Source organism: Pseudomonas citrullilanati (genome assembly GCF_030580855.1).
Taxonomy (GTDB): Bacteria; Pseudomonadota; Gammaproteobacteria; order Pseudomonadales; family Pseudomonadaceae; genus Aquipseudomonas; species Aquipseudomonas citrulli.
The window spans coordinates 1-57,671 of sequence record NZ_JAUQOP010000008.1 but is presented as its reverse complement, the minus strand read 5'-3'; the positions used below and the strand labels follow the sequence as shown (position 1 = coordinate 57,671).

Genomic DNA, 57,671 nt, shown 5'->3' with positions numbered 1-57,671 from the left:
CCGAACTGGTCGCGCGCATCCAGGCCCTGATCCGACGCCGCGCCGACGACACCGCCGATCCGACGCACCTGCGCATCGACGACCTGGAAGTCGACCTGCAAGCACGCAAGGTGACTCGCGGCGGGGTGCGCCTGGACCTCACAGCCAAGGAGTTCTGCTTGTTGAGCCTGCTGGCACGGCACCAGGGGGAAATTCTTTCCAAGTTGATGATTGCCGAACAGGTCTGGGACATGAATTTCGACAGCGACGCCAACGTGGTCGAAGTTGCGATCAAGCGCGTGCGCGCCAAGGTTGACGCGCCGTATCCGCGCAAGCTGCTGCACACCGTCCGCGGCATGGGCTACGTGTTGGAGAGTCGTGAAGTCAACGACAGGCAGGCCGGTGCGCTGTGATGAAAAGATCGATAGCCAAGCGGCTCGCCCTGATGTTTGCCCTCGCGGTCACGCTCATCACCGCTGTCAGCGCGACGCTGTTGCGCTGTTCCTTGAAGCAATCGCTCGCAGACCAGATGCAGAACGAGCTGATCCTGCGCCATTCCGTGCTCGATCCGGTGCTTGCAAAATATGATTCGCCGCAATTCTGGGTCGGCTTGCGCCAGAAGCTCGACGGCCTGACACCGGCGGACGAGCGGGTGCGTTATTGGGTCCTGGTTGACGACCCCGCGTACAGCTATGGCGGGGCGATGCCGGACGGCCAGGATTGGTCCAAGCGCCCAGATGGTTTTTCCACCATCGAAGTACCTGACCGGGACCGGCCCATGATGCTGATGGTCGAGACCATCGCGGCCATGGGCAGCCGGCCGGAGTTGCGCTTTATCGTCGGGCTCGATTCGACGCCGTTCATGAAGACCCTGGACAATTTCACCAAGACCTTGGTCCTGACATCGGCGCTGGGCGTCGTGCTGGTCGCGCTGCTGGGCTACTGGATCGCGCGTTTTGGTCTGGGGCCGGTCAGGCGCCTGAGCCGTCAGGCCAACAGCCTGCCACCGGGGGATTCCAAGCAGCGATTGGACACCGAAGCGCTGCCCGGCGAGCTGCAAGAACTGGCCGTGTCGTTCAATGGCGCCCTGGCTCGCCAGGAAGCGGCCTGGGTTCAGCTCGAAGGGTTCAACGCCAATGTTGCCCATGAGCTGCGAACGCCGCTGACCAACCTGATCGGCCAGACCCAGGTCGCGTTGGCTCATGGGCGAGACGTGAACGAGCTTCAGGATCTCTTGCAGTCCAACCTCGAAGAGCTGGAGCGGATGGGGACCATCGTCAACGACATGCTGTTCCTGGCGGGAGCCGAAAGCGGGCAGCGAGCAACCGAGCTGAGTGATGTCTCGCTGAACGAAGAGGCGTCGAAGACGGTGGAATACCTGGAGCCCGTCCTGCACGAGAAGCAGCTGAGCGTAGTGATCCAGGGCGACATGCGGGTGTGCATCGACCGACGTCTTTTCCACCGTTCCCTGGCCAATCTGATACAGAACGCGGCGCGTTACGCAGTGCCGGCTAGCACGATAACCATCAGCCTGGTCAGCCACGGCATGCAAGCCGAAGTGAGCGTGTCCAATGCCGGCGAGCCGATTGACAACGTACACCTGGAGCGCTTGTTCCAGCGCTTCTATCGAGCCGACGCCGCCCGGGCGCAAAGTGATGCGCACCATGGCCTGGGGCTGTCTATCGTACGGGCGGTGGCCTCCATGCACGGTGGCCAGGTGTTCGCCCACAGTAAGGACGGCCTCAATACCTTCGGTTTTTCCCTGACCAGCCAGGCGGCGCGCTAGCCGCCACACCGTCGGCTTGCGTTGTTGCATAGAGCGCAAGCCGGCGCTTCCCCAGCACCGGCGTTTGACATGTTCCTGTCAGTCGGCAGTCACCTTGACGTCAGTGTCCTGCTCCTAGAGTGCCTATCACCATCTCGGTAAAGGCAGTCGTGGAGTCTCATCATGAATATCCAGAGTTTATCGATCGCCAGTCTGCTGGCCGTCATCACTTTGAGCGGTTCATCCCTGTTTGCCAAAGAACAAGTGCAACCCCCGGCCTACGAGTACGGCATGCCGCTGGACGTCGCCCGGGCCATTCGTATCGAGGCGCCGCAATCGTCCGTGTGCGAAGTGGTACCGGCAAAGATGACCTACGTGGATAAGCACGGCGAAATCCGCCAGGTCAGCTTTCTGCAATTGGCTGACGCATGTGCCAACCAGTAATCGCCGGCCGTGCCGGTTCACCTGCAAATAGAGAGCACTCAACCATGTGGAATACAACAACAAGCTTTTGTGCATTGGACGTCGAGAACCGCACCGGTGCGCTGCTGAGACTGACTCGGGCGCTGGTCGCCGGCGTCGCGTTGCTCAGCGCCGTGGGCATCGAGGCTTCGGCCCGGGTGGCCCCGAAACCCGACTGGTCGACCGACGACATTCCGCCCCAGAACGGCAGGATCGTCCTGATTACCGGCGGCACGAGTGGCATGGGTTATGAGGATGCGCTAGCACTGGCGCGTGCCGGCGCCGAAGTGATTATCGCGGCGCGCAATCCAGAACGCGGAGCCGAGGCCATCACCCGTATCCAACAGGCGGTGCCGGACGCCAAGGTGCAATTCGAGGCCGTGGACCTGGCCAATCTTTCATCCGTGCGCGGCTTGGCCCAGCGCCTCAACCAGAAACTGCCGCGCCTCGACGTGTTGATCAACAATGCCGCCATCATGGCGCCGCCAGAACGCGGCCTCTCGGCAGACGGTTATGAACTCCAGTTGGCGACCAATTACCTGGGGCATTTCGCATTGACCGGCTTGCTGGTGCCGCTCTTGCGCCAAAGCGAGGACGCCCGTGTGGTGAGTCTTTCAAGCATTGCGGCGGGGCGCGGTACGGTCAATTTTGCTGACCTCCAGTTCGAACACAAGTACGACCCTTATGCAGCCTACGCGCAATCGAAACTGGCCATCCTGCATTGGGCCTTTGCGTTGCAACGGCGCAGTGACGCCGAAAAGTGGGGGATTCGCAGCGTTGCCGCGCATCCAGGTGTAGCGGTCACCGAGCTGATTGCCCGCGGTCCGGGCCTCGACAGCGAGTTTGGCCAGCGCTGGGCAAAGGACCGCGACGTGTACCACTCGGCAGCGCAAGGGGCGTTGCCCACGTTATACGCCGCCACCGCGCCACAGGCCGTCGGCGGTGCCTATTACGGCCCGACCGGAGACGAGGAAAAACGCGGGCCGCTGGGCTTCGCCAAGACGCCCGCCGCGGCGACCGGAGCGGCGGATGCCGAGCGGCTCTGGTCCGTCTCTGAACAGCTGACCGGCGTCACTTACCCCTGATGCAACTGTGGGCATCCGGTTCGCCCGGTGCCCATCCTCTGGCCTGTTACCGTTCTCCTGGAGTTCCCATGCGCATGCCTTCTTATCTGCACCGGCTGAGCCTTGCCGTTAACGCCCGCGACACAGAGCTGCTTCCGGCGCTGTGCGGGTTCTTGCTGTTCCTGTGCCTTTTTACCGGTTACTTCATGCTGCGTCCGATCCGCGAGTCGATGGGCATCGCGGCGGGCGTGGAGAACCTGCAATGGCTGTTCACCGCGACCTTCGTCGCCATGCTGGTGGCCGTTCCTTTATTCGCCTGGCTCAGTGCCAAGGTACCGCGCTTGCGCCTCATCGACTGGGTGTACGGCTTCTTCGGGTTCAACCTGTTGATGTTCGTCGAGATGTTCCAGTTCCAGCCGGACAGCATCGGGCTGGCCAGGGTCTTCTACGTCTGGATCTCGGTCTATAACCTGTTCGTTGTATCCGTGGCCTGGAGCTTGATGGCCGACGTATTCGACAGCGAGCAGGCCAAGCGTCTATTTGCCTTTATCGCGGCGGGTGCCAGCATCGGCGGCCTGCTGGGGCCAGCCCTGAGTGCGCTGCTCATCGAGCCCGTCGGTGCGTCAGGCATCATGCTACTGGCGGCCTTGTTGCTCGGTGTGACGCTGGTCTTGAAGCGGGCATTGATGAAATGGCGCGAAACGGGCGGGGCTGGCCGCCCTGGCGCCGCGCCAACGCAAAGTCCCCGCCAGCCCTTGCAGGGCAACCCGTTCAGTGGCTTGACGGCGGTGTTCCAGTCGCCTTACCTGCTGGGGATAGCCGGGTTCGTGGTGCTGTTGGCGACGGTCAGCACCTTTCTCTATTTCGAGCAGGCGCGCCTGGTGGCCGAGCTCTACCCGGACCGCGCTTCCCAAGTTCGCATCTTTGGCACCATCGACATCATTGTCCAGGCGGGCGCGCTGCTGTCCCAGCTGTTCATCACCGGTCGTATCGCGCCGAAGCTGGGAATCCGCGCGTTGTTGGCCATCGTGCCGTTGCTCATGTGCATCGGCTTCGTCGGTCTGGCATTGGCGCCCGGATTCGCCTTGCTTGCGACATTGATGATCATTCGGCGCATCGGCGAGTACGCGTTCGTCAGGCCGGGTAGGGAAATGCTCTTTGCGCCATTGGACGCCGAGAGTAAATACAAGGCCAAGAACGTCATCGACACCGTGGTGTATCGCGCTGGCGACGCCATGAGTGGCTGGGCCAAGAGCCTTCTCGACATGCTGGGGCAGGGCGCCGGCGTGGCCGCGATGGTAGGCGCGTGTTGCGCGTTGCTGTGGGGGTATCTGGGCTGGCAACTGGGCCGGCAGGCGGACACCGCCGCTTCGCGGGAGCTACGACTGGCCATTATCTCGGCCAGGGCCTGAAGATTTCTATTGTCCATCGCGTCCTTACGGTTAATTGGAGGGTGATACGGATGACGCTAAAAAGCAGGGTACTGACAGTAGGTGCGGTTGTTGCCTTTTCGGTTTTCTCTACAGCCATCGCGAGCACGGAAAATCCGTTTGTCGGCACCTGGCGCGTGATCAGCGCCACGGTCGAGCACCAGGGCAGTCGCTCGGATGCCTATGGGCCCAATCCTCATGGCTGGCTCGTTTTCACACCAGAGTTGACGTTTATTGAAGTGCTCACTGACCCACGTGTGCCGGCGTTTCGCTCCAACGTGCGTGGCGAAGGCACCGATGAGGAAAACCGCGCGGCCATGGCCGGTAGCATCGGTTTCTTCGGACGATATACCGTCAACCAGAAGGGAGAGTTCACGGGAAATACCGTTGAAGGGTCTACTTTTCCAAACTGGGTGGGCGCTGTGCGTACCCAGGATGACTTGCAACTGAAAGTCGATGGCGATCGGATGGTGGAAAATTTCCGGCGCCCCGATGGGACGCAGGTTCACATCATCTTTGAGCGTGTCAGGGCCATCCAGTGAGGGTTAAGTACGTTCGACTGCTGCAAGAGGTGCGCTTGCGTGGTGTTATCACGCCTTCAGAAAGGCCGGCACTTCACGATGGCCCAGATGCTCGCGGATCAACCGGCGCAGGGCCAACTGCGGTTCCCGACACGGTAAGGCGGCGCTATTGCGTGGAGCTTCATGTTTTTCACCTGGTGGTACGATAAATGACTGGGCGTTCAGCGATCTTGTTGAGCGCGACTACCGGGAGGAAAGGCATATAAGAGACCCCGCGGCCGACCGCGCCAGTTCATCCTCGAAGACGCCATCCAGGTCGGGCAACATCTGTTCCACGAGCACGGTTATGAGAACGTCAGCGTCGCCTCGCTAACCGAAGCGATCGGGATCACTGCGCCGAGCTTCTATGCGGCCTTCGGCAGCAAGGGTGCTTTTTTCAACGATGCGTTGAGGCATTACTCCGCGACCGTTGTGCCCCTCGACACCTTTTTGATCCCAGACAAGTCACCACAGACGGTACTGAAGGACATGCTTAGGGCTGCGGCGCATGCATACGCCGCTCATCCGAACCGCCGAGGTTGTTTTATTCTGGAGCACGCGAAGGCCGGAGCCACTGAGTCGGGAATAGCCGCTAAGAAAATCGCAGACGAGAATCGTGCAAAAGTGATGGCGTTTCTAGAAGCATCCGGCATCTCCGCTGCTAGCCACGTCGTAGACTATGTCTCCGTGACCATGCTCGGCCTGTCGGCTGCGGCGAAGGAGGGCTGGGAGGCGGAGAGGCTGATTGCAGTTGTGGAGACCGCCGCGGTAGGCCTAGGCCAAATAATAGGCAGCCCTGAAGAATCTTCCTGAAACTCCTGGCACGTGGCTTTAACGCCTCAAATCATGACGGCGGCCTCGCTGGCGTCGTCAGGCTGGTGCCTGGTTTCTCTCTGCACCCGCACGCCTTGCCGATCACATTGAACGCCGCGAAGCGCCAGCCCTCCAATGAATGTCAGAAGGAGGAACCCGCATGCAACCTAAAACTGAAGGTCTGGAAGAGCACGGCCCAAGCGGCGTGCCTTACTTGAACGATCCAGAAAAGCCTACTTCACCGCCTTTGAACGATGCAGACGACACTGATGGAGCCGAGGCTGAGGAAGAAATCCAGGACGACGCAGAATCCGTTTAGATATGAGGAATAAGGCAATGGACAACTACCACCTGAGCCCAACCGCAGATGGATGGGAACTCAAGAAAGCCGGCGCGGAGCGTGCGTCCAAGCGAGCGGCCACCAAGCAGGCGTTGGTCAGCTCACTGTCCGACTTCTTTAACGGTAAAACAGCGTCGGTGAAAATCCACAAGACCGACGGCACCGTCGAAGAAGAACGCACTTATCCGCGTTCTGCAGACCCCAAGCGCTCAAAGGGGTGAATTCTGTCACTGCTGCAGACCTTGGAATTGAGGTGGGCGACCTGAACAGCCATGGGCTGTATAAGTGGCTTCTGGCGAGCTTTTTGATCGGTAAGAGAATTCGCTCGTCGGTTGCGGTCGAGGCGTACAGGAACTTGGTTGATCGGCATGGCCTCGATACACCAGCCAAACTTGCGCAATGCTCGCACCGTGACTTGGTCAGACTGCTTGGCCAGGCCGGTTATGCCCGATATGACGAGTCCACCGCGAGGCGGCTGCATGCACTTGGGGTCGGTTTGGATGGTGAGCTAAACGCTCGATCGAAAGCGCTGCAGAGCGGGACGATGGAATTCGCTGAGTTTGATCGATGGCTTCTCAGCTTCAACGGCATAGGGCCAAAGACGCTGGAAATCTTCAAGCGTGAGGTTGTTCCAGGCGAGAGGTGAGGCAGGAGAGTTGGGCAGTCATTCTCATAAACATCTTGTTTAACAAGTGGGCGATGTCATATGTTCATAAGTCGATCAAGGGCCCGAGAATGCTGACTCAATGGTCTCTAAATCAGTGCGACTGTTCATCGATTAGTGTTCATAGACCTAGCTCTCCCCCGGTCATTAGTCTCGTCGCCCCGACCTTTATCCGTCCATCCAGTGATGGTGGAGGTATGTTCGACGGCGGCACGGGGTGCGCTTGCGTGGTGTTTCGTGACCGAATATGTCATATAGCCGCTATTGGATTTTGTTGCAGCGTCACCGCTGCATATTATTAGCGGTCATTCGCCTGCTCGGCGGGACACGGAAGGCCATTGCATGAGATCTGGATAGATGCTGGGAGCTATCAAAAATTGTCTAGGCCTGGCGTGGGAAGCGCTTGTGGTTGGAGGGAGAGCTGCGTGGAGGGTGCTGTCCACACGGCATCAGAGAAGTAACGTTGATCCTTTCTTTGAGCCGTTGACCCCCATCATTGTCACGGACGGCCGATCGGCTCGGTATGAGCGCGAGTTGCTACATGCCCTGGAAAACTCCGATGTTCTGAACATCGCGCTCACAGGTAGCTATGGCGCGGGTAAGAGCAGCGTGCTGAAGACATTCTTCAGCAACCATCCACAGTTCAACCACACCTATGTGTCCCTCGCGACCTTCAGCAAACCCACCTTGGGTTTGACTCCTCAGCCTAGTGGCCAACCTCCCGACCCTGACTCCGCACCTGAGGGCCCGGCTGTTACCGGGGGCAAGCACTCACTTGGGGATGTCGATCTGGTCAATCGCATTGAAGAGACCATCGTCCAGCAACTGCTCTACGCGGTGCCCGCAGCGAAAGTGCCCAAGACTCGACTGAAACGGATAGCCCAGGCCTCAAACTTCAGTATTAGCATGCGCACCCTGGGGTTCACTTTGCTTGCCGTCTGCGCCTTGAGGCTCTATGTACCCAAGCTTGCGATGATAAAAACCGTGTCGCTTGAATGGCTGATCAAGGGCTTAATGGTTCTTCCCGAGTCTGCAGCGCTGGCTGGAGTGGCGATTGGTGCAATCTATCTGTTGTATGCCGGGTTGAGGTTCATGTCCCTGTTTACCATCGATGGGCTGACCCTCAAGGGAGGCAAGCTTGAAGCGACTCACCATGGCTCGGTGCTTCATAAGAACGTCGATGAAATCATCTACTGCTTCGAGCGCAGTGATATCAACGTGGTGGTCATTGAAGACCTGGATCGCTTCGACATCCAGGACATTTTCTTCAGGCTGCGAGAGATCAACTTCATCATCCAGCGATCACCCCAGGTCAAGCGTCCTGTCCATTTCGTCTACGCCATCCGTGATGAGCTGTTCACGGTCACGGACAAGACAAAATTCTTCGACCTCATTATCCCCATCATCCCTGTGATCAACTCCGAGAACTCCAGGGAAAAGCTGGTCGAGCTCATGAAGGCCCGCCAGGTGGCCGGCAAACCGCTCGATGAAGGGTTGAATCTCAAACTCATCGAGACGGTGTGCTACTACATCGACGAAATGAGGCTGATCAAGAACATCGTCAACGAGTATGACGTCTACGCGAACGTACTGGCTAAGGACGGTCTGGAGCTGGATCCCAACAAGCTGTTTGCGATGGTTGCGATCCGAAATCTGCACCCCAATGCCTATGCGGACTTGGTCAAGCGGCGGGGCACGATCTATGGCGTCATTGATGGCTACGCAAAGTGGGTAAAAGCCGAAACCGACTTACTCGAAAGGGCAGCTCAAGCGCTAGAGGATCAGCGTGCGGCACGTGAAAACGAGGTGGCCGATAGCGTGGAGCATCTACGTGTGTCCGTCTGGTTTGAGATTTTGAAACTCGGGGACAAACCCACTGCAAACCACGTGCGGCTAGATGGCGGGTCTACGTTCACGCTACTGGACTTTGTATCGGATCCTGTATTCGCCCAGGTAGTAGCATGTCGAAGCGTGCAACCAATTGTGATTTCACACTGGCAAGATAACGGTCAAGCTGTCCTATCTAAAAAGGCTTTGCAAGAGGCACGTTACGATGAGCGCCTGCAACGCTTTCAGACGTCGCTCGATGAGTTGGATGAGCAACTTGAAACGAATCGAAGCAAAGTGCTACGCCTCAAAACGGCAGGTTTTCGGCAGATCGTTTCCCTAGGGTACGGCGCAGAGCTTGCCAAACGCCTAAAAGGGCTAGAACTCATAACTTTCCTCGTTCATCGCGGTTTCTTCGACACGGATTATGTCGATTACCTCGGATATTTCTACGAGGGATCACTCACCCAATCGGATAAGAACCTCATCATGGGGCTTGTCAGGGGGGAGGAGTACGACGTGACCACTCCAATACATAATCCGGAGCTTGTGATCAGGAAGTTGGATCTGGATTCGGTAGATGGCGGGCGCGGCATTATGGTCGATCTTATTCATGAGCTTTTGCAGTCGCGTAAGGATGAGGTGGTTGCCAGAAGGGACAAACTTCGCTTGATCCTCCGAAGCGGTAATGATTACAAGGAGCGTTTCGCCGAGGCGGTAGCACCGATTGTTCCTGGGACGTACGGTTCTGCGCTTATGAGAGCAATGTATGGCGCAGATCGCGATCTCATTTCGTTACTGCTCAGCCATGATCGATTCAAAACATCCACCCTGCGGCAGCAATTCCTCATTGCTCTTCTGGATGCGCTGACGCCTAAGGAGATGCAGACCCTCGACGATAAGTCAGGCCGGTTGAGGAAGGCTGTCAATGAGCTGCGTGATGCTTCGGTTCTTTCGGCGAAGCTTGCGAGTAGTCAAAACGGATGGAGGTGGGTCAGGGAGTTGCCAGCGCAATTCTCCAACCTTGATGCGAGTGCCTCGTCTGGAGATTTGCGGCAAATGGTGGAGTGGGGTTGTCTGGCCCTTAATCTCAAAATGCTGCAATTGCTCTGCCAGATACTGGATCCGGGAAATCAGAGCGTTAGGGTAACGTACCATCGGCTTAGCAAGCTGGAAATCACTGGCCTGGACAGCCTGATCGAGGAAAACCCGGACGGTTTCGTGGCGCAGCTCGTGAGCCAGGAAGGACCGCTCGAAGAGACACCGGAATCGCTCGTGGCCTTGTTCGGACTTTGCCAGAGTGAAGCCTACACACTGCAGGTATTGCTCGAGCAGACGACCTGCAGTTTGACTGACCTTGACGCGGTACCTACCTCGTTATGGGCGCAAATCATGACGGCGGGACGTGTTCGGCCTGTGGGGAATGCTGCTTGGGCGTACTTCAATCGCGCCCTGGTAGCAGATAAAGAATCCGAAGATTTCGTCGATTTGGGCGAGTCGGCGCTGGATAATTTCGCGGAGTTTCTCAAGCACAACGCTCAAGACTTGGCTGAAGAGTTGTGGCAGGACGCCAGTCGCAACGTTGGCTTGCAGACTTTCCTCGTTCGCACGTCGCAAGTTGAGAATGCAACCCTGCGAACGCTTTTCTCGAAGGTGGTGTTGAGCCCTAGCGTTGTCATGGACACCGCGGCGCCTCGCAATCGGTGGGCGATGTTCGCCAATGGTGACCTGGTCGAGTACAGGGAGGAAATTCGGGCGTTCATTGCCGATCACGCTTTCTCTTACCTAGGGGCTTATCTCATCCGCCGGTGGGGCGTCGCCCGTGAACAGATGGACATGTCGGCGTTGCCGGTGTCGGTGGCCCTTGAACTGACCAACGCACAGGTGTGCTCGACTGCTGAGAGCATCAAGATATGGTCGGGCATTCCTTACGACGCCTATGACACGTGCGACGGTGCCGTTGAAGCATTGGCTAGAGCGTGTGATCGCGCGACCCGAGATGGATTGCGATTCCCGGAGGCCTACCTCCCGACGCTGCTGAAGTTGCTCCCGGACGGGGCGCTCTCTAGAGAGCAAAGGATCAACATGCTGATCCATGCTCTCTCGATGGGCTGCAGTTGGCCAGAAACAGCTGGAGTATTGCCGCTCGTGGGCGAGGAGTATCAGGCGTTACTCAACAAACGGCGCGTGAACCTGCCGACTCATGATGTAGATCGCCGACTGATCGATACCCTCGCTGCAAGAGGTTTTGTGGGGGCTATTAAACCCGAGGCCAAGTGCATCGTGGTCTGGAGCAAGCGTAACTGAATCTTCAACGGGCTTATCCGCCTGCGCATCTCGGCCTATCTATGAAACTTAGGATTGTCTATGGCAACTGCAGCGAGCGATTCATAAGTCGCCCTATCAGGCATGCTTGGTTGCACTGATGCCATTTCGATGGCGCGCATCTTCATAAAATGGTGGGTGAGGTGTAGGATCGGGCTCTATGCGGCAGTTACCTGCATTTCTCCTCGACGTGCAGGGCTTTTGACGCCTGCGCGCATTACTTCTGGCAGCCGGAAGCCAAGCAGCACGACCTTTTTCGATTACCTCGTTGAAATGAACTCCAAGCAAGGAATGCAGCAACATGCCAACCGGCAGCGCGATTATTATTGGAGTCAATCCGAGAGAAGCAAATCTCAAGCGAAAAGTGCGAGAGCATTTGCACCAGCTAGGTTTCACGAGAACTCAGGAAGGGGCCTTGTGTCCGCCTGGAAATGGTAAGGAAGCTATCCGTGCCTTGCATAGTGCCCAACGCGAAGAACGGCTCAGCGCCAGCGAACGCTTTATTGCGCGCAGCACTGCCAAACTGATGTCATATTTTGCAAGTGGCTGCGAGGTTGTACCGGAAAAAATTTCCCCGGCGCTTGAACGTGTGTCGTCCGGAACGTGGCAAAGTGACCTCTTTCGGCTGGCGTCACTGTCCTGGTCCGTCCCTGTTTCCAACGGCTTTGGCAGGCGCTTGCGTTACCTTGTCTGGGACCAGGCGAATGGCAAACTGATGGGGTTGATTGCCATCGGTGATCCGGTTTTCAACCTTGGCGTCAGAGATAAATTCATTGGTTGGGGCACCGCGGACAGGGCTGCCCGGCTGGTCAACTTGATGGATGCCTATGTCCTGGGAGCGATCCCACCTTACAACGCCTTATTGGGCGGTAAGCTGGTAGCTTGCCTGCTTCGCAGCCGGGATATTTATGATGATTTTGCCACCGCCTACGGCGGTTCTACGGGCATAATCTCGCAAACCGAAAAAAATGCGCGTTTGCTAGCCGTCGTGACGACCTCATCGATGGGACGCTCCGCGGTCTATAACCGATTGACGCTGGATGGTACGCAGTACCTCAAGTCCATTGGCTTTACCGGTGGCTGGGGACATTTCCATATACCCGACTGGTTGTTTATTGAACTTCGCGACTATCTCCGTGAGCTCGACCATCAGTATGCCGACCAACACGCCTTCGGCCAGGGGCCAAATTGGCGATTGCGCACCACGCGTGCGGCCCTGAAGGCACTGGGCTTCAAGGACGACCTGATGCGCCACGGCATCCAGCGCGAAGTCTTCATCTGTCAATTGGCCGGCAACGCCGCAAAGCTCCTCCATGGCGGCAGTGGAAAACCGGACACCCAATCGCTGTTGTCGGTTGGTGAAATCGGTGAATTAGCGCTCAATCGTTGGATGATTCCGCGTTCAAGGAACAGACCCGAGTTTCGCGGTTGGAACCCGGTGGATCTCATTCACTTGTACGGCAGTCAGGCGTGCCATTTTCCAGCAACGAGCCGCGGAGCCACTGAGTCGCGCAGCATTGTCGGTTTACGCGGTTAACTGCGAAGGAGATGAGCGATGGATTGCGCTATAGATCCGGTCATGAATAAACCGGTTACCGCCGATACGGCGTTACGCACTGGCTATTACATTTGTTCCTACTGCCGCAAGCGGGTCGGGCTACGTTCGGGGCCATCGCGAAAAAACTACTTCGCCCATTGGCGCGGCGTGTCCTCCAGTTCCTGCGCCTATTTCATGTCGGGGCCAGTAAGCCATGTCAATCATGACAAGGTTCAACCATCGCTGACGCGGCAGATGGAGTTAAGGCTGCTGATAAAAAAAGGCCAGAACGCCGGGGCATGGTGGATTGAATTGGTCCTGCCCCCCTGTCGAGCGTGTCATGCCTTCGTCAAGCTTGATGTCGGTGGCAGGGTACAAAAGCTCGATATGCGCGGGATGGACTCAGGCTTCAGGGTCATGGCCGAACCCACGGCGAATGACTACAGGATCATGTCTTTCGAAGGCAAGCCGGACCCCTCGTTCGTCGCGGGAGTTGCGCAGACGTGCCCGGGTTTACCAGCGTCGGGTGCGGCCGCTTTCACTGCCATTGGTCGAGGCACCGAAAGCGGATTTCCGCGCGCCCAAGCACTAAATCGCTGCGAAACCTACGCCCTGTTATGGTCGGCACCGGTGACACGGGAATTCCCTGAGGAACTGTTGGTGGACAGGCTCAAGCCGCGGCAGGGCTGGAATTTGGCGTTGGTCACCGTGCCGGAAGCCCCCTCAGACGCCTGCATCAGTTGGCTGGAAGCCTTCACCCAACTGAGCTTGATGCCGGCGGCGCCCGCGATCACCACCATTTGGCCGTTTCTAAGCCGCAACGCGAGCATCAATACGGTTGAATACATCGAGTCCGACGCGGTCATCCTGGCCGCTCATAGGATGCCGGGTGGCCCGCAGGATAGCGGACCAACCTTGCAAGCCGTCAATCAGCGTGATCGCATTTCTGCAACAGCCCCCGATCGATCACCCGCGCTATTCACCGTGATACGCGCTGGAAGCGATGAATTCAGGGTCGGCAAGAGCGGCCATCCGGATGTCGACAAGTTTTTTTCCAAGAGCACGTCGCTGGGGCGAAGCTTTAAACACGCTACTGTGGACCTAGTCTTCATTGACGAGCGTGGCGAACGTATCGTTGCCTCATTACACCGCAGGCAAAGCCAATCCTATGTGGTGGCCACGCGGGCGGGGGAACTGCACTTTGACTCCCTCACAATGCCGAGAGGGGCCAAAGGCAGGCTGAAGGTTGTCTCACCCAGTGGGCATAAGGAATACCACCGACTGACGTCTAGCGAAGTGTCGGCTGACCACGCACCACATGAATGCCAGATGCCGCCGGCAATGAATAGTCTGCTCAAACAATACCTCACCGACCCGCTATACCAGTTGTATTTGGATTTTGGCGGGTTGGGCCGCTTGGCCATCGGTGCTACACAGCCGCTGGCCAACCCCGCACCTGCTTTGATGTCGCTTGGGCGGTCCTTGCGCTTGCGTCTGCAGAGCTTTCTATCCCAACTGCACGTCGGTGGGGTAACGGCATTCTCTGGCAGTGATCAGGCACTGGTCAGCGCGTTTGGCGCATCAGTGCCTAGGCTAGAGTTGCTCCCTCACTACCGTCAACTGGCGGCTGCTGTGCGCGCCTGTGGATTTGATATTCGTTATTCAGGGAATGGGGTCTCGCGATGAGCTACCTGTACAGCAAAGAGGCACGAGGGCGGATTTCGGCATTCGGGGTCACGATAATTACCGAATTCGTCGAAGAGGTACCCCATGCCTTTCGCAAGTCGTTCTTCGATCGTCAAGCCTCGATCCCTGGGTTTAGGCGCGGATCCCCGCCAGAATTTAAGGAGAAACAACGACGGTTGATCGGGCATCTGGTGCATCCCCAGCCAGGCCAGAAAGGGGAGGCCGACTGGCAAGCTTTCGCTAGCCTGTGGGTGGCGTGGGCAAAGAGCCGCTTGGACAGCGCATTTCCCGCAGCAGACAAGTCACCCCAATCGGCGGACACAGGCGCTGGTTTCTTCAAACGATTAGCCGAGTTGTACCCGGACGCCCCTCGGGAAACGGTCGAGCGGCTGGCCGCGTACAGCGGTTTCGCCGAAAACCCGGCGATGTTGGCAGCCCTGAACAGCTTTCATCCCGCGTCCACCCTGGCCAGAGATCGGATGATCGATGGCTTGCCGGGGCGTTTGGATAAAATCGAGGGTTATTTTGAGCTGGCCGAAGCGGCGGCTGAGGAGACCGCTGAGCGCATCGACCAGTTGGAAGCGACTGCCACTGCAACGACCGAAGCGGTTAAGCAACTGACGGGCAGCTTCGTTGGTGTTGGCAATGACGTCGAAGCATTGCGTACTGCACTGCACAGTGTCACTGACCGCTTGCAACAACTGAGCGAACTGGTTCATTCAATGACCGGGGCGCAGCAAGAGATATCGCAAGCGTTAGCGCACTCAGTGCTCCACGGCGAGCACATGTCGACTGCGCTGGACTCCCTCGCTGTTCAGGTCGCCGACCTGATGGCTGAACGCCCGCAGGTTCTGGCGATCGAGGAAGCACTGACCACCCTCGGTGAGCGCATTCCCGACTGGGAGGCCACGGTAGCCACCATAGCGGCGTTGCGCGAACGCCTCGACGACCATGATTTGCGGGTTGCCAAACCACGTGACGAGACCAGTGGCCAGGCACGCGTCCGCTTGATCGAGAACGAAGCAAGCGGTCCGTTCGTTGAGGTCGGCTCTGTGGACGTTGCCTGGAAGGTCATCGCCAACAACCTTCAGGCATGCGGTGTAGTGAAGAACGATGCCAATAGTTACGCACGGCATATCCTGGCAGCAGTCATCTCCGGCCAGTTGATTCAGTTCAAAGGATCAACTGCGGACTTAATTGCTGATGCCGTGGCAGCGGCCGTAGGGGGGATGATTTTCCATGAGTGGCGGGTTCCCGTCGGCCTCCTGTCAGAGGATGCCGCGACCGACTGCCTCGAAGTCGTGATCGAGTCGTCTGGATGTCTGTTGCTCAAGGGGGCCAACCGCTCTGCGTTTGAGGTGTATGGCAGTGTCATCCGCGATCTTGTGGCGCGTCGTCAGTTCACCCTGACGGTCGATACGCGCCTGGTTCTTATTGCTTCTTGGACTCACGGCCCAGCAGTATTTCCAGACGGCGGTACGTTGTCTGAACTCGGGCCCGTGTTTGATACGGATGAATTCGCTATGCGGGGGGTATCCGCCCAGGTACCGCTGATGCAGTTTGGCCAACGGGTTGTGGATGACTGGAAAGCCCTACACGGCTCTGCTGAGACCACACTGTTGGCTCTACCGAGCACGTTGAGGGAGCGCCTTGCACAGGTGGATTTTGTCCCAGGGAATCTTTGGCTGCGAGTCGCTGACCGGGCATACGCCCAATTGCGACTCCTATCATCAGGCCCTTCGGAGCGAGCGCTTCATGCGGTGCTGAAGCAGTGGGCATTGCCATGGGCGCAATCCCTCGGGGGACCGGTCGAGGCACTAACGCGCAGCGCCACCGAGCTCATGAGTGAAATCGACGTGCAAGCGGTCCATGCGGAGCGTGTTGAGTGAAGTGGCTAGGGTGCGATCGCGATGCCGCTCGGAAAACTCTGGCAACCGGCTTGGGCTGTAGGAGTGACGGTGAAGGATTGAGGATCGCGGCCGTAGCGGAGTGTCTTCGGGCCGCATCCTATCTGTGTTCTGCCCCTAGTACGGATCGGGAAGCTTGGGTGCCGGCGACCACGCTCAGTTTGACGAGTCTGGTTCGCCGGCGTTTGCGCCCCTTGTGGCCGACTCTCGACGATGAGCAATCCGCTGAACCGGGCGTCAAAGCGATTCTGGAGAACCTGGGAGAGCTAGGGGATCTGGTGCGACTCGACGGCGGACGTTGGCTAACCCCCCCGCCACAGGCGATCAGAACCGGAGGCCCGCTGGCCGTGATCACTGGCGGTGGGCCTGCACAAACTTTTCCCTGGTCAATCACGATGCGTGGGGCAGGGAGGCTCAGGCTGATCGACATCGATGCCTGCGCTGGACGCATAGACCTCTGGGAACCACAGGAATGGATTGGCGCGCCGCTCGAAGGATTGCAGGAGTGGTCGATCCAGTTGTTGACAAGTGCCAAGGCGCAACTGACACCTGCGACTAGTGAGCTAGCGGACGTTTCAATAAGGGCTAGTGGCAAATGGATCGCACTGCCTGTTTGCGCGACCGCAGAAGGTCTCTTCCTTGCCAGATGCCGCACAGGTCCACGGTTTGAATACTTTGTGGTACAGGTGTCGCGAGGGCATCTTCGGCAAATGACGGGACTGCGACGGGAAGAGGCGAGGCGCTTGCAGTTTCACCTCGACGCACAAGCCGGCTATCCCATGAAAGTTCAAGCGCATGTGTCGCAATCACAGGTTCGACTGCGCCTGAATCGTCATTTGCCGCGGGAAGAGGCACGAGCGCTGCTGCTGGGCTGGCAAATATCGTCGCCTGGCGGTGCAGGGACGACCGAATATGTGATACCGCGTGAGATGTTTCCGCTGCTGCGTCAAGCACTTGCCGGGTTGCGCGTGGACCTGACAGAACGCCCGATTGCAGAGGGAAGACAATAATGGGGGGATTTCAATGAATGAAGCATCGGGTGTTCACGAGACAGCGAAAAGTTTGGCCGATAGCCTTCGACAATACATCGAAGCCCAATACCATATTCGTGATGAAGGGCTCGTCAGAGAGCGTCATGCTCTGCTGCTGCGCTCTGAAACTATTGTCCAGACACCTTATGTGGAAGCGACGGCAGTCTACAAAATAGGCGATCCGTTCGATCAACTCGTCATTCCGAGGATTGCTTCCGATACGCTCACCCAGTTGTCGCTCATGGGGCTCGGGCTTTACCCTCGTCCATACGAGCACCAATCGCAAGCGCTCACGGCTTTTTTAGGTGCCGAGGCCGCGGACCTGGTTGTTGCAACGGGTACCGGCTCTGGCAAAACCGAAAGTTTTCTTATGCCAATCATTGGTCAATTGGCGATTGAGGGCCAGGAGCGCCCCCAGTCAGCACAGTTGCCCGGCTGTCGGGCGCTGTTGCTCTACCCCATGAACGCCTTGGTCAATGACCAGTTGGCGCGGATCCGACGCCTCATAGGAAATACTGAGGCATCGTCGATCTTGACTCAAAACCGCTCCCAGCCGATCCGTTTCGGTAGCTATACCGGGCGCACCCCGTACCCGGGAGAGCGCTCCAAAGAGCGCGACGAGCGCTTCATAGAGCCACTGTTTGAAGAGTTTTATAATAAAGTGGCCGTGAAGCCTGCCGTGAAAGACGAGTTGGTCAAGATCGGGCGATGGCCGAGCAAGGACTTGGAGGGGTTCTACGGCGCCGCATCCATTGAAACCAAGACCTATGCATCAGGGAAGAAGAAGGGCGGCAACTTCACCAGAAAGCATTGGGCAGGCCGGCTTGAGACCCAGTCCACTGATCGCGAAATGATGACTCGCCATGAAATGCAAGCGCGTTGTCCCGAGCTATTGATCACCAACTATTCCATGCTCGAATACATGCTCATGCGACCTATCGAGCGCAATATCTTTGATCAGACGAAGGCCTGGCTCAAAGCGGACCCGCGCAACGAGTTTATCCTCGTTCTGGACGAAGCGCATATGTACAGGGGAGCCGGTGGAGCCGAGGTGGCTTTGTTGATCCGACGTCTTTGCGCGCGGCTCGACATTCCACGAGAGCGCATGCGATGCATCATGACCAGTGCGAGTCTCGGACCCGCAGCCACCGCTTCGGTTGATGGCGAGCGTTTTGCGCGAGACTTGACGGGCTTGGCCGACGCATCGCCACGACGCGTCAGGGTTATCCAGGGGACACCGGAGCAACGTTGCGTATCACAGGCAGCGCCAGCAGCACATCTTGAGGCGCTGGCAGATTTTAATCTGGACGATTTTCAGCGTTCGGCCGAGGACTTAAATGCGGCAACTGAAGCTGCGGCGCAACTCGCCCATCGGCTCGGCTGGAGCCAACCACCGTGCGGGGATCATGCTGCGTTTCGAAACTGGCTGTTCGAACATCTCTCCGGATTCGAACCGCTAGAAAACTTGATCACCGAGGTATCAGGGCGTGCGGTTCGACTAGACGATCTGAGTGATCGGCTGTTTGGCAGATACCCTGCGGTCGATGCGGAAAAAGCCACGGACACGCTTTTAGCACTGGGTAGCTACGCACAGCGGAGCACGGATGGGCGGGTGTTGCTCCCAACGCGCCTGCACCTCTTCCATCGCGGATTGCCTGGCCTGTTCGCCTGCGTGAACCCTGTCTGCTCCAAGCGCTTAGGCCATCATCACGGTCCCACTATCTTAGGCCGTCTGTATACGAAACCTTTAACCCAGTGTGGCTGCGAAGCCAATGGCCGCGTGTATGAACTGCTCACACATCGTGACTGCGGAGCCGCTTTTTTACGTGGTTTTGTAAACGAGGACCAAGACTTCGTTTGGCATCAGCCCAGTGGGCCGTTATCCGACGGTTCGGTATCCACGCTGATGCCGATAGAGTTGTGTGTAGAGAACGCGATCCATCCTCGCAGTCGACATATCGAGAAATGGCTACATATGGCCAGTGGCAGGCTCTCTGATGAACAGCCGAGCGATGAAGCCGGGTTCCGGAAGGTCCGTGTACCGGACAAGGCGGCGGATGCAGGCAATCTCACCTTTGATCACTGTCCGGTCTGTACGCGTAAGATCAAAAACGCCAAAGATGCTCCATCGAAAATCATGGATCACCTCACCAAGGGGGAGGCGCCGTTCACTGCGCTCGTCCGGACGCAAATGGCGAAACAATCCGCCAGTCGAGCCAAAGATAAACGGCATCCGAACGCAGGGCGCAAGGTGTTGATTTTCTCAGATGGTCGGCAAAAGGCCGCTCGGCTAGCACGTGATATTCCACGTGATATCGAACTCGACGTGTTTCGACAGGCTGTCGCACTGGCTTGTCACAAACTAATGGATCTGGAAAAACCCGCCAAGCCCACAGCCTTACTATATTTAGCCTTCCTTTCCGTATTGACGGAGCACGACCTGCCGATGTTCGATGGCGGTGATTCGAGAAGAGTCGAGAGCGCACGTAAATTATTTGATGACAATTATGATTCCGACCTAGTGGAAGCCATTGAAGCGAATTTTACGCCACAGGAAATCCCGGCGCGCTACCAGATTGCCCTACTAAAACTCCTTTGTGGCAACTATTACTCACTAACGGGGACAATGGTCGGCTTCGTTGAGCCAACCCCTCTGAAATTGCGAAAACTCAGCCAACACTTGTCGAAGACCGGGCTCGCCATCAGCGAAGCGAACGTCCGTGAATTGGCGGTAGGGTGGATTGACTCGATGCTGCAGGAGTATGCGTTCGACAAATCCATTGAGTCGGTCTATCGCTGGAAGGCAGCCGGTTATGCGAATTCGGCCTGGGGCAGCAACGGTCAGTTTGGAAAATCATTGAAGGAGCGCCTAACCAATCATTTCGGTTGGTCAAGTGAGGCAGTACAGCGCGTTGAAGCGATCTTCCGAGACCAATTGGCGGAAGAGTTCGAGGGCGCCTGGTTCCTGGTGCCTGACTCCTTAGCCGTTGTCGTCGACTTAGCCCACTGTTGGGCGCAATGCACTGACTGCACTGTGCTGATGCCTTTCGCCTTGGAAGGCAAAGTTTGTCTGGCATGCGGCAGCGACGCAGCATCGTCTCTCGATCCAAAGAACAGCGAATATGTCACGGCTCGTAAAAACTTCTGGCGGCTTCCAGTAGCTAGGGCGCTAACGCCCGGAGCAGAGCTGTCCAACATGAGCGTCGAGGAACATACCGCACAATTGTCGAACCGTGACCGTAGCAGGGTGCACGCGACCACAGAGCTCTATGAGATGCGGTTCCAAGACGTGCTAATTGAGGATCGAGACCGCCCGATCGACGTACTCAGTTGCACAACGACCATGGAGGTAGGCGTCGACATCGGCTCGCTGGTGGCAGTAGCGCTGCGAAATGTCCCTCCACAGCGTGAAAACTACCAACAGCGCGCTGGTCGGGCAGGGCGGCGCGGTTCGTCGGTCTCTACCGTTGTCACCTACTCACAGAATGGTCCGCATGACAGCCACTACTTCTTAAACCCTGAAAGTATCGTGGCAGGTCCACCTCGGACACCGGAGGTCAAGATCGATAATGCGAAAATCGCCCGTCGGCATCTCCACGCTTACCTAATCCAGACTTTTTTCCATGAAATCATGGCGCAATGCACCGGTGCGTTGACTGAAAAAAATTCATCGTTGCTCAAAGCACTAGGGCCTACTGAGGATTTCTTCTGCAGCACCGAGCAAACCGGTCCCACTCTGAATAGCTTCGAAGCTTGGGTGGCTCGTCGGGTCCTGGCCAGTGACGGCGATCTGAGCGAGTCCATTGTCGCATGGCTACCGCCGGGATTGGATACCCGCGGACTTTCATTGATGGAATGGCTGGCTGATACCAGTAAGGGCTTGCTTGAGGAACTCAAGAAGCTGAGCATAACCGTCGAGGTGACTACGAGGCATGAAGGTCTCGCTGAACAAGGTATCCAGAATGGCGAGGATCCTCCACCGAGTACGGAACAGGCAGAACTTCTGGAGTTTTTGTTCTTTCACGGGTTGCTCCCGAGCTACGCGTTCCCGACCAGTCTTTGCAGTTTTCTCGTGGAAAAGTTGAGCAAAAACACCCGAGAACGTTGGGAAGTGCGGACGGTGCAACGCCCGCAACAGTCGATCATCAAAGCCCTGAGCGAGTACGCACCGGGGCGCCTCATCGTTATTGACAAGAAAACCTATCGCTCTGGCGGTGTCTTTGCAGATCTACCAGCGGGTGTCGTAAATCGTGCAGGCCCTCTCTTCGAAAACAAAAAACCGCACACACACTGTAAAGCCTGCTCGTTTGTACGTGATCCCAATCGTTCAGGCAAAGAACAGATGAACTGTCCCGTCTGCGGCCAACAATTGGTGACAGAACAGATGATTGTGCCGGAGGTGTTCGGCCCGGAGAGCGCCGCGGATTTGCCGGAAAATGACCGCGAGCAGGAAATCACCTACGCGACGATGGCGCAGTTGCCGCAACCTGTTGATCCGGAGATTTTCCGCTTTTCCGCCTGTGGTCCGTATGCAAGCTATACTTATGCCATCGACCGCACGCTCGTCACCGTCAACCGAGGTAAGGAAGGCACCGGGGAAGGGGGCTTTTCAGTGTGCATGGAATGCGGCCATGCCTCAGTCTTTGATCAGGAGGCGAACGCGGGGCCACATGACCGCCCCTACAAGCAACTAGGTCCAAAAGGAACACCTCCGAAGTGCTCTGGGCAGTTCGCACGCGTGTTGCTGGGCCATCACTTCGACACGGACCTTCTACTGTTGCGCCTCAAAATCGCGGAGCCTATCGTGACCGACACGGTAAACGGGGTGGTGTTGCATATTCTCGAAGATGCCTTGCATTCACTTGCAGAGGCGCTGCGGCTTGCGGCCAGTCGGCATCGGCAACTGGATCTGGACCCTGCCGAGTTCGGTTCTGGCTTTAGGATTGAGCCTGCGCTGCAGGATGACGCCCGTATCCTGGACCTATTTTTGTACGACACGTTGTCAGGGGGCGCAGGGTACGCAGAGATTGCAGCGCGGCACATGGAAGAGATTTTAGACTCCACTATTAATCTGTTGGAAAACTGCACATGTGAGGCCTCCTGCACAGAATGCCTCAACCACTTCCATAACCAACACCTTCGGCACCGTCTTGATCGGCATTTGGGTGCGATGCTCTTGCGTTACGCGGTACGAGGAGAGATTCCAGCCTGTTCATCGGCCACCGACCAGTTGCTAAAACTGGCTCAGCTTCGTGCCAGCCTTGAATTAGCGGGATATGCCTGTAGGGTTGGCCCGATTTCGTCTGCGCCTTTGCTGGTTGAACAACGTGGTAAAACGGTTGCGGTGGGTTGCTACCCAGGGCTTATTGATAACATTAAGCAGCAGCAACCCAGCGTCAGCACAGCAGGAATTCACGCGGTAATCGGCCTCAACGAGTACCTGCTACGATCAGACCTCGCGAACGCCCAGTTGAAAGTTCAAGCGCTTTTCAAAACGTAGTTTAGGAAACATAGGCACCTGCTCAGTCAGGCTCGGTGCGTGACTGACGGTAGCGTTTTGTGAGAGCTCACCTGCGGCGGCAAGTCTGACATAAGCTTGGCAGTTGGGCTTGCTTGGGTAGCCCGCAGATTTATTTCAGTCAGTGATAAATCAGGGCACGCTCACTCCTTCCTCTCTGGGCGCTATTATCCGTAATGGTGGCATCCTCCCACTCTTTTGTATCCAAAGGCCAGATTTGACGAGTCTTGACGATTTCATAAACCCTACCGCTAACCAGCATTTCGTTTCACGATCCGAGCAACGGCAGAACTCCTGCTCGAAAGATACAAAGTCAAAAAAGGCTGAGATCTATCGATTCTCTATTGTTGATAGCAAAAAACCAATAATCCGCTTGGAAGGAAAGACTCAGATCTGGAGAAATCTTGGATTTCAGGATCTATTTACTTTCATGCGAACAGGCGAGAAGGACCGGTTGAATTTTGAGCGCTTGTTCGAACGTCACGAAGCTCCCTATCCTGAGCATGTGTCCAGTTTACTTGCTATGATCAACGAAGTTAGAGGTCGCCTGGGTAAACAACCTAAAATACATTTGAAGGATTTAGAAGGCTTCGACTTCGAGAAGTTTCTCGGTCATGTCAAGTTTATTTATACCTATAAAACAATGAACTGGTTGCGAAACCCTTATAAAATCAAGGAGGTGTTAAAGCGGTTCGATAACTTCTTAGATCACTCCCTCGATAAACCTGGCGCCCATTCGCTGTATCTGGCGCTGGCCAAAAAAAACTCATCTGAAGAAGCGTATATCTGCAAGACTTACGGCGTTTCGTCGAAGGAGTATCAGCAGTGGATTAGACTGTTGCTACTGTTTCTCTACGTTGACAGATATGACGATGAGTCCCAGTTGGATGGATTTATAAATGAATTTTTTATAGCTCCAGAGTTCTCCACAACTATATTCGTCGCTGTGTTCGATGAGCGCTGTGCGCTACTCACGGATACTGGGGTGGTTAAAGACTCGGGAAATGGCCCCCTCACCTATATGAATGTATCCAAAAACTGTATTGTCGCGCTTGAGCACGCGTTTGTTGATGTCACATTGGACCGGGTGATAAGGGAGTATGGTTTTGATGAAAGCGTACGAGAACAAATTAGGGCGAGGATTGCCACTGGGGTGAACGCGGTCCTCACGGTAAATAGCTACGAACTTCTTGGCGGATACAACAATATTTGCGTTAAAGCCGCTGCGCTAGAAGTATTTTGCGCAACACCAGATGTCCACGGCGTGCAGGTACTAAAATCCGAGCAGGAAAGAAAATAGACCACTGCTTGGGGGCGATATGCAGTTCATAGAGCGCTGCGTAGTGAGCGTTGCTGGCCGCGAGCGAGCCAGGGAGCTGCCAGCTAAGTTGCCGCCCGCCTAGCGCGGCGCGTTGCAAGCCACCGCTTGGATGGCTCCACCTGATCGACCTTATCCTGGTGTATCAGGAATAAGAGGAATACCGTCGTATGCAGTCAGCCTATACCGCGTCGTGGCACTAGCCCGCCACGTCAGTCCGTTTATAGCGCTACGGTAAATGGCGATCCAGATGCTCAATTCGCCGTTACGATGGTTACGTATACTTTGACGCCTGATCCCGAACTGCACAAAGGCAAAAGCCCGGTCAAAAACCGGGCTTTGCAAATCCCCTCAAGGGGAGATAAAACTCAAGTGCCTCAGGGGCTACCGATCAAACTCTACGAGCGGTTGGCGCACATGTCAACGCTTCGCGTCTGATACGAAGTAGTCAGGAGACATGTACCGTAATGTGTAGTCATCAGAGCTGACGCAGCCCTGTCTAGCGCTCTAGGCAGATTACCATGCCGTAATTTGTAGTCGATATGAAGAGTGCTAAGCTGATTTATCGGGTGTTTCTCAAAGGTGCCATTACTGACTCTACGTCCAAACCGTTCACAAAGCAGTTGTGTGCTTGGATGAGCCAGTTCAATGGTCAGAAACAGCCGGTCAAGGACGTTCGACAACGCGCGGATCGACAGCGGGCGGCCACGATCCGAGATGAACAAATAGCGATATAGCAATTTCATCGGTTTGCCGTCGCGCAAAGGGCGCCGGTCGCTCTGGATATAGCGCTCGTATACCTCATACAACTGTGCGGAGATACCTACGGTCCGCCCATGTGTTTTGAGCGCAGGCTCTTCAACGCGCGGATCGCGGGGATCATGTTCTCGATCATTGATGCTGACATAGGCGTGCTGAGACCCTTTATTGATATCCGTGGAGTAGAGCTTCAGAAGCTCTCCGCGACGGATGCCGGTCTCCAAGAGCAATTCGATCATTAGCCAATTACGCAGTTGCAAACGCTCCGGGAACGGATTCTCCACAGCGCCAGGGCGAATCAGTGTGCGAACGATCTGTAGTTGCATATCTGTCAGGCTGCGGTAACGAGTGCGATCGGGACGAGCATTGATGATATGGCTCTCAAAGCGCCGCTCAATGACGTCGGCAACATCGGCAAATACCACGTTGATGTCGGCCTGTGTGGCTGAATTCTGACGGGCGCGCGGGATGTAACGGGTGACGCACCAAGACAGGTATTTCTTCAGCAGGCGCAGGTACTGATCACGTGTTCGTGAACTGATCTGCTGAAAAAGCACCGTTTCAGCTCTGCCGATTCGGGCGATCAGATTATCGGCATGACGGCCACTTTGGAGCCAAATAGCGTAACCGTCCAGCAAAGCCAGAATCGCCTCAAAGTGGCAGGCCAAGATGGCCTCATCGATATCCAGATCTCGGCTTTTGGCGTAGGCGTAGAAAGCCTGAATCGCGCGCAGGTGCGCCACAGCCGTGTTGTAAGCGCGGTGCCTGAGTTTGAGTTGGACGTAGATGAACGGAATGAGTATGGGCAAAGGCGTCGCATCACCAGCTTGTACAAGCAGCGGTAGTCGTTGACCTGAAGCGAACCTGCACTGAATCAGTTTCATCGACAGCCACCTCGTTCAAGGAATCGTCATGAACACTATGGACATGGCCCGTTGAAAGAGTAGGCGTCGAAAACGAATTGGTCGAATCAGTGGCTTAGGAGGCTCATGAACATTTCCAACATGGCCTGTCGTTTAACATAATATACATTATGCGTAACAAAGTATTTCGTGTTGCGCTGTCTTCCACACGAAATTCCGCAGGCTGCATTAGCTATTCGGCCGAGAATTCAATCTCTCCTGGGCTATGGGCATCTCGACGTGCGCTCCGCATCGCTTCCTCGAATTCCGCGATTATCCGGTTTCGGTTATCGGTGACCAGTTTCTTGACCATGGCTGAATAAGGTTTCGATGGCGCTGACCGTGCTTTCAACTCCTCGAATATGGTTTTGGCGTCCTTGCGCAGATATTCGAAGAATGGCTCCCCCGGGACCAGTGTGGCGGCAGTCTTGAGTGCGTTTTCAGCCTTCAACAGTTGGTTTTGAATCTCCAGCATCAGCTCGGTGCGTGCCTCTACCAGGTTCACTCGGTTCAGGCCAAAGATTTGATAGGTGGCAAGCCCGTAAGGGTCCCAGTTGTTCCCCACCTTCAGCGGAGCAATCAGGCTCAAGCCTCGCTCAACTATCCAGTGCAAATGCTTGTTCGGGTCTTGTCGCGTGGGGTCTATGAGACAGGCGTCCTCGGCGCTCAGGTCATCGCCTTTGGTCATGGCTCGCTGCCCGAGGATCGGAAAGGCGTCATATTTCCCGAGCTTGTATGTACCCTCCTTCACCTTTTGCTTATAGGGTTGCTCGGCAGTGAAAGTATGAATCTCATGGTACTCACTGCTATTACAGTGAATGCAGCTGGGCAGTAGATTGCTCCAGTCGGATGCCAGCCACCAGTAGCCGGTATGGCCAGGATGATCGATCACCCGGTTTTTCGGTCTGAAATGCTCGACCTGGACGGGGCCCACCGCTTTGTAACTGGACTCGCAATAAGCACATTTCTTGTGGAAGAGCTTGTTCAGCGCTCGCTTCACGTCCTTTGCCCCGTAAGCCGTGAAGTTGAATTTTTTGACCTTTGGCTTTTTCCCTGCCTTCCCCTTGCTCACTGTCTTCGAGGGGGCCGGTGGGATGGCGCGTGCCGCATAAAAAGCTTCAGCGCGCTTTCGCTCCCTGGCTGCCGGGCCGTCTGATTCAGCCAGTGATGCCGGCTCGTCTACAGCCTTGCGGTCGATCTGGATCATTGTCCAATCCCTCCGGCATCACGCAGGCTTTCCAGGATCAGATTGATCGACTCTTCGCGCACTTCAGCCCGGTCGAGCCGGTTGGAGCGGAACTGTTCGACAATATGTCGCCGCAACGCTTCGTTCACGACCTGTCGCTCCGGGGTATCGCCGATCATCGAGAACGCGCCCAACCGTTCGGAAAACTGCGCTTGTGCCTCGACACTACGAGGCTCCGACAGCAACAACTGGTCAATGCGCCGCAGCGTTTCAGGTTCGGCCGTGCTGGCGAGGCCGAAGTATTCGGACGTCAGCAGCTGCTCGGCGCGCATGGCGCTGACGTCCGGCAACCCGCCCATTTCCACGATGCTCCGCTGCTCATCGCGAATCAGTACATGCACTTCTCCCTCCAACATCCCTCTCAGGCAAAGTGGATCGTGGGTGGTGAAAATGAACTGAACTTGCGGCATGGCGCGACGCAAAGCGCCGACCACCTGCATTTTCCAGCGCGGGTGAAGGTGGATTTCGATTTCGTCGATCAGCACGATGCCTCGTGAGCTCTCCAGGTCGCCCCAGCGCTTCACCATGTTGCGGATAATGTCCAACGCCATGGCGAACAAGGAACGATAACCATCGCTCAATCTCGGCAACGGTATGGCTTCGCCATTCTTGCTGATCAACAGCCCGGAATGGTCAGTGCGGATGATTTCATCCTCGTCCGCCAGATTGAGAATTTCCCGCAGTGCGCGAGCTACCGTCGGAAAGATTTTCTCGTCAAGTGATTCGAGCCAATCGGCCGAATGTGGCAGCGTTCGCTGGTTGTTGAACAACGAAACGATGCTCGAAACCCGTTTGATGTTCTTGTGGTTCTTCGGTTGCTCACTGAACAGTCGATGGGCGCCATAGCCAAGCACCAGTGCGCTCTCGAAAGACTCGTCACGGATCTCGCCACCCCGCAGTATATGCACCTGATTGCAGCTACCATCGTCAAATTCGATCCGGATACTGGCCTGGGCCGCGCCTCTGCTGTCGGAGGCTGACTGCCACATCTGGTCTGTGCGCTCTTGTGGCTTTCGAAGAAAAGCATCGAAGTTTGCCTTGACCTGGCTTCGCAAATCCCTCCCCATGGTGCCCAGGGCGATGGCCTGGAGCAGCGAGCTTTTACCTACCGCATTTTCTCCCAGCAACACGGTCGCCGGCGCGATGCCGCGCTCGGCCACGGACCGACTGGAAAGATCCAGGGTGAACCGGCTGAACCCCTTGAAATTTTTGACCTGGATCGAACGGATACGGGCGAACTTGGTCGTTTGAACTTCGCCCACCGCTTCAACGAGATCCGAACGTAAAATACTCCGGCGCCCGTGCCCGCGCTTGAGCTGATCGGTGAATTGGCGCCAGTTCGGCGGGCTGCATACGTCGATGAATCTAGCCAGTTCAGCGCAAAACTCGGCCTCATGTAGCCGTGTATCGCTCTCTGAGGTTGTTCGCAAGGCGTCAACCATCCAGATCCTGGCTGCTCCGACATGGGCACGGCGATCATTCAGTTGGCTCTCTACGTCGGCCAGGATTTCCTTGTAGTCCCTGCCGCGCAGCTTTTCGAGAAAGATCATCCACTCAGAAAAAATAGCGGCGCGTCGTCCCACCAATTCGCTTCGATTCAGTTTTAGAACGTCGACAGTTTCCTTGCCTCGGTCGTTTCTGCCTACGCAGAACCCTTCAACGTTAAATGCCAGGTGCTCGAAAGGGTCGTCGCTTGAGGGGTCGATCAGAACTGGACGCTCTTGATCGGCCAGCGCCAGTGGCGTGAATGGCGCGACACGTTCGTACTGCGTGGGGAACTGCGAACTCTTGTAGCGTGCGCAAACGGGGCAAGCCAATACCAGATTGGCCCATTCATAGGCGTACCAGGCGTAGTGGTCAGGGCTCGGAGTGCCCGAGTAACCCATTCGATCCTTGGCGTTGAGTATCGGGCGATGATGGTGAACTTCGAACTCGAAAGGACCGATGTCTTTCTCGCAATAGCCGCACTTCTCCTGGAAAGCCGCGAGCAATGCCGACTTTACTTCCCGGGAACTCCATTTGCGCCGGTTCAACTTTGGGCGACGGGTCAACCGCGATGCGGCTGGCATTTCGAAGTGCTCTCGCAAGAGCGACATCTCGCCGAGCAAAGCCTCGGCAGCAAGCGAACTAGGTGTACTGCCGGGATCACGCCATACGAATCGCAAAGTCAGTTCCTTTAACTTGTAACTTGGCAGGCACAGAGGTCAACCAGCCATCCAGTGAGTCTTGAAGAATGGCTCCGGGCAGCGACCTCTGCTCGCGCTGCCGAGTGGAATCTATCACGTCCAATGAACACAATGAGGGAAAGAAGGAGAGTTCTCCCCTCCTTTCCCAGCGGCAGCTTCAGATCTGTGCCTGACCACCGTCCACGAATAATTCCGCTCCATTTACAAAGCTCGAGTCGTCGCTTGCCAGGAACACGGCCGCGTTGGCAATCTCGATGGGCTCACCTACTCGCCCCAGCGGTACCTGCGAGGCCAGATAGTCGAGCAGGCCTTGCTGCTGCGCCGAATCCGGGCCGGCCAAGTCGACGAGGCCTGGAGTACGGGTCGCACCCGGACTGAGGGTATTGACCCTGACTGCGCGATCCTTCAGATCCAGAATCCAGCTGCGGGCAAAGGCTCGCACAGCGGCCTTGGAGGCAGAGTAGACGCTGAACGCCGCCGTACCGGAGCTGCCGGCCGTCGAGCCCGTGAGGATGATGGAGGCGTTCCGCGCCAGCAATGGCAGCGCTTTCTGAACAGTAAACAGCACGCCTTTCACGTTGCGGTCGAAGGTATCGTCATAGTGGGCCTCGGTGATTTCACCCAAAGGCAGCATGGAGCCGCCGCCAGCGTTGGCGAACAGCACGTCGAGTCGCCCATGGGCCTGTTGGATGCGGTCATACAGGGCATCGAGCTGGTCGAGTCGGGTGGAGTCGACGGCTATACCCGTGGCATTGCCAACGGTCTCCACGGCCTTGTCCAGTTCCGCTTGTCGACGACCGGTGATGTAGACGTGGGCGCCCTCCTCGGCAAAACGTTTAGCGGTGGCCAGGCCGATGCCGGTAGTACCGCCAGTGACCAATGCGATTTTGCCTTCCAGTTTCTTGCTCATGATTGTTTCTCCCGTTGGGATGTGATGGGGTGTGGAAGAAGCGTATCGACCGATGCAAAATTTCAAAATAGAATCATTTGAAATTCATCATTGCAGAAATGAAATGCCAAGAATTCCGGATTTCGAAGGGCTGGCGATGTTTGCCAAAGTGGCGGAAGAAGGCTCTTACGCTGCAGCCGCCAGGGCCATGGGCGTGTCGGTGCCCACGGTGTCACGCGCGGTGGCGCGCCTTGAGGAGCGGCTAGGGGGGCGCTTGCTCAATCGGACGTCACGTCAACTCTCGATCACGGAGTTTGGCCAGCGCATGGTTGAGCAGGCGAGCACGTTGTATCGCCAGGCTGAAGAAATCGAGAGCGAAGCCCTCGAGCTTTCCGTGCAGCCACGGGGATCGGTTCGGCTGGCCGTGCCCATGTCGTTCGGCTTGCGGTGGGTCGCACCGCTGCTTCCAGCGCTAATGACGCGCTATCCGGAACTGGAACTCGACCTGCACTTGTCGGATTCGACCGTCGACCTGATAGCGGAGGGTTTCGATGCGGCATTGCGTATCGCCGCCCTCCCCGACTCTTCCTTGGTAGCGCGAAGGATCTGTTCGGTAACCCAATACCTGGTAGCGGCTCCGTCGTATCTGAACCAGCATGGCCATCCCGCTCATCCACGAGATCTGGCTGACCACGCATGCATGAGCTACGCCTATCGAGCCAGAAGCCAGGTATGGCGCTTCGTCCATGGTGATGGCCGCGAACACGATGTAACCCCTCGCGGCCCACTACGCGTCACCAACTCAGATGCGCTGGTCGCGCCCTTGCTGGCAGGGATGGCGTTGGCCGAGCTTCCGGAATTCATCGCCGCCGAGTATCTGGCGGATGGGCGTCTGGAACACGTCCTGCCGGAGTGGCACATGACACATGGCGGCCTGTATTTCATGACGCCTTCCGCACGCTCACGGCCGAGGAAGGTTCAAGCCCTTTCTGATTTTTTTGCCGAACACCTTTCAGAGCCGGCCTGGCAGCTGTAGGTGGTTTTTTTGCCAGTTCTTGAAGGAGCGCAACACCCTCAACCCCGCCGGCCATCCTGACGCAACGCATCAAGATGCTGTTGTGCATGGGCAGCCTGGCAATACGCGCTCAGGATTTCACCGATCTGGTCGCAATCGAGCTTACGGCCGTCACGCATCAAGCCAGCGGACTGGATACGGATCTGCGGCCGGGGCTTTTTCAAGGCCAGCGCCTGGTTGCCGAACAACTGCCGCGCGGCGCGATGAACAGGCAGTGGCGCATCGGCACGCAGGGTCAGTGTTTGCACCGTCAGCCAGCCTTGTTCACTGACGGAGATGTCGGCAATGTCGACCAGGTCGACCGGTGTGCTCAAGGTGTCTGCGAAAAGTTGACGACGGGTCAGGCGCATGAAGGCGTGTTGCCCAGCGTTGCGGTGTTGCCAGGTGAGCAACACAAAGAGCAACGCCATCGCGGCGGCGCACCCGGCCAGGCCGGTGGAACCATCGCGCAGGGCGAAGCCCAGCAAGCCCAGGGCGATCAGCAAGAACAATGGGCCGAGCAGCTTGAAGCGACGCGAATTGGTGAATTCGGTCTGCTCGGGCACGCCTTGGATCACCTGCTCGAGCTCCGTGATGGAGCGTTCACGTTCAGCCTCGCGGGAGGCGGCGTACTGTTGGCTGAGCGAGCTGGAAAGATCCGACAGCGGATCGGAGGGCTGGGACATTGGTCATTCTCCTTATAAGGTCTTGTGCCTGACATCGTTGGCATCAGGCTGTGGTGAGGGGCTTGCCGTGAGTTGACTGAACCACTGGCAGTCGTGCTCGGTGGGTGTACGGGTGGCTTGGGCCAGCAGCGAGGCGTCCAGCGCCACGCCCAGTTGCCGCAGGCGCAAGGCCGTTGGCGGATGGGTATCGAAGGGGTGTGCGATCGCGTGCTGCAGCACCGTGTCGCTCAAGCGCAGCGGGGTGTGGCGCAGGTGCTCGGCCAGGGCCTGGATCAGATTGGCGTGGCGTCGTTCGGCAAGCAGCGTGTCGATTTCACCGTCCAGGGCGATAACGCGTAACAGCGCCTGGCAGAACAACCGCTCGCCGGCGATTTTGCTCCCCACCCGATCCGCCACCAGCTCCTGTGCCCGTCCCCAGTGGTGCACGGCCACTTGGAAGTGGTGCAAAAAGCGCTGGGTCATCCAGATCGCCGGACGCTCGATCCAGGCCGGGTCGGCATCTGCTGCACTGATAAACGAAAAATGCAGGCACATCAGGTTGAAATACGCGCCGATTTCGCTGCCTCGCTCGGTGTCGCGGCTGCTGAAATGGCCCAGTTCGTGGCCGATGATCGACGCGGTTTCGACCTGGCTCATGGTCGTGAGATAGGTCAACGGCAGATAAAGCGTGCGGCCCCTGAGCACATCGCCGGCAGGCTGAAGCACTACGTCGACGCTGGTAACGAAAAACGACTGGTCGATGCCGATGACAATATGGTCGGGCATCGGCGCGCCCGTGTCGGCGGCCAATAGTTCAATCCACGCCCATAAGGCCGGGGCCTTGTCGCGCCCCATGGCTTGCCCCAGAAAGGCCGACGATGGGCTGTCCAGGGCGTGCCATTGCTGGCGCAGCCGCTCGATCAACATAAGGCCGATCCAGAGCACGGCGATCACCGGCACCGCCACCAGCAACATGAACCAGCCGCCCGCCTTGAAATGGCTCCAGCCCCAGCTCAGTTCATACAGCAGGCTCAGCGCCAACGCGCCGACCAGCAAGGCGGTGTACGCCACCAGCCAGCGCCCCAAGGCACGCCAGCAGGGAAACAGACGGTCGTAGAGAAAGTCCCTGGCGCTCAGCGCGCGCCAGGCATCCACGCGCAGCTTGAGCCAGGTTGCAGGTCCCGCCACCAACGCGGCGAAGGCGAGCCAGTAGGCCAAGGCTGCCAGTGCCTGGCGCAGGCGGATCCAGGCATGGTCGCTGTCGACCTTGTCCACCTGGCTCTGGAAATGCGTGCGCCGACCTTCGGGCGAAATCACCTGCTTGCGTTCGTCCCGCGATAATTGCTGGACCCACGCGTCGCTGGGGCTGGCCAGCCATTGGCGCATGATCTGCGCTTCGCGCAGCACATCATCGGCCCGCCAGCCCTGCACACTGGCCCAGCCCATCAAAACCAGCGGCAGCAACAGCATCGTCAGCGGCCATGACCATCGCCTGAATCGGCCCATGACTCAGTTGGCCTGCAGATAATCGGTCAGGAATGCCTGTGCATTGCCTTGACTGGACAGGGACTCGTCATAGCCGACGTTCAGCGCCTGCGCTTCGCCGGGCAGGTACAGCTCGCCCCAGCCTTGTTGCAGCACCAGCACCACGAATTTCTTGCCGTCCACGGTGGTGGAATAGCGGGTGTCCTTGGCGGTCTTTTCCACGGCCATCTTCTGGATCTTCATGTTCCAGTCATGGTCGATGCCTTCCACCTGCACCAGCGCCTGGTTGTCACTGCGGGCACCCATGCGCAGGGTCCAGACCTTCACACCGCCCTCGCCTGCATACGCCTGCACTTTTTCCGCGACTTCCGGGCGACTTTCAGCATGGGCGATCCCCACGAACACGGTCAGCACCAGGCCCAGCAGGGCCGCCCACTTGCGGTAGAACATCATCATCGGCTTCCTCGACAGTCCAAAGCCGACCATTGAAATCAACCCACAGTGATCTGCCAAGCCGCCAGGCCGCCGCGCACAACAATAAGGCCGCGACTCACAACAACTGATGACGCCGCCCGATGGCGGTATCATGCGACGCTGTCTCCCAGCCCTGACGGACGCTTTTTCGATGAACCGCCGGAACCCGTACCTCGACACGCAATTCTGTTTCGATCATCCAGAGGCCTTGGACCAGGCCGGCGTATTCGACGACAGCGCACGGCAGGTCATGGGCAGCGCCATCGGCCACTACCGCGCTCGTACCCTGCGGCCGTACTTGCAGTATTTCGACTGCGACTTGCAGTTCCCCGAGCCGTTGAGCATCCATAAGGTCTTGCCCGACAGCGTGTGCATCGTGCAGGTACTGGATGGACAGTGGCAGCATCGGGTGGACGGTGTGCTGAATGAATACACCCCCGGCGCACCGCACGTGCTGGGCCTGAGTGAAAGCATGGAAGCCATGGACCGGATGCCGGCGGGTAGCCGCGCACGCATGGCCGGGCTGCGCATCAGCGGCGATTATCTGCGCGAAGTGGCCGAAGAGGATCCGTCATTGCGGCCCCTGTCCTCCCTGCTCGGCGATGGCATGCATTTTTCAGAGTTGCAGGGCTGTCGCGCCGTCGGACGCTTGTTCGAGCGGCTTTACCATTCGCCCTATCACGGCGCGTTGGAACGGCTGAACCAGGAAAGCCTGTGCCTGGCCGTGCTGGTCGAACTGGCCACCCACCTGGCGCCCGCGCCGGACAAGCCCGTGGCGACCCTGCGCAGCCATTCGGATCTGGCGCACGAAGCACGCTTTCAGCTCGACACCCAGCTCCTGAACCCGCCAGGCACCCAGGCATTGGCGCGGGAACTGGGCGTGGGAGAAACCACCCTGAGACGCGCCTTCAGCCGGGTCTACGGCCAGTCGATGCTCGACTACGTGCGCCAGCAACGCCTGGAGCTGGCGCGCACGCTCCTGCGCCAGCGCAAATGGCACGTGGCGCAGATTGCCCACCGCCTGGGGTATGCCAACCCCGCCAACTTCAGCCATGCCTACAAGGCCTACTTCGGTCACCCACCCGGGGCTGAAGCCGAAAAGCCTTGATACTCAGACTGAGGCGTCAGTGATTTACGTATTGACATATCGATAAATCTCGATATTCTCGGCACATGGAATTACTCGAAATATTCAAAGCCCTCTCGAACCCTACTCGCCTCCAGATCCTGAAAGGCTTGAAGGACCCCGCGAAGAACTTCCCGCCGCAGGATGAAGGCGACGTTCACACGGTGGGTGTCTGCGTCAGCAGCATCCAGGAAGGCATTGGCCTGTCCCAGTCCACGGTGTCCGGTTACCTGGCGACGCTGCAACGGGTCGGCCTGGTCGAAGTCAGGCGCATCGGCCAGTGGACTTACTACAAACGCAATGAAGCGACCATCAGTGCCCTCTCCGAGCTGATCGGGAAAGAGCTGTAGGTTTTTTTTGCCCCAGGATATCGAAATATCCCGATATCTAACTTTATCGATGCGAGGATTTTTCCAATGAAAGCGATGATGCTCACCTCATTTGGCGGCCCGGAATCGTTCGAACTCCGCGAGGTGCCCAAGCCCGTGCCGGGCGCCGGGCAAGTCCTGGTCCGGGTCTACGCCACATCCATCAACCCCCTGGATTACCAGGTTCGACGTGGCGACTATCCCGACCTGGTGCCGTTGCCGACGATCACCGGGCATGACGTCTCCGGCGTCGTCGAAAGCGTTGGCCCGGGCGTCACGGTATTCGCGCCGGGAGACGAAGTCTGGTACACCCCGCAGATATTCGACGGCCCTGGCAGCTATGCCGAGTACCACGTCGCCGCCGAAAGCATCATCGGCAGGAAGCCACCGACGCTGAGCCATCTTGAAGCGGCAAGCCTGACTCTGGTTGGCGGGACGGCGTGGGAAGCGTTGGTGGTTCGCGCCGGCCTGCGGGTCGGCGAAAGCATCCTCATCCACGGTGGCGCGGGCGGCGTGGGTCACGTGGCGATCCAATTGGCAAAAGCCATCGGGGCCCGGGTGTTCACCACCGTGCGCCAAGCCAATGCCGAGTTCGCCCGGTCCATGGGCGCCGATGTGATCATCGACTACGAGAAAGAGGATTACGTCGACGCCATCCACCGCCAGACGGATGGCCACGGCGTCGATGTGGTGTTCGACACCATTGGCGGCGACACGCTGTCACGCAGCCCCGATGCACTGGCCCAACTGGGTCGCGTGGTCTCGATCGTGGACATTGCCCGGCCGCAGAACCTCATCCAGGCCTGGGGCAAGAACGCCAGCTATCACTTCGTTTTCACCCGGCAGAACCGCGGCAAGCTCGATGAGTTGAGCGCCTTGATCGCTCGCGGCCAACTGCGGCCCCACGTCGGTGCGGTCTATTCGCTCGCCGACCTCGCGCTCGCCCACGCCCGACTGGAGAGCCCGAACAACGGCCTGCAGGGCAAGATCGCGATTGCCGTCGAGCCGTCGCTGATCGCCTGAGCACGCACCCCTTAACCGCTGGATCACATGGGATGAACGCCATGATTTATGAAATCGCCCTGCTCCCCGTACACAAGGATCGCATCGACCCGTTCAGGCGCGCATTCGCCGAAGTGGCCCCCCTGCTTAGCCGAGCAAAGGGCTACGGCGGCCATATGCTCGCCCAAGGGATCGAACACCCTGAACAGTTCAACCTGATCGTGCGCTGGGCTTCGCTGGAAGATCACACGCCGGGGTTCGAAGCGAGCGAGGACCACCGGCTGTTCATGATGGGCCTGGAGCCATACTTTTGCGCAGAGCCCACGGTCTACCACATCGAGGGAGCAGCGTTCAGGGTTGGCGAACAGGATGCTCTTTTCTCCGGCGCCTGCGTCAGCGCGCACTGAGCGCTGTACCGATTGAATGAGGCAGGCCCGCTCCCACACCCGGGAGCACTCGGAAAAATGGACGTTTCCGGGACGGGCCCGGCCTTGGATCTGGCGAAAAAGCACTTACAATCCTCCTCCCCCCCAATCGGACCTCTCCCATGCAGCGTCTTCTACCCCTGGCTCTACTGTTCCTGACCGGCCAGGCCATGGCGTATCCGGCCCTCCCGGACACCGAGCTCTACACCCAGAAAACCCACGATTGCCAGGATGTCGACCTCGCCACCTGGCATCACCCGGCCCGCACCGTGCTGGAGAAAAGCGGCATCAAGCTGGAGCGTGTCCAATTGTGCAACGGCGGGCGCTATCCCATCTTTATCGGTGAAGTCCCCTACGACCCCCAGGGTCAGACCAAGGACTTCTTCCTGCCGTTGTATGAGCAACTGCGAAAGGCCAACGGCAAATGGCCCTACGTGCTGGTCGCCAGCAACTACGGCGAGATGGTGTATGTCAGCTATCCGCAGAGCGACGCGATCTCCCTGGCTTATGAGAACTTCGACGCGCCCTGAAGGGTCTGCCGGGCGAGCCGTTCCACCCCTGCCCTCGCCTGCCGGATCGCCATAGCTTTAACCGCTGGATCATCACAAAAACGCCAACATAATGGCGCCGATTTTGAGAAAATTTACAACCAATCCGAAGGTGACGTTTTTCCGACGGAAGGCTGTGCTGGCCCATTGCTGGAGGTTCGGAGGAAGGCTCATCATCCGCTTGTCAGTGCTACTCGCCCAGGTCCCTCGCGGGCCCGTGCAAGGTGCATCAATCGCATCGTTTCGATGGGAGCAACATCAGGATGATGACCGTGTACGTTATGGTTATGACCATCTGCACTGGCGTGGAAGGCTGCGTGGAAGAGCGCAGGCACGAGCCGACCTACGCCACTAAAGCGATGTGCATGGAAACGGCCAGCCACATGGCTGCGCGCAAGGGCGTGAAGCTAAAATGCCGCAGCGAACGATCGTGGGCGCCGAGCACGGCGCCAGGCGCGAATGGCCTGGAGCGCGTGGTCTCGACCGACGTCAAGGGACAGCCCTGATCGCCCTCAGTGGCAGGGTATTTCCAAGTCCAGCAGCGCCGCGCCCAAGGCCTTCCCGTGGGCATCGAGCGCGAGCGAGCGGGTCACCCCGCCCCGCAGGATCCCGGGCAAGACAAAATTGAGCGCCTTCACGCCAGGCAGTTCATAGCGGCGGATCATCGGTCCTCGCGGGTCCAGCAGTCCTGCAAAATGTTCGGCAACGCGCTCCACCGTCAGCCACTCACACAGGCGCGGGTAGTCTTCGGCGTTGAACGCGATCACCGAGATATTGGACGTGTCGCCCTTGTCCCCCGTGCGGGAGTGGGCCAGGTCACGCAGTTTGAGGCGACTCATTGCAGGTCCTCCGAATGAATCTTCACGCTGACAGCGTCGCGCGGCAGTAGCAGCGAGGCCACCGCCACCACCTGGCGCACCGATTTGCTCGCCCCGCCACCGCCGTAAGGACCATTGGTGTAGAGGGTTTCCACTTCGTTGCCGATGCGCACGGCCTCGGCGCGGTCGGTGCAACGGGCCGCGACCCGCAGGCGCACTTCCCAAGGTTCGCCACCCGCTCGCGAACCCAATTCGCAACCGTGCAGGGCATCCACGCCGATCAACTCGGCGCGGATCTCTTCATAGGCCACGCCGGTCAGTTTCAAGCGCTCCAGTACCACTTCCCGGGCCAATCGGCCCCGCGCCAAGGCCCCCGGGCCGCCGTAGGAGATCTGGCCTTCGCCGATCCAGCCATCGAGGTAACCTACCGAGACCTTGAGAGCGACGGGCCGCGCCTGGCCATCGGCGCCGTGGACCTCGACCTGGTCCGGCCCTGGAACGGTAAACGACACGCCAGAGAAGTCGGCGCTGACATCGGGCGTAAGGTACGCGGCAGGATCATGCACTTCGTAGATCAATTGCTCGGTGCAAGTCGCCGGGTCGATGCGCCCGCCGGAGCCCGCGACCTTGCTGATCACCGCCCGGCCCGTCGCGTCCACTTCAGCGAGAGGAAAGCCCAGGCGCGCCAGGTCCGGTACGTCCTTGAACCCCGGATCGGCAAAATAGCCGCCGCTGAGCTGCCCCGCGCATTCGAGCAGGTGCCCGACCAAGGTGCCGCGACCCAACCGCGTCCAATCGTCCGCCGCCCAGCCGAATTCGAACATCTGCGGTGCGAGGAACAGCGACGGGTCCGCCACCCGCCCGGTGATCACCACATCGGCATCGGCCTGCAGCGCTTCGATGATGCCGTCCACACCCAGGTACGCATTGGCCGACACCAGGCGCTCGCCCAACGAAGCCAAGGTCTGACCGTTGTCCAGGGTCTGCTCTGGATCGCCCAACACGGTCGCCAGGACGTCGTCGCCGGTCACCGCGATCACCTTCAGGGCCGGCAGGCCCAGTTGCCGGGCGATGTGCCGGACTTCCCGGGCCGCGCCCAACGGATTGGCCGCGCCCATGTTGGTGATCACACGCAAGCGGCGCGCCCCAGCGCCACGACCGACGAAGGGCAAGACCCGGCGCATCCGTTCGCCCAGCAATGGATCGAAGCCGGCCTGCGGGTCGAGCAAGCGCGCCTGTTGGGCCAGGGCGATCGTGCGCTCGGCCAGGCATTCGAACACCAGGTAATCCAGGTCGCCATGTTGCGCCAGTTCGATCGCCGGCTCGATGCGGTCGCCGGAGTAACCGGCGCCGGAGCCAATGCGCAGGGTTTTCATTCAGAAGACTCCAATGAGCAGCGCCGTCACGGTCATCAGCACCGAGGCGGCGAACAGAAAGGGAATGGTGAAGCGTTGGTGATCGGCCAATTCGATCTTGCACAGGCCCACCAGCAGGAACGTGGCCGGGGTCAACGGGCTGACCGGGAAGCCGGTGGTGTGCACACCCAGCAACGAGGCCTGGGCGACTTGCAGCGGATCGACACCCAGGGCGCGTCCGACTTCGGCCACCACCGGCATCACGCCGAAATAGAAGGAGTCAGGGTCGAACAACAGGCTCAGGGGCATGGAGATGAAGCCCACGACCATCGGGATCAGCTTGCCGTGCCCGGCGGGAATCTGCGCCACCGCCACCTCGGCCATGGCCTTGAGCATGCCACTGCCCTGCATGATCCCGGTGAACACGCCGGCGGCCAGGAGAATGCTCGCCATCGTCAGGGCGGTTTTCGCATGGGCGTCGATGCGGGCGCGCTGGGCATCGACGTTCGGGTAGTTGATGCACAACGCCAGGACCGTGCCGAGCATGAACATCACCACCGGATCGACCACCCCGGCGATCATCACGCCCATCACCACCACGGTCAGTATCAGGTTGAGCCAGAACAGGCGCGGCTTGCGCAGGGCGAGCTCGGCCTCGGTCAGCACCCGTTGCGGTATCACCTCGACCGTTGCCCCGGCGCCCAGCCCCAGGCGTTTTTCTTCCCGCCGGCCCAGGCACCAGGCACAGGCGAACACGAAGGCCAGGCCGACGAGTTGCACGGGAATCAGCGGCTGGAACAGATCCGCCACGGGTACGTGCAAGGCCGCCGATGAACGCAGGACCGGGCCGGTCCAGGGCAGGAAGTTGACCCCGGCGGCCATGGCCGTGACGCAGGCGAGGATGCGCTTGTCCATGCCCAGGCGCGTATACAGCGGCAGCATGGCCGGAATGGTCACCAGGAAGGTCACCGCGCCGGAACCGTCCAGGTGAACCAGCAATGCCAGCAGCGCGGTGCCCATGACGATGCGCGTCGGCCGGGTGCCCACGCGCTTGAGGATGCGGTCGATGATCGGGTCGAGCATGCCGGCGTCGGTCATGACGCCAAAGAACAGAATCGCGAACACGAACATCCCGACCACCGGGGCGACGTTCTTGATGCCGGTGATGATGAATCCGCTGGTTTGCAGGCCGAAACCACCGATCAGCGCGGCGATGATCGGCAACGCGATCAAGGCGACCAGGGGCGACAGGCGTTTACTCATCACGCAGATGAGCAGGCAGAGAATGGTAACGACACCAAGGAGGGCGAGCATAGGTTGGTCCTGTTCGGCATGTCTGTTCGCGGTGGCGATGAAATGCGCTGTTGTTGTTTTGCTTGAGTATTGGAATGGCCGGTATCCTTGTAAATTGAAATGTTCGGCGCCATGCATTCGGAAAAACAAAATGAAAAACTCGATCCAGCACATCCGTGCCTTCCTGGCGGTGGCGCAAACTGGCAGTTTTGCCAAGGCTGCCGCCGCGCTGAACCTCTCGCCCTCTGCGTTGACCGTGCAGATCCAACAGTTGGAAGACTGGCTCGGCGTCACGCTGCTCGAACGCAGCCCGCGTCACGTGAGCCTGACCAGCGCCGGGCAAAACAATCGACTACCGATGGAGAAGCTGCTGCTGGACCTGGACAACATCGTCAATGCGTCCCGGGACCTGGCGGCGCTGCGCCGGGGCGTCGTCACCCTCGCCGCCCTGCCCTCGCTGTGCGCGGGTGCGCTAGCGCCGCTGTTGAAACGGTTCCGAGAACAGTTTCCGGGGATCGAAGTCCGTTTGCAGGACGTGGTGGCGCGCCGCATCGACAGCCTGGTGCGCGACGGCGAGGTGGACTTCGGCCTCGGCGTGCGCGCCCGGACGAGCCATGGGTTGGCATTTGAAACGGTGTGGGAGGATCGGCTGTGCCTGTTCATTCCCGCCGGTCATCGGCTGGCCCGGCGACGCACGATCAAGCCAGACGAGTTGACCACACAACCGATCATTCTCACCGGCCGCGACAGCAGCGTTCGCGAACGGGTGGAGCAATTGTTCGCCGAGGCCAACCTCGCGCTCATGCCGGGGCTGGAGGCCAACTACATGTCGACGGTCCTGGCGCTGGTGCGCCAGGGCTTGGGCGTCAGCCTGTTGCCGGAATCGGCGGATGACGGCCGGGAGGGCCTGGTCAGGATCCCCGTGGATCATCCGGACGTCACCCGCCAGATCGGCCTGATCACCCGTACGGGCCAGGCGATGTCGCCCGCCGCCGAGCAGTTCATCGCGATGTCCAGGGTCTTTTTCCGCGACTACCCCTGAGCGCGGGCTGACCCTTGCCTCGCACGACCTACCAGAGGGTCGTCGTGTAGCTGACGATCAGGCGGTTTTCATCCAGGTCGTTGCCGAAGTTCGATCGCACCGACGCGTTGCGCCATTTCAGTCCCAGGCCCTTCAATGTCCCATCCTGCACGACATAGGCGATGTCGGTGTTGCGTTCCCACTCCTTGCCTTCGCCCGGCGCGGCCCGTTGCACGTGGTCGCCGGACAGGTAGCGACTCATGAACGTCAGGCCCGGGATACCCAGGGCGGCAAAGTTGTAGTCGTAGCGAGCCTGCCACGAACGTTCGTCGATGTTGGCAAAGTCGCCGATCTGGACGAAGTTGACCAGGTACGGATCGCTGCGACTGATGTAGGGAAACGGATCGTCGCCGCTCATGCGCTGGTAGCCCAGGCCCAGTGCGTGGCCGGCGAAACCGTAGGTGAACAAGGCGCCGAAAGCCTGGTTGTCGAGATCGCGGAAATGGCCATCCTCGGTACTGCGCGAATAACGTACGTCACTCTTGAGGGAGTGACCACTCCCCAGGTCCAGGGTGTGCACGAACCCCAGGAAGTGCTGCTGGTAGACGTCTTGCAACTGGCCATAGCGGTATTGCGTCGTCAGGTTCGGCAGCCATTGGTAGTCCGCCCCGGCGAACTGGAACCTGTCGCTGTTGCCGCCGATGCGGTTGGCAGTCATGTCCTGGTAATCGGTGGAGTCGACGAAATTGATCTGTGTAAGTTGCCCGCCAGTCAGCTTCAACCGATCGATTTCCTGCACGCTGGCCAGGGCTCCCTTGAAGGTCCCCGGCAGCAGCCTCGTGTCGTTGGAGCTCACCACCGGGTCCCTGACCTGCAACGTCCCCAGCTTCAAGGTGCTGTTGGACACGCGCACCTTGGCGGTCAGGCCCCATTCGCCATAACGGTCTTGCGAGCCACCGGACAAATCCGCCGGCAATAGATTGGTGCCCGCCGTACCGCCGCCGGAGTCGAGCTTGAAACCGGCCATGCCCAAGGCATCCAGGCCGAAGCCCACGGTGCCTGCGGTGTAGCCCGATTCCAGACGCAACAGAAAGCCTTGCGCCCATTCTTCAGCCTTGTCCCGTGCACCTGCCTGGCGGAAATCCCGATTGAAGTAAAAGTTGCGCGCTTCCAGGCTGCCTTTGCTGTCGGTGATGAAATCGGCGTGGGCGCAGGGCGCTCCGGCCAGGCTCAAGCCCAGTAGCGTACCGACCGGTTTGCAGAACCGAGGGAGGGAGGTGAACTGTCGCATGGAGGCTCCTTTTGCGGACGCGAACGAACCCGTTCGGGGCATCGCGCTGGCGTCCGATGTTGTTATTGTGAAGGCGCTGTCGTGGGGAACGGACGCAGTGACCGGCGTCGTGGGGCGGATTCTTCGCGTCGCGCTTGGAGGGCGTCAAACGGGAAAAAAGCCGGATCGGACATAAGAAAATTTGATGCCCTGCCCGGCCGGTTCTGGAGTAACAATTGCAATCAATAAGAACAACGAGTGCCAAGAGAGCCCGCCCAATGAACCTCAAATTCCTCGAAACCTTCGTCTGGGTCGCCCGGCTGCAAAGCTTCAGCCTCACCGCCGAGAAGATGTTCAGTACCCAGGCGGCGATCTCCAGCCGGATCGCGTCCTTGGAGGAAGAACTGGGCCTGCGCCTGTTCGTGCGGGACTCCCGAGGGGTGTCGCTGACGCCCGAGGGTGTGAAGGTGCTCGACTATGCCGAGCAGATGCTCGAGGTCCAGCGTGCCTTGAAACAATCGCTGGACGCGCGCAGTCCGCAACAAGGCCTGGTGCGCATCGGGGTGATGGACACGGTGATCCACACGTGGCTCAGCCCCTTGATGTCGATGCTGATGCAGGCCTTCCCCGCCGTGGAAATCGAAATCACCGCCGATGCCGCGCGCAACCTGTGCGATCAGTTGCAAAAGGGTTACCTGGACATCGTGTTCCAGACCGACCTGGTCCGCCATGAAAGCGTGCGCAACCTCGAATTGGCGCACTATCCCATGCACTGGGTGGCCGCCAGCCACTCGATCTACGCCCGGTCGTATGCGTCGCTGGTGGAAATGGCAGGCGAGCGCATCATCACCTTCGTCAAACACTCGCGGCCGCACCAGGATGTGCTCAACCTGTTGTACGCCCACGGCGTCGGCACACCGCGCGTCAGTTGCGTCAACTCGGTGTCGGCCATGACCCGGCTGATTCGCGACGGCTTCGGCATCGGCGCCTTGCCGGCGGCCCTGGTGGCCAAGCCGCTGGCCAGCGGCGAATTGATGATCCTGGAGCCCGGCACGGCCCTGCCTCAGCTTGACGTCGTCGCCTCCTGGCGCGCCGGGGTGGGGCTGGAGCTGATCGAGACCATCGTCCAGATGAGCCGCCAGGTGGTCAGCCAATACGCCATTGATGTCGGCCCGCAGCGCATGGTCGCGGCACCGGGGCTGGAGGGTCATAACGTTTAGTTATCCGTGGGTACCACTATTCCTTGTTGGACGCCTTCGTCCGGGCACTCTAAAAAAGGGGGCACGCCCCTTTTGGAGAAACCGCGATGAGTCAATCCGCCCTGTCCTACGAACAGCTTCGCCAGCGCGAGCCGCTCGTCCTGCGCCAGAGCATCGCCGCCGGCCAGTACCACGGCCATACCAGTGGCTTGGGTCAGGGGCGAGTGCAAGCCAATATCGTGATCCTGCCCGGCGATTGGGCCAACGAGTTCCTGCGCTATTGCACACTCAATCGCCAGGCTTGCCCGGTCCTCGATGTAACGGAGCCCGGCGACCCGTTCTTTCGCCACCTCGGCGCGGCCATCGACATTCGTCACGAAGTGCCTCGCTACCGGGTTTATCGCCACGGCGAACTGAGCGAAGAGCCACTGGACATCGAACACCTGTGGCGGGATGACCTGGTCGCTTTCGCCCTGGGCTGCTCGTTCTCGTTCGAACAACCCCTGCTCGACGCCGGCATCCGCCTGCGGCACATCGACTTGGGCCGCAACGTCGCGATGTACCGGACCCACATCGACACCCGCCCCACCGCCCGCCTCTCTGGCAAAATGGTCGTGTCCATGCGCCCGATGAAAGCTGCCGACGCGATCCAGGCCATCCGGATCACCGGGCGTATGCCCAATGTCCATGGCGCCCCGGTGCACATCGGCGACCCGTCGCTGATCGGCATCCATGCCCTCGACGTACCGGACTATGGTGACGCCGTGCCGGTCGAAGCCGACGAGCTCCCGGTATTTTGGGCCTGCGGCGTGACGCCCCAATCGGTGGTCCAGGCCTCGCGCCCACCGTTGTGCATCACCCACGCACCCGGCTGCATGCTGGTGACGGACTTGTGGAACCGCGACGTGTAGCCTCCGGCGAGGCCATTTTCAACCTGACAGGGACCAACGATGCACAACTCCCAGCGATCGATCCAAGCGTACATCAGGGCCAAGGATGGCAATCGCCCGCACCTGTTGGAGCAAGCATTCGCTACGGATGCGGTGCTCGACATGATCGTGCGCACCGGTTCCATTTCGTTTCCCGCCCATGTCGAAGGCCGGGCCGCCATTGGCGACGTGTTGGTCAGTCGCTTCGGCCAGGCCTTCGAGAATATCTACACCTTCTGCCTGGGGCCTCCACCGGCAGCGGATGCCCAGGCGTTCCAGTGCCCATGGCTGGTGGCGATGTCGGACAAGGCCAGCGGCGAGGCCCGGGTCGGCTGTGGCGCGTATGACTGGCAGTTCAATCCCCGGTCGGGGCTTGCCGAGCGCCTGGTCATCACGCTCGAGCACATGAAAACCCTGCCATCCGCCGACCTGCCGTCGGTCATGGCCTGGGTTTCACGGCTGGAGTATCCCTGGTGTGCCGTTGAAGCCGCCTTGGGCGACGTACCGGGCCTGGGCGAGCTCGAAGACGTGATCCGTTACCTGGCCAATGCGGAACACCTGCGCCGTGGGCGACGGCCATGACCCTTCCAAGGAACCGCCTCCCGTGAACATCAAGTTTCTTGAAACCTTCGTCTGGGTCGCGCGCCTGAAGAGTTTTCGCCTGACGGCGGAAAAACTGTTCACCACCCAGGCTTCCGTCTCCAGCCGCATCGCCGCCCTGGAAGATGAGATGGGCGTGCGCCTGTTCGTGCGTGACGCCAAGGGCGTGTCGCTGACCTCCGAAGGCCAGCGGGTGCTGGAATACGCCGAGCGCATCATGGACACGATGCAAAGCATGAAGGCGGTGATCCAGGACCCGCGCCAGGTGCGCGGGCGGATTCGCATCGGCGCCATGGACACGGTCATTCATACCTGGCTCAGCCCCCTGGTGACCCGCCTGATGGACGCTTACCCGGCGCTGGAGATCGAACTCTCGGCCGACACCGCGAGCAACCTCTGCTCGCAACTGGAGAAGGGTTACCAGGACATCATCTTCCAGACCGACATCCTACGCCTGGACAGCGTGCGCAACGCGCTGCTGGCGCGCTATCCGATGCACTGGCTGGTGCGCACCGGCTCGGCCTATGACCGAGCCTACGCGTCGCTGGAGGACCTGTCCCAGGAACGCATCGTGACCTTTTCGCGCAACTCCCGGCCGCACCAGGACATCCTCAACCTGCTGCACTCGGCCAATATCGTCTCGCCGCGCATCAACTGCGTGAACTCGGTGTCGGCGATCACCCGCCTGGTTCGCGACGGCTTCGGCATCGGCGCCATGCCGGCGGCACTGGTGCTGGGCGAGCTGGCCCAGGGCACGCTGAAACGGGTGGATGGCGTGCCCTTGCCGTCAGTGATGGACATCGTCGCCAGCTGGCGAACGGGCGCGGGCATGGAACGGGTGGAAGACATCGTCGGCCTGACCCGGGACGTGGTGGCCGAGTTCGTTGCCGGGTTGCCGGCCGAATACCAACTGGACGCCGGCTGATCCTGCGGGAGCGTGCCTGCTCGCGAAGGGGCCGCCCCACCCGACGTCACCCCTGGCAGCCTGGCTGTCAGTGAATTGCAACATCCCGGACTTAATCTGGACCCAGCGCACGGCGGCGACTCGCTGGATGTGCCCGTCTGCCCGCTCGCAATGGTCCAGGGAGTCCGCCATGAAAATCAGTGTATTCGGAAGTGGTTACGTAGGCTTGGTGCAGGCCGCCGTCCTGGCCGAGGTCGGTCACGACGTGGTGTGCATGGACGTCGACGAGCAAAAGGTCGACCAATTGCGCCAAGGCCAGGTGAGCATCTTCGAGCCCGGCCTGGCGGCGCTAGTGCGCGAGGGGCTGGAGGCCGGACGCCTGCATTTCACCGGCGACGAGGCGCTGGCCGTGCAGCATGGCCAGGTGCTGTTCATTGCCGTGGGCACGCCTTCGCGGGACGATGGCTCGGCCGACCTGAGCCAGGTCATGGCCGTTGGCGAGGCCGTTGCCCGGTACCGGGAGCAGCCGCTCATCGTGGTGGAAAAATCCACCGTGCCGGTGGGCACCGGTGACCTCTTGCGGGCCCACATCGACAAGTGCCTGCTCAAGGCCGGGCGCTTGCTGCAGTTCGATATCGTGTCCAACCCGGAATTTCTCAAGGAAGGCTCGGCGGTGGCCGATTGCCGACGGCCGGACCGCATCGTGATCGGCTGCGAACGCGATGAAGTGCGCGCCACCATGCGCGACCTGTACGCCCCGTTCAATCGCAACCACGACCGGGTGCTGTTCATGGACCTGCGCAGCGCCGAGCTGACCAAATACGCCGCCAACGGCATGCTGGCGACCAAGATCAGCTTCATCAACCAGATCGCGGAGCTGGCCGAGCACCTGGGGGCCGACATCGAATCGGTGCGCCTGGGCATCGGCGCCGACTCGCGCATCGGCTATCACTTCATCTACCCGGGCTGCGGCTACGGCGGCTCGTGCTTCCCCAAGGACATGCGAGCGCTGATCCACAGCGCCGAGCAGGTCCATTGCTCCAGCGACCTGCTGCAAGCGGTGGAATCGATCAACCGGCGGCAGAAACACAAGCTGTTCGAACGCATCACTGCCTTCTACAAGGGCGACTTGCGCGGCAAGACCTTCGCGCTGTGGGGCCTGGCCTTCAAGCCCAACACCGACGACATGCGCGACGCGCCGAGCCGCACCCTGCTCGAATCCCTCTGGGCGGCCGGTGCCAGCGTCCGCGCGTTTGACCCCGAAGCCATGCAACAGACCCAGTTGCTCTACCCCAACGAATCGAAGCTGATGTTGATGGGCACGCCGGAATCGGTGTTGCCGGGCGCCGACGCACTGGTCATTTGCACCGAATGGCAGGCCTTCAAGGCACCGGATTTCAACCTGATCCAACAGCGGCTCAAGGCCCCGGTGATTTTCGACGGCCGCAACCTGTACGACCCCGAACGCATGGCGGACAAAGGCTTCACCTACTTCCCGATGGGACGCGGCCAATCCCTCGACTTGCCCATCGCCGAGCAGACTTGGTTCCAGGCCTCGAAGAGTGCTTGAAAGGGCTTACCTCAAAATTAATGAACTCAACCTTCATTAATATGAATTTGTAAGCGTGAGTGACGAACGGCACACTGGTGACCGTTCCTCCCCCAACTGTTGGAACACTTAAAGGGCTTTCAGGGATTCCCCCGTAAGCCCCTTTTTTTGCTCGCTTTTTGGATCGGTTCTTAATGTTCTCTCGCTGGTTCCCCGCTGCTATCAATACCCGTCCCACTGAATGGAGCCGTGCCGCCCTCGGCATGGCCTTGGGAACGATGTTCAGTGTCTGGCTCTGTGGCCAGGTGTTCGGCCTGGACGTGGCGCAACACCTGATCGGCCCGCTGGGGGCTTCGGCGGTGCTGCTGTTCGCGGTGTCCTCGGGCGCCCTCGCCCAACCCTGGTCGATCGTTGGCGGTTACCTGTGCGCCTCGGTGGTGGCCCTGCTGGTGGCCCACGTGCTGGGCCGCACCTTGGGCAGCGCCTGCCTGGCCGCGGGCATGGCGCTGGTGCTGATGTGCTGGTTACGCTGCCTGCATCCTCCGGCGGGCGCCGTGGCGGCGACGCTGGTGTTGGCGGATCCGTCGATCATGGCCCTGGGTTGGCAAGCCATCGGGGCGACGATGCTGGCCGGTGGTGGCCTGCTGACCTTTGCCCTGGCCTACAACAACTTGACCCGCGTGCGCTATCCGAAGCGCGCCAGTGAGCCAGTGGCCGTCATCCCGGCCGACCATCCGCCCGTGGATCGACAAGCCATTACCGCCCAGGACCTGAAAATGGCCCTGGCGGAAATGGAAGCGTTCTTCGACGTTACCCCCGAAGATCTCGAGCAATTGGTGCATGCCAGCGAGCGCCATGCCAAGCGCCGCAGCATCACGGAGGTGCTCTCGGGTCGCGGATGATCCTGTGGCTGCTATAAATATGCAGACAGGACCTGCACGTATGCCGGTTGTGCTGTGCAAATTTGCACTGGTACGATCCGTTCGCATACGCGCCTAAGAAAAATGCAAAAGACAATAAAAGCAGGGAGTTAGCGATGACAGCTCAGGTTTCATCACAGGCCAGCGGAACCGTCCCAGCCCAGGTTGGCGACGTGTTGATGGAGGTTCGCAACCACATCGGCCACTTGACCCTGAACCGCCCTTCCGGCCTCAATGCGCTTACCCTGGGCATGGTGCGCAGCTTGCAGCAACAGCTCGACCACTGGGCCGTCGACCCACGGATTCACGCCGTGGTCCTGCGGGGCGCCGGCGACAAGGCCTTCTGCGCCGGCGGCGACATCCGCTCGCTGTACGACAGCCACATGCAGGGCGACACCCTGCACGCAGACTTCTTCGTCGAGGAATACGCCCTCGACCTGACGATCCACCACTACCGCAAGCCGATCCTGGCCCTCATGGACGGCTTCGTGCTGGGCGGCGGCATGGGCCTGGTGCAAGGCGCCGACCTGCGGGTCGTGACCGAACGCAGCCGCCTGGGCATGCCGGAAGTCGGCATCGGTTACTTCCCGGACGTCGGCGGCAGTTATTTTCTGCCACGCATTCCCGGTGAGCTTGGCATCTACCTGGGGGTCAGCGGCACCCAGATCCGAGCCGCCGATGCCTTGTATTGCGGTTTGGCCGACTGGTACCTGGACAGCGGCAAGCTCGCGCAGCTCGACGAGCGCCTCGATCGGCTGGAATGGCGCGACACGCCATTGAAGGACCTGCAGAGCCTGCTGGCGAAGCTCGGCGTGCAGCAACTCCCGGCACCGCCCCTGGCTGACCTGCGCCCGGCCATCGATCACTTCTTCGCCCTGCCCGACGTGCCGAGCATGGTCGAGCAGTTGCGCCAGGTCACGGTTGCCAACAGCCACGAGTGGGCCACCCAGACCGCCGACCTGCTGGACACCCGTTCCCCCCTGGCCATGGCCGTGACCCTGGAAATGCTGCGACGCGGTCGCCACCTGAGCCTGGAAAACTGTTTTGCCCTGGAGCTGCACCTGGACCGCCAGTGGTTCGAACGCGGCGACCTGATTGAAGGCGTGCGCGCCTTGCTGATCGACAAAGACAAGAACCCGCGCTGGAACCCCCCTACGTTGCAGGCGCTGGACGCCGCGCACGTGGCCAGTTTCTTCGACGGCTTCGACGACCACGGGAACTGAACCATGCACGACCTCGAATTGACCGAAGAACAAGTGATGATCCGCGACATGGCCCGGGACTTCGCCCGCGGTGAAATCGCCCCCCATGCCCAGGCCTGGGAAAAAGCCGGGTGGATCGACGACGGCCTGGTGGCGAAGATGGGCGAATTGGGCCTGTTGGGCATGGTGGTGCCGGAAGAATGGGGTGGCACCTATGTCGACTACGTCGCCTACGCCCTGGCGGTGGAAGAAATCTCCGCCGGCGATGGCGCCACCGGGGCGTTGATGAGCATTCACAACTCGGTGGGCTGTGGCCCGGTCCTGAACTTCGGCACCGAGGCCCAGAAACAGACCTGGCTGGCCGATCTCGCCAGCGGCCAGGCCATCGGCTGCTTCTGCCTGACCGAACCCCAGGCCGGCTCCGAAGCCCACAACCTGCGCACCCGCGCCGAGTTGCGCGACGGCCAGTGGATCATCAACGGCGCCAAGCAGTTCGTCAGCAATGGCAAGCGGGCGAAACTGGCGATCGTCTTCGCCGTGACAGACCCGGAGCTGGGCAAAAAAGGCATCTCGGCCTTCCTGGTGCCCACCGACACACCGGGCTTCATCGTGGACCGCACCGAACACAAGATGGGCATCCGCGCCTCGGACACCTGCGCGGTCACCCTGAGCCACTGCGCGATTCCCGAAGCCAACCTGCTGGGCGCACGGGGCAAGGGCCTGGCCATCGCCCTTTCCAACCTCGAAGGCGGCCGCATCGGCATCGCCGCGCAAGCCCTGGGCATCGCCCGGGCCGCGTTCGAGGCGGCGCTTGCCTATTCGCGGGACCGGGTGCAGTTCGACAAGCCGATCGGCGAACACCAGAGCATCGCCAACCTGCTGGCCGACATGCACACCCGCCTGAACGCCGCCCGCTTGCTCATCCTCCACGCCGCCCGATTGCGCAGCGCCGGCCAACCCTGCCTGTCGGAAGCCTCCCAGGCCAAGCTGTTCGCCTCCGAAATCGCCGAAAAAGTCTGCTCCTCGGCCATCCAGATCCATGGCGGGTACGGGTATCTCGAAGACTATCCGGTGGAGCGCTACTACCGCGATGCGCGGATCACCCAGATCTACGAAGGATCGAGCGAGATCCAACGCATGGTCATTGCCCGCGAGCTGAAACACTACCTGGTGTGAAGGCTGGAAAAGCTTCGCGGGCAAGCCCGCTCCCACAGGGTTGGGGTGTGTACGCAAATAGTGCCTACACCCCAAATCCACTGTGGGAGCGGGCCTGCCCGCGAAAGCGTCAGCGGGAACGCCGCATTACTTGTCCTGGAACTCCGCCGTCCGCTTGGCCACGAACGCCGCCATGCCTTCCTTCTGGTCCTGCGTGGCAAACGCCGCATGAAAGACCCGGCGCTCGAACCGCACACCTTCGGACAGGCTCACTTCAAAGGCACGGTTGACGCTTTCCTTGACCATCATGCTGATGGGCACCGACTTGGACGCGATCAACGCCGCCGTCTTCAGCGCATCATCCAGCAACTCATCGGCCGGCACGATTCGCGCCACGATGCCGCAACGCTCGGCTTCCACCGCATCGATAAAACGCCCGGTCAGGCACATTTCCATGGCCTTGGCCTTGCCTACCGCCCGGGTCAGGCGCTGGGTGCCGCCCATGCCTGGCAGGACGCCGAGGTTGATTTCCGGCTGGCCGAACTTGGCTCCGTCGCCGGCCAGGATGAAGTCGCACATCAGCGCCAGTTCGCAACCGCCGCCCAGGGCAAAGCCATTGACCGCCGCAATGATCGGCTTGCGCCGGTTCGCCACCCGGTCGCTGTCGCTGAACAAGTCATCCAGGTAGATCTGCGGGTAGGTCAGTTCGGCCATTTCCTTGATGTCGGCACCGGCGGCAAAGGCTTTCTTCGAGCCGGTCAACACGATGCAGCCGATCTTCGGATCCGCCTCCAGGCTGTCCAGCGCCTGGTTCAGCTCGCTGACGATCTGGGCATTCAGGGCGTTCAACGCCTGGGGACGGTTGAGGGTGATCAGGCCGACGCGGTCCTTGATCTCCAATAGAATCGTTTCGTAGCTCATGCAGGACTCCTGTTCAAAGATTGCGCGAAATGACCATGCGCTGGATGTCGCTGGTGCCTTCGTAGATCTGGCAGACCCGCACGTCGCGGTAGATGCGCTCCAGCGGGAAGTCGTTGAGGTAACCGTAACCGCCGAGGGTTTGCAATGCCATCGAGCAGACTTTTTCGGCCATTTCCGAGGCGAACAGTTTGGCCATGGACGCTTGCACCAGCGCCGGCTGGCCGTTGTCCCGCAGCGCGGCGGCGTAATGCACCATCTGCCGGGCAACGGCGATCTGGGTGGCCATGTCCGCCAGGCGGAACGCCACGGCCTGGTGCTCGATGAGGGCCTTGCCGAAGCTTTCCCGCTCCCGCGCATAATCCCGGGCCGCTTCGAACGCCGCGCGGGCCATGCCCACCGATTGCGCGGCGATGCCCACGCGACCCCCTTCCAGGTTGGCCAGGGCGATCCGGTAGCCTTCGCCCTCCTCCCCCAGCCGATTGGCCACCGGCACCTTCACGTCCTCAAACAGAATCTGGCAGGTGTCCGACGCGTGCTGGCCGAGCTTGTCCTCGACCCGCGCCACGGTGTAGCCCGGCGAATCGGTCGGCACGATGAACGCGCTGATGCCGCGTTTGCCGGCGCTCGGGTCGGTCACCGCAAAGACGATCACCACCCCGGCGTTCTGCCCGGAGGTGATGAACTGCTTGCAGCCGTTGAGCACGTAATGATCCCCTTCCAGCCGCGCCCGGGTCTTCAGGCTGCTGGCGTCCGAACCGGCCTGGGGTTCGGTCAGGGCGAACGCCCCGAGCATCGCACCGCTGGCCAGCGGCGTGAGGAACCGGGCCTTCTGCTCATCGTTGCCGAACGTCAGGATCGGCACGCAGCCCACCGAGTTGTGCACGCTCATGATGGTCGAGCACGCCCCGTCGCCGGCGGCGATTTCTTCCAGGGCCATGGCGTAGGCCAGGTAACCGGTGTCGCAGCCGCCCCACTGTTCCGGCACGAGCATGCCGAAGAAGCCCAACTCGGCCATTTCACCGATGGCTTCCTTGGGGAAGCGGTGCTCGCGGTCCCATTCGGCCGCGAACGGTTTCAAGCGTTCCTGGGCGAACTGCCGGGCGGCATCGCCAATTTGTGTCTGTTCTTCAGTCGGAAGCATGGTGGTTCCTTAATACAGGCATTCGACAGCCATGGCCGTGGCTTCGCCGCCGCCGATGCAGATGGCCGCGACGCCGCGCTTGAGGCCCTTCTGGCGCAAGGCCGAGAGCAGCGTCACCAGGATCCGCGCACCCGACGCGCCGATCGGATGGCCCAATGCGCAGGCGCCACCGTGGACGTTGACCTTGTCGTGGGGGATTTCCAGTTTTTCCATGGTTACCAGGCCGACCACGGCAAACGCTTCGTTGACCTCGAACAGGTCGATGTCGTCCACCGACCAGCCAGTCTTCTTCAGCAGTTTCTGCACCGCGCCAATGGGAGCGGTCGGGAACAGGCTCGGGGTGTCGGCGAATGCCGCATGGCCGTGGATCACCGCCAGGGGCTTCAAGCCGCGCTGCGTCGCCTGGCTCTGGCGCATCAGCACCAGCGCGGCGGCACCGTCGGAAATCGAGCTGGCATTGGCTGCCGTCACCGTACCGCCGTCGCGGAACGCCGGTTTGAGCGAGGGGATCTTGTCGATTCGCGCCTTGGGCGGCTGCTCGTCATGGCGCACCGTCACGTGTTCTTTGCCGACCATGACCTGCAGCGGCACGATCTCGGCATCGAAGCTGCCGTCCTTGATCGCCTGCTGGGCCCGGGTGGTGGAGGCAATGGCGAAGGCATCCTGGGCTTCGCGGCTGAAACCATTGGCCTCGGCGCAATCTTCGGCGAAGGTGCCCATCAGGCGACCCTTGTCGTAGGCGTCTTCCAGGCCGTCGAAAAACATATGGTCGAGCACCTTGCCGTGGCCCATGCGGTAACCGCTGCGGGCGCGATCGAGCAGGTACGGCGCATTGGACATGCTCTCCATGCCACCGGCCACGACCACCTCGGCGCTGTCGGCCATGAGCATGTCATGGGCCAGGATCGTCGCTTCCATGCCCGAGCCGCACATCTTGTTGAGGGTGGTGCAGCGGGTCGACTTGTCGAGCCCGGCCCCCAGCGCGGCCTGGCGCGCCGGGGCCTGGCCGAGACCGGCCGCCAGCACGCAGCCGAACAGCACTTCTTCAACCGAGTCGGGCGCGATACCGGCGCGTTCCACCGCGGCCTTGATGGCCGCCGCGCCCAGTTGCGGGGCGCTGAGGCTCTTGAGTTCGCCCTGGAAACCGCCCATGGGGGTGCGGACGGCGCTGACGATGACAATCGGATCGTTGGACATGACGAGTGCTCCTTATTTGGCGGCCATGCGCAAGGCGCCGTCGAGACGGATCACCTCACCGTTGAGCATGCTGTTTTCAATGATATGCCGGACCAGCGCCGCGTACTCGGCGGGCTTGCCCAGGCGCGGCGGGAACGGCACGCCGGCGGCCAGGGAATCGCGGACTTCCGCGGTCATGCCGGCCATCATCGGGGTTTCGAAAATGCCGGGGGCGATGGTCATCACGCGGATACCGAAGCGGGCCAGCTCGCGGGCGGCCGGCAGCGTCAGGCTGGCAATGGCGCCCTTGGACGCCGAATAGGCCGCCTGGCCGATCTGGCCGTCGAATGCCGCCACCGAGGCGGTGTTGATGATCACCCCGCGCTCGCCGTCGGCGTTCGCCTCGGTTTCGGCGATGGCCGCGGCGGCCAGGCGCAGCAGGTTGAAGCTGCCGATCAGGTTGACGTTGATCACCTGGCTGAAACTGGCCAGGCCATGGGGGCCGTTCTTGCCAAGGATCTTCTCGCCGCGCACGATGCCGGCGCAGTTCACCAGCCCATTAAGCCCACCGAAGGCATCGACCGTGGCCTCGACCGCGGCTTGCGCCGCCGCCTCGTCGCTGATGTCCGCCACGGCGCTGCGGCAACCGAGTTTCTGCGCCTGGGCCGCCACGGCCTCGGCATTGAGGTCCACCAGCATCACCTGGGCGCCGGCCTTGACCAGCATCTCGCCCGTGGCCGCACCCAGGCCGGACGCGCCGCCGCTGACGAGGAAAATCTTGTTGTCGATCTGCATCATGGTTTCCTTGGATTCAAGCTGAAACGTTCTGCGCCGCGGCTTCTTGGGCCTTGGCGATTTCCTGGTTGCGCAAGATAAAGCGCTGCAACTTGCCGCTTGGGGTTTTCGGCAAATCGCTGACAAATTCGATTTCACGGGGATAGGCGTGCGCCGCCAGGCGATTGCGTACATGTTGGCGCAGTTCCTCGGCCAGCTCTGGCGCGGCGCGGTACTGCCCGCTGAGCACCACGAACGCCTTCACCAGTTCGGTCCGCTCCAGGTCGGGCTTGCCGATCACAGCGGCCTCGACCACCGCCGGGTGCTCGATCAGGGCGCTTTCCACATCGAACGGGCCGACGCGGTAGCCGGAGGTGGTGATCACGTCGTCACTGCGGCCGACGAAACTGATGCTGCCGTCAGGGTTCAGCTCGACGGTGTCGCCGCTCAGGTAATAGTTGCCGACGAAAGCCTTGGTCGGGCCACCCTGGTAACCGGCGAACCAGCACATGGGTGACTGGCTGCGGTCCACCGCGAGGATACCCGGCTGGCCGACGCCCAGTTCCTGGTGATGCTCATCCAGCACCACGATCCGGTGGCCCGGCGAGGCGAAGCCCGCGGCCCCCAGGTGCACCGGATGTTCCAGCCCGTGATGGTTGCACAGCACCATGCCCAGTTCGGTCTGGCCGTAATGGTCGTGAATGACCACGCCCAGGTTGTCGGAGAACCAGCGGATCACTTCCGGGTTCAACGGCTCGCCCGCGCTGCTGACGATGCGCAGCTTGCCCTTGATCGACCGGGCGAACTGCTCGCCCCCGGCGATCAGCAGGCGGTAGGCCGTGGGTGAACCGGTGAGGTTGGTGATGCCGTACTTGTTGATCACCCGGCAGGTGCTGTCCAGGGTGAATGGGCCGTCGTAGAAGGTAATCGGATGCCCCATCGCCAGGGGCCCGGTCACGCCGAAATAGATGCCGTAGGCCCAGCCTGGATCGGCGAGGTTCCAGAACGCGTCTTCCGGGCGCAGGTCCACGGCGTCGCGGGTGTAGCTCTGGAACGCGACGATGGCCTTGAGCGGCACCGACAGGGCCTTCGCCGGGCCGGTGGTGCCGGAGGTGAACATCAGCAGGAACGGGTCCTCGCCGGTGAGCATCAGCGGTTCGCACTGGTTGGAACGGTTCGCCACTTCGGCCCAGAAACTGTAGTCGCCACGCACGATGCCCTGGCCTTTTTCGCCGCCGACCGTGACCACGACGGGGCAATCCGCGACCTCCTCGAGCTTGGGCCGGTTGACCGCATCGGTGACGATCAGCCGCGCGCCGGAACTGCCGACTCGATGCTCGATGGCCTTGGGCCCGAACGCCGTGAACAACGGTTGGTACACCGCCCCGATGCGCCAGGTGGCGAGGACCACGATCAACAGCTCGGCGGTGCGCGGCAGCAGGCCGGCGACCCTGTCGCCCTTGCCTACCCCCTGGGCCCGCAGGAAGTTGGCGAAGCGCGCGGCGTTGTCTTGCAGGTCGCGGAACGTCCAGGTCGCCTCGCTGCCATCGCGTCCTTCCCAGAACAACGCGATGTGTCCCGGCAACGCATGCCGGTCGCAACATTCGACACAGGCGTTGAGCGCCTCCAGCGAGCCGTGCAGTGCGGCGTTGACGGTGTCCAGGTAATCGAACTGGGAGATGGCCGACGAGTAATCGCGCATGAGCAGAATCCCTCTGTACTTTTTATTGGTTGGGGGAGCCATAGACAGCAGGGAAATACTCGCGCCGATGGGCGTGGGCGGCAATGGTCAAAGCCATCAAGTTGCTTGACTGGTTTGGCCATGGTGCGGGGTGGGAGAGTGGCGACGTCTTCGCGAGCAGGGATTCGAGGTCAATCCACAGTGTGGGAGCGAGCCTGCTCGCGAAAGCGGTAATGCAGCTTGCATTGAGGTTGGATGTGCCGCCGCCTTCGCGGGCAAGCTGAACTGGCCTAATGATTTTGGACACTTCAATCGGGCGCTATGATGGCGCCCAAATCTGAGGTGTTTGGCTATGCGTAAATCTTATTCGAGTGAGTTCAAACTCAAGGCTGCCAGCATGGTGCTGGA

At 60.0% G+C, this 57,671-nt stretch carries 49 protein-coding genes and 1 pseudogene (1 of these 50 running past the window's edge); 34 read left to right on the top strand and 16 right to left on the bottom strand.

Going from position 1 to position 57,671, the window contains the following annotated elements; genetic code table 11:
• From Q6A48_RS08360 to Q6A48_RS08280, 18 genes and pseudogenes are all read left to right on the top strand, one after another.
• Positions 1 to 392, top strand: partial view of a heavy metal response regulator transcription factor gene (locus Q6A48_RS08360; RefSeq protein WP_304553394.1) — the 3' portion only. It extends 313 nt beyond the left edge of the window; 392 of the gene's 705 nt are visible here — the last part of the coding sequence; the start codon falls outside the window, past its left edge; the stop codon is at positions 390 to 392.
• Positions 392 to 1,765 (top strand): heavy metal sensor histidine kinase, encoded by a 1,374-nt coding sequence (locus Q6A48_RS08355; RefSeq protein WP_304553393.1) that lies wholly within the window; start codon positions 392 to 394, stop codon positions 1,763 to 1,765. The genes Q6A48_RS08360 and Q6A48_RS08355 overlap by 1 nt, the downstream gene beginning before the upstream one ends.
• 162 nt (positions 1,766 to 1,927) lie before the next feature.
• Positions 1,928 to 2,188, top strand: a complete 261-nt coding sequence (locus Q6A48_RS08350) for a DUF2790 domain-containing protein (protein ID WP_304553392.1) — start codon at positions 1,928 to 1,930, stop codon at positions 2,186 to 2,188.
• 44 nt (positions 2,189 to 2,232) lie between these two features.
• Positions 2,233 to 3,291, top strand: a complete 1,059-nt coding sequence (locus tag Q6A48_RS08345) for an oxidoreductase (RefSeq protein WP_304553391.1) — start codon at positions 2,233 to 2,235, stop codon at positions 3,289 to 3,291.
• Positions 3,292 to 3,359: 68 nt separating this feature from the next.
• The gene (locus Q6A48_RS08340) at positions 3,360 to 4,682 is read left to right on the top strand and encodes an NTP/NDP exchange transporter (protein ID WP_304553390.1); all 1,323 of its coding nucleotides are present in this window, start codon (positions 3,360 to 3,362) and stop codon (positions 4,680 to 4,682) included.
• A gap of 50 nt (positions 4,683 to 4,732) precedes the next feature.
• Positions 4,733 to 5,242: a lipocalin-like domain-containing protein gene (locus tag Q6A48_RS08335; protein WP_304553389.1), complete on the top strand. Its 510-nt coding sequence runs from the start codon at positions 4,733 to 4,735 to the stop codon at positions 5,240 to 5,242.
• 273 nt (positions 5,243 to 5,515) lie between these two features.
• Positions 5,516 to 5,650 (top strand): annotated as a pseudogene (locus Q6A48_RS26000) (TetR/AcrR family transcriptional regulator); the annotation flags it as partial.
• A gap of 42 nt (positions 5,651 to 5,692) precedes the next feature.
• Positions 5,693 to 6,073 (top strand): hypothetical protein, encoded by a 381-nt coding sequence (locus Q6A48_RS08330; protein WP_304553388.1) that lies wholly within the window; start codon positions 5,693 to 5,695, stop codon positions 6,071 to 6,073.
• A 160-nt stretch (positions 6,074 to 6,233) separates the two neighbouring features.
• Positions 6,234 to 6,392 (top strand): hypothetical protein, encoded by a 159-nt coding sequence (locus tag Q6A48_RS08325; protein WP_304553387.1) that lies wholly within the window; start codon positions 6,234 to 6,236, stop codon positions 6,390 to 6,392.
• A gap of 17 nt (positions 6,393 to 6,409) precedes the next feature.
• Positions 6,410 to 6,634 carry a DUF2188 domain-containing protein gene (locus Q6A48_RS08320; RefSeq protein ID WP_304553386.1) on the top strand — a complete coding sequence of 75 codons (225 nt, stop codon included), beginning with the start codon at positions 6,410 to 6,412 and terminating at the stop codon, positions 6,632 to 6,634.
• On the top strand, positions 6,631 to 7,059 hold the full coding sequence (locus Q6A48_RS08315; protein ID WP_304553385.1) for an HhH-GDP family DNA glycosylase: 429 nt from the start codon (positions 6,631 to 6,633) through the stop codon (positions 7,057 to 7,059). Before Q6A48_RS08320 ends, Q6A48_RS08315 begins: the two co-directional genes overlap by 4 nt.
• Positions 7,060 to 7,611: 552 nt before the next feature.
• Entirely contained in the window at positions 7,612 to 11,211 is a 3,600-nt protein-coding gene (locus Q6A48_RS08310) for a YobI family P-loop NTPase (RefSeq protein ID WP_304553384.1), read from the top strand.
• 319 nt (positions 11,212 to 11,530) lie between these two features.
• Positions 11,531 to 12,766, top strand: a complete 1,236-nt coding sequence (locus Q6A48_RS08305) for a Druantia anti-phage system protein DruA (protein WP_304553383.1) — start codon at positions 11,531 to 11,533, stop codon at positions 12,764 to 12,766.
• A 42-nt stretch (positions 12,767 to 12,808) separates the two neighbouring features.
• Positions 12,809 to 14,452, top strand: coding sequence for a competence protein CoiA family protein (locus tag Q6A48_RS08300; protein ID WP_304553382.1), 1,644 nt, complete (start codon positions 12,809 to 12,811; stop codon positions 14,450 to 14,452).
• Positions 14,449 to 16,341, top strand: a complete 1,893-nt coding sequence (locus Q6A48_RS08295) for a hypothetical protein (protein ID WP_304553381.1) — start codon at positions 14,449 to 14,451, stop codon at positions 16,339 to 16,341. Before Q6A48_RS08300 ends, Q6A48_RS08295 begins: the two co-directional genes overlap by 4 nt.
• A gap of 158 nt (positions 16,342 to 16,499) precedes the next feature.
• A complete protein-coding gene (gene druD / locus Q6A48_RS08290) occupies positions 16,500 to 17,369 on the top strand; it encodes a Druantia-type antiviral defence protein DruD (RefSeq protein ID WP_304553380.1) in 870 nt (289 codons plus the stop codon).
• Between the two features lie 13 nt (positions 17,370 to 17,382).
• Positions 17,383 to 22,890, top strand: a complete 5,508-nt coding sequence (locus tag Q6A48_RS08285) for a DEAD/DEAH box helicase (RefSeq protein ID WP_304553379.1) — start codon at positions 17,383 to 17,385, stop codon at positions 22,888 to 22,890.
• Between the two features lie 448 nt (positions 22,891 to 23,338).
• Complete coding sequence (locus tag Q6A48_RS08280) at positions 23,339 to 24,208, top strand: hypothetical protein (RefSeq protein WP_304553378.1); 870 nt, start codon at positions 23,339 to 23,341, stop codon at positions 24,206 to 24,208.
• A gap of 416 nt (positions 24,209 to 24,624) precedes the next feature.
• Here Q6A48_RS08280 and Q6A48_RS08275 read toward each other — a convergent pair whose 3' ends face one another.
• The 4 genes from Q6A48_RS08275 to Q6A48_RS08260 form a co-directional block, all read right to left on the bottom strand.
• Positions 24,625 to 25,869, bottom strand: a complete 1,245-nt coding sequence (locus Q6A48_RS08275; RefSeq protein WP_304553377.1) for a tyrosine-type recombinase/integrase — start codon at positions 25,867 to 25,869, stop codon at positions 24,625 to 24,627.
• A 211-nt stretch (positions 25,870 to 26,080) separates the two neighbouring features.
• The gene (locus tag Q6A48_RS08270; RefSeq protein ID WP_304553376.1) at positions 26,081 to 27,094 is read right to left on the bottom strand and encodes an HNH endonuclease family protein; all 1,014 of its coding nucleotides are present in this window, start codon (positions 27,092 to 27,094) and stop codon (positions 26,081 to 26,083) included.
• The gene (locus tag Q6A48_RS08265; RefSeq protein ID WP_304553375.1) at positions 27,091 to 29,298 is read right to left on the bottom strand and encodes an AAA family ATPase; all 2,208 of its coding nucleotides are present in this window, start codon (positions 29,296 to 29,298) and stop codon (positions 27,091 to 27,093) included. Before Q6A48_RS08265 ends, Q6A48_RS08270 begins: the two co-directional genes overlap by 4 nt.
• 178 nt (positions 29,299 to 29,476) lie before the next feature.
• Positions 29,477 to 30,229, bottom strand: a complete 753-nt coding sequence (locus Q6A48_RS08260; RefSeq protein ID WP_304553374.1) for an SDR family NAD(P)-dependent oxidoreductase — start codon at positions 30,227 to 30,229, stop codon at positions 29,477 to 29,479.
• A 103-nt stretch (positions 30,230 to 30,332) separates the two neighbouring features.
• On the opposite strand from Q6A48_RS08260, the gene Q6A48_RS08255 reads away from it, so the two are divergent.
• Positions 30,333 to 31,244, top strand: a complete 912-nt coding sequence (locus tag Q6A48_RS08255; protein WP_304553504.1) for a LysR family transcriptional regulator — start codon at positions 30,333 to 30,335, stop codon at positions 31,242 to 31,244.
• A gap of 38 nt (positions 31,245 to 31,282) precedes the next feature.
• On the opposite strand, the gene Q6A48_RS08250 is transcribed toward Q6A48_RS08255, so the two are convergent.
• Genes Q6A48_RS08250 through Q6A48_RS08240 form a run of 3 tightly spaced genes read right to left on the bottom strand, consistent with a single transcriptional unit; the run spans position 31,283 to position 33,865 of the window.
• The gene (locus tag Q6A48_RS08250; RefSeq protein WP_304553373.1) at positions 31,283 to 31,948 is read right to left on the bottom strand and encodes a hypothetical protein; all 666 of its coding nucleotides are present in this window, start codon (positions 31,946 to 31,948) and stop codon (positions 31,283 to 31,285) included.
• Positions 31,949 to 31,960: 12 nt separating this feature from the next.
• Positions 31,961 to 33,433 carry a M48 family metallopeptidase gene (locus Q6A48_RS08245; RefSeq protein WP_304553372.1) on the bottom strand — a complete coding sequence of 491 codons (1,473 nt, stop codon included), beginning with the start codon at positions 33,431 to 33,433 and terminating at the stop codon, positions 31,961 to 31,963.
• Positions 33,434 to 33,436: 3 nt separating this feature from the next.
• Positions 33,437 to 33,865, bottom strand: a complete 429-nt coding sequence (locus Q6A48_RS08240; protein ID WP_304553503.1) for a hypothetical protein — start codon at positions 33,863 to 33,865, stop codon at positions 33,437 to 33,439.
• Between the two features lie 172 nt (positions 33,866 to 34,037).
• Between Q6A48_RS08240 and Q6A48_RS08235 the strand changes: the two genes are divergently transcribed.
• The 6 genes from Q6A48_RS08235 (at position 34,038) to Q6A48_RS08210 (ending at position 37,861) form a co-directional block, all read left to right on the top strand.
• Positions 34,038 to 34,994: a helix-turn-helix transcriptional regulator gene (locus Q6A48_RS08235; protein WP_304553371.1), complete on the top strand. Its 957-nt coding sequence runs from the start codon at positions 34,038 to 34,040 to the stop codon at positions 34,992 to 34,994.
• Positions 34,995 to 35,059: 65 nt separating this feature from the next.
• The gene (locus tag Q6A48_RS08230; RefSeq protein ID WP_304553370.1) at positions 35,060 to 35,362 is read left to right on the top strand and encodes an ArsR/SmtB family transcription factor; all 303 of its coding nucleotides are present in this window, start codon (positions 35,060 to 35,062) and stop codon (positions 35,360 to 35,362) included.
• A 66-nt stretch (positions 35,363 to 35,428) separates the two neighbouring features.
• Positions 35,429 to 36,403, top strand: coding sequence for a zinc-dependent alcohol dehydrogenase family protein (locus tag Q6A48_RS08225; protein ID WP_304553369.1), 975 nt, complete (start codon positions 35,429 to 35,431; stop codon positions 36,401 to 36,403).
• Between the two features lie 41 nt (positions 36,404 to 36,444).
• Positions 36,445 to 36,789: an antibiotic biosynthesis monooxygenase family protein gene (locus Q6A48_RS08220; RefSeq protein WP_304553502.1), complete on the top strand. Its 345-nt coding sequence runs from the start codon at positions 36,445 to 36,447 to the stop codon at positions 36,787 to 36,789.
• Between the two features lie 140 nt (positions 36,790 to 36,929).
• On the top strand, positions 36,930 to 37,337 hold the full coding sequence (locus tag Q6A48_RS08215) for a hypothetical protein (RefSeq protein WP_304553368.1): 408 nt from the start codon (positions 36,930 to 36,932) through the stop codon (positions 37,335 to 37,337).
• A 290-nt stretch (positions 37,338 to 37,627) separates the two neighbouring features.
• The gene (locus Q6A48_RS08210; RefSeq protein WP_304553367.1) at positions 37,628 to 37,861 is read left to right on the top strand and encodes a hypothetical protein; all 234 of its coding nucleotides are present in this window, start codon (positions 37,628 to 37,630) and stop codon (positions 37,859 to 37,861) included.
• Between the two features lie 6 nt (positions 37,862 to 37,867).
• On the opposite strand, the gene Q6A48_RS08205 is transcribed toward Q6A48_RS08210, so the two are convergent.
• From Q6A48_RS08205 to Q6A48_RS08195, 3 genes are read right to left on the bottom strand one after another with little or no spacing between them, the layout of a single operon-like run.
• Complete coding sequence (locus tag Q6A48_RS08205; RefSeq protein ID WP_304553366.1) at positions 37,868 to 38,194, bottom strand: AtuA-related protein; 327 nt, start codon at positions 38,192 to 38,194, stop codon at positions 37,868 to 37,870.
• Positions 38,191 to 39,549: an acyclic terpene utilization AtuA family protein gene (locus tag Q6A48_RS08200; protein ID WP_304553365.1), complete on the bottom strand. Its 1,359-nt coding sequence runs from the start codon at positions 39,547 to 39,549 to the stop codon at positions 38,191 to 38,193. The genes Q6A48_RS08205 and Q6A48_RS08200 overlap by 4 nt, the downstream gene beginning before the upstream one ends.
• Positions 39,550 to 40,842, bottom strand: a complete 1,293-nt coding sequence (locus Q6A48_RS08195) for a CitMHS family transporter (RefSeq protein ID WP_304553364.1) — start codon at positions 40,840 to 40,842, stop codon at positions 39,550 to 39,552.
• Positions 40,843 to 40,972: 130 nt separating this feature from the next.
• On the opposite strand from Q6A48_RS08195, the gene Q6A48_RS08190 reads away from it, so the two are divergent.
• Complete coding sequence (locus tag Q6A48_RS08190) at positions 40,973 to 41,863, top strand: LysR family transcriptional regulator (protein ID WP_304553363.1); 891 nt, start codon at positions 40,973 to 40,975, stop codon at positions 41,861 to 41,863.
• Between the two features lie 28 nt (positions 41,864 to 41,891).
• On the opposite strand, the gene Q6A48_RS08185 is transcribed toward Q6A48_RS08190, so the two are convergent.
• The gene (locus Q6A48_RS08185) at positions 41,892 to 43,133 is read right to left on the bottom strand and encodes an OprD family porin (protein ID WP_304553362.1); all 1,242 of its coding nucleotides are present in this window, start codon (positions 43,131 to 43,133) and stop codon (positions 41,892 to 41,894) included.
• Between the two features lie 257 nt (positions 43,134 to 43,390).
• Between Q6A48_RS08185 and Q6A48_RS08180 the strand changes: the two genes are divergently transcribed.
• From Q6A48_RS08180 to Q6A48_RS08145, 8 genes are all read left to right on the top strand, one after another.
• Positions 43,391 to 44,332: a LysR family transcriptional regulator gene (locus Q6A48_RS08180; RefSeq protein WP_304553361.1), complete on the top strand. Its 942-nt coding sequence runs from the start codon at positions 43,391 to 43,393 to the stop codon at positions 44,330 to 44,332.
• Positions 44,333 to 44,418: 86 nt separating this feature from the next.
• On the top strand, positions 44,419 to 45,222 hold the full coding sequence (locus Q6A48_RS08175) for a putative hydro-lyase (protein WP_304553360.1): 804 nt from the start codon (positions 44,419 to 44,421) through the stop codon (positions 45,220 to 45,222).
• 39 nt (positions 45,223 to 45,261) lie between these two features.
• Positions 45,262 to 45,822, top strand: a complete 561-nt coding sequence (locus Q6A48_RS08170) for a hypothetical protein (protein ID WP_304553359.1) — start codon at positions 45,262 to 45,264, stop codon at positions 45,820 to 45,822.
• A 22-nt stretch (positions 45,823 to 45,844) separates the two neighbouring features.
• Positions 45,845 to 46,765: a LysR family transcriptional regulator gene (locus Q6A48_RS08165; protein WP_304553358.1), complete on the top strand. Its 921-nt coding sequence runs from the start codon at positions 45,845 to 45,847 to the stop codon at positions 46,763 to 46,765.
• A gap of 169 nt (positions 46,766 to 46,934) precedes the next feature.
• Entirely contained in the window at positions 46,935 to 48,314 is a 1,380-nt protein-coding gene (locus Q6A48_RS08160; RefSeq protein ID WP_304553357.1) for a UDP-glucose dehydrogenase family protein, read from the top strand.
• Positions 48,315 to 48,487: 173 nt separating this feature from the next.
• Positions 48,488 to 49,195 carry an HPP family protein gene (locus Q6A48_RS08155; protein ID WP_304553356.1) on the top strand — a complete coding sequence of 236 codons (708 nt, stop codon included), beginning with the start codon at positions 48,488 to 48,490 and terminating at the stop codon, positions 49,193 to 49,195.
• 134 nt (positions 49,196 to 49,329) lie between these two features.
• Positions 49,330 to 50,436, top strand: coding sequence for an enoyl-CoA hydratase/isomerase family protein (locus tag Q6A48_RS08150; RefSeq protein WP_304553355.1), 1,107 nt, complete (start codon positions 49,330 to 49,332; stop codon positions 50,434 to 50,436).
• A 3-nt stretch (positions 50,437 to 50,439) separates the two neighbouring features.
• Entirely contained in the window at positions 50,440 to 51,591 is a 1,152-nt protein-coding gene (locus Q6A48_RS08145; protein WP_304553354.1) for an acyl-CoA dehydrogenase family protein, read from the top strand.
• Between the two features lie 126 nt (positions 51,592 to 51,717).
• Here the strand turns inward: Q6A48_RS08145 and Q6A48_RS08140 are convergent, their stop codons facing one another.
• Genes Q6A48_RS08140 through Q6A48_RS08120 form a run of 5 tightly spaced genes read right to left on the bottom strand, consistent with a single transcriptional unit; the run spans position 51,718 to position 57,284 of the window.
• The gene (locus Q6A48_RS08140; RefSeq protein ID WP_304553353.1) at positions 51,718 to 52,491 is read right to left on the bottom strand and encodes an enoyl-CoA hydratase; all 774 of its coding nucleotides are present in this window, start codon (positions 52,489 to 52,491) and stop codon (positions 51,718 to 51,720) included.
• A gap of 13 nt (positions 52,492 to 52,504) precedes the next feature.
• Complete coding sequence (locus Q6A48_RS08135) at positions 52,505 to 53,632, bottom strand: acyl-CoA dehydrogenase (RefSeq protein ID WP_304553352.1); 1,128 nt, start codon at positions 53,630 to 53,632, stop codon at positions 52,505 to 52,507.
• 9 nt (positions 53,633 to 53,641) lie between these two features.
• On the bottom strand, positions 53,642 to 54,829 hold the full coding sequence (locus Q6A48_RS08130) for an acetyl-CoA C-acyltransferase (RefSeq protein ID WP_304553351.1): 1,188 nt from the start codon (positions 54,827 to 54,829) through the stop codon (positions 53,642 to 53,644).
• Positions 54,830 to 54,841: 12 nt separating this feature from the next.
• Positions 54,842 to 55,603, bottom strand: a complete 762-nt coding sequence (locus Q6A48_RS08125) for an SDR family NAD(P)-dependent oxidoreductase (RefSeq protein WP_304553350.1) — start codon at positions 55,601 to 55,603, stop codon at positions 54,842 to 54,844.
• A gap of 16 nt (positions 55,604 to 55,619) precedes the next feature.
• Positions 55,620 to 57,284 carry an AMP-binding protein gene (locus Q6A48_RS08120; protein ID WP_304553349.1) on the bottom strand — a complete coding sequence of 555 codons (1,665 nt, stop codon included), beginning with the start codon at positions 57,282 to 57,284 and terminating at the stop codon, positions 55,620 to 55,622.
• Positions 57,285 to 57,671 lie beyond the last annotated feature (387 nt).

What these genes read in the sequence shown, in the direction of transcription:
- Q6A48_RS08355 (WP_304553393.1), top strand. Translation starts at nt 392, where the DNA reads ATGAAAAGATCGATAGCCAAGCGGCTCGCCCTGATGTTTGCCCTCGCG.
- Q6A48_RS08350 (WP_304553392.1), top strand. Translation starts at nt 1,928, where the DNA reads ATGAATATCCAGAGTTTATCGATCGCCAGTCTGCTGGCCGTCATCACT.
- Q6A48_RS08345 (WP_304553391.1), top strand. Translation starts at nt 2,233, where the DNA reads ATGTGGAATACAACAACAAGCTTTTGTGCATTGGACGTCGAGAACCGC.
- Q6A48_RS08340 (WP_304553390.1), top strand. Translation starts at nt 3,360, where the DNA reads ATGCGCATGCCTTCTTATCTGCACCGGCTGAGCCTTGCCGTTAACGCC.
- Q6A48_RS08335 (WP_304553389.1), top strand. Translation starts at nt 4,733, where the DNA reads ATGACGCTAAAAAGCAGGGTACTGACAGTAGGTGCGGTTGTTGCCTTT.
- Q6A48_RS08325 (WP_304553387.1), top strand. Translation starts at nt 6,234, where the DNA reads ATGCAACCTAAAACTGAAGGTCTGGAAGAGCACGGCCCAAGCGGCGTG.
- Q6A48_RS08320 (WP_304553386.1), top strand. Translation starts at nt 6,410, where the DNA reads ATGGACAACTACCACCTGAGCCCAACCGCAGATGGATGGGAACTCAAG.
- Q6A48_RS08305 (WP_304553383.1), top strand. Translation starts at nt 11,531, where the DNA reads ATGCCAACCGGCAGCGCGATTATTATTGGAGTCAATCCGAGAGAAGCA.
- Q6A48_RS08300 (WP_304553382.1), top strand. Translation starts at nt 12,809, where the DNA reads ATGAATAAACCGGTTACCGCCGATACGGCGTTACGCACTGGCTATTAC.
- Q6A48_RS08295 (WP_304553381.1), top strand. Translation starts at nt 14,449, where the DNA reads ATGAGCTACCTGTACAGCAAAGAGGCACGAGGGCGGATTTCGGCATTC.
- Q6A48_RS08285 (WP_304553379.1), top strand. Translation starts at nt 17,383, where the DNA reads ATGAATGAAGCATCGGGTGTTCACGAGACAGCGAAAAGTTTGGCCGAT.
- Q6A48_RS08280 (WP_304553378.1), top strand. Translation starts at nt 23,339, where the DNA reads ATGCGAACAGGCGAGAAGGACCGGTTGAATTTTGAGCGCTTGTTCGAA.
- Q6A48_RS08275 (WP_304553377.1), bottom strand. Translation starts at nt 25,869, where the DNA reads ATGAAACTGATTCAGTGCAGGTTCGCTTCAGGTCAACGACTACCGCTG.
- Q6A48_RS08270 (WP_304553376.1), bottom strand. Translation starts at nt 27,094, where the DNA reads ATGATCCAGATCGACCGCAAGGCTGTAGACGAGCCGGCATCACTGGCT.
- Q6A48_RS08260 (WP_304553374.1), bottom strand. Translation starts at nt 30,229, where the DNA reads ATGAGCAAGAAACTGGAAGGCAAAATCGCATTGGTCACTGGCGGTACT.
- Q6A48_RS08255 (WP_304553504.1), top strand. Translation starts at nt 30,333, where the DNA reads ATGCCAAGAATTCCGGATTTCGAAGGGCTGGCGATGTTTGCCAAAGTG.
- Q6A48_RS08250 (WP_304553373.1), bottom strand. Translation starts at nt 31,948, where the DNA reads ATGTCCCAGCCCTCCGATCCGCTGTCGGATCTTTCCAGCTCGCTCAGC.
- Q6A48_RS08245 (WP_304553372.1), bottom strand. Translation starts at nt 33,433, where the DNA reads ATGGGCCGATTCAGGCGATGGTCATGGCCGCTGACGATGCTGTTGCTG.
- Q6A48_RS08240 (WP_304553503.1), bottom strand. Translation starts at nt 33,865, where the DNA reads ATGATGTTCTACCGCAAGTGGGCGGCCCTGCTGGGCCTGGTGCTGACC.
- Q6A48_RS08235 (WP_304553371.1), top strand. Translation starts at nt 34,038, where the DNA reads ATGAACCGCCGGAACCCGTACCTCGACACGCAATTCTGTTTCGATCAT.
- Q6A48_RS08230 (WP_304553370.1), top strand. Translation starts at nt 35,060, where the DNA reads ATGGAATTACTCGAAATATTCAAAGCCCTCTCGAACCCTACTCGCCTC.
- Q6A48_RS08225 (WP_304553369.1), top strand. Translation starts at nt 35,429, where the DNA reads ATGAAAGCGATGATGCTCACCTCATTTGGCGGCCCGGAATCGTTCGAA.
- Q6A48_RS08220 (WP_304553502.1), top strand. Translation starts at nt 36,445, where the DNA reads ATGATTTATGAAATCGCCCTGCTCCCCGTACACAAGGATCGCATCGAC.
- Q6A48_RS08215 (WP_304553368.1), top strand. Translation starts at nt 36,930, where the DNA reads ATGCAGCGTCTTCTACCCCTGGCTCTACTGTTCCTGACCGGCCAGGCC.
- Q6A48_RS08205 (WP_304553366.1), bottom strand. Translation starts at nt 38,194, where the DNA reads ATGAGTCGCCTCAAACTGCGTGACCTGGCCCACTCCCGCACGGGGGAC.
- Q6A48_RS08200 (WP_304553365.1), bottom strand. Translation starts at nt 39,549, where the DNA reads ATGAAAACCCTGCGCATTGGCTCCGGCGCCGGTTACTCCGGCGACCGC.
- Q6A48_RS08195 (WP_304553364.1), bottom strand. Translation starts at nt 40,842, where the DNA reads ATGCTCGCCCTCCTTGGTGTCGTTACCATTCTCTGCCTGCTCATCTGC.
- Q6A48_RS08190 (WP_304553363.1), top strand. Translation starts at nt 40,973, where the DNA reads ATGAAAAACTCGATCCAGCACATCCGTGCCTTCCTGGCGGTGGCGCAA.
- Q6A48_RS08185 (WP_304553362.1), bottom strand. Translation starts at nt 43,133, where the DNA reads ATGCGACAGTTCACCTCCCTCCCTCGGTTCTGCAAACCGGTCGGTACG.
- Q6A48_RS08180 (WP_304553361.1), top strand. Translation starts at nt 43,391, where the DNA reads ATGAACCTCAAATTCCTCGAAACCTTCGTCTGGGTCGCCCGGCTGCAA.
- Q6A48_RS08175 (WP_304553360.1), top strand. Translation starts at nt 44,419, where the DNA reads ATGAGTCAATCCGCCCTGTCCTACGAACAGCTTCGCCAGCGCGAGCCG.
- Q6A48_RS08170 (WP_304553359.1), top strand. Translation starts at nt 45,262, where the DNA reads ATGCACAACTCCCAGCGATCGATCCAAGCGTACATCAGGGCCAAGGAT.
- Q6A48_RS08160 (WP_304553357.1), top strand. Translation starts at nt 46,935, where the DNA reads ATGAAAATCAGTGTATTCGGAAGTGGTTACGTAGGCTTGGTGCAGGCC.
- Q6A48_RS08155 (WP_304553356.1), top strand. Translation starts at nt 48,488, where the DNA reads ATGTTCTCTCGCTGGTTCCCCGCTGCTATCAATACCCGTCCCACTGAA.
- Q6A48_RS08150 (WP_304553355.1), top strand. Translation starts at nt 49,330, where the DNA reads ATGACAGCTCAGGTTTCATCACAGGCCAGCGGAACCGTCCCAGCCCAG.
- Q6A48_RS08145 (WP_304553354.1), top strand. Translation starts at nt 50,440, where the DNA reads ATGCACGACCTCGAATTGACCGAAGAACAAGTGATGATCCGCGACATG.
- Q6A48_RS08140 (WP_304553353.1), bottom strand. Translation starts at nt 52,491, where the DNA reads ATGAGCTACGAAACGATTCTATTGGAGATCAAGGACCGCGTCGGCCTG.
- Q6A48_RS08135 (WP_304553352.1), bottom strand. Translation starts at nt 53,632, where the DNA reads ATGCTTCCGACTGAAGAACAGACACAAATTGGCGATGCCGCCCGGCAG.
- Q6A48_RS08130 (WP_304553351.1), bottom strand. Translation starts at nt 54,829, where the DNA reads ATGTCCAACGATCCGATTGTCATCGTCAGCGCCGTCCGCACCCCCATG.
- Q6A48_RS08125 (WP_304553350.1), bottom strand. Translation starts at nt 55,603, where the DNA reads ATGCAGATCGACAACAAGATTTTCCTCGTCAGCGGCGGCGCGTCCGGC.
- Q6A48_RS08120 (WP_304553349.1), bottom strand. Translation starts at nt 57,284, where the DNA reads ATGCGCGATTACTCGTCGGCCATCTCCCAGTTCGATTACCTGGACACC.